The sequence below is a fragment of the uncultured Parabacteroides sp. genome (genome assembly GCF_905196875.1).
Classification (GTDB): domain Bacteria; phylum Bacteroidota; class Bacteroidia; order Bacteroidales; family Tannerellaceae; genus Parabacteroides.
Genome location: NZ_CAJJWO010000041.1, coordinates 1 through 45,943 on the forward strand (window position 1 = coordinate 1; position 45,943 = coordinate 45,943).

Here is a 45,943-nt window from a genome sequence, read left to right on the forward strand (position 1 = left end):
CAAGGACCCTCTGATTAACAGTCAGATGCTCTAACCAACTGAGCTAAGGAAGAATATGTTTTTCAGTCTTTCCCGATGTCTTTAGCTCTTCCTCTTGGACTTGAACCAAGGACCCTCTGATTAACAGTCAGATGCTCTAACCAACTGAGCTAAGGAAGAATATGTTTTTCAGTCTTTCCCGATGTCTTTAGCTCTTCCTCTTGGACTTGAACCAAGGACCCTCTGATTAACAGTCAGATGCTCTAACCAACTGAGCTAAGGAAGAATTTTCAACCATTCAAGGACTTGTTGCATCCCTTTCTGAAATTGCACTGCAAAAGTAGAGGTTCTTTTTGAAATATGCAATATCTTTGCAGAAAAAAATTGAAAAAATGAATACAATAGGCTTAGGAAATGCTTTAGTTGATGTTTTATTGCGGTTGGATAGTGATGATGTACTGACTGAAGTAGGAATAAAGAAGGGAGCAATGGATATGATCAACCAGGAACAGATGGTTGCAATCCGTAAAACACAGGAACGTTTGGAAAGAAGCCAGGCTCCGGGTGGTTCAGTCTGTAACACCATGCGTGCTATGGCATGCCTTGGGGCAAATGCCGGTTTTATAGGTAAGATAGGAACCGATTCGGTTGGTGAATTTTATGAACAAGCGCTTAAAGATGCTAATGTTGCTCCTTACTTTATTAAAACATCCGGTATTTCCGGTAGCTGTACGGTGTTGATCTCGAAAGATGGGGAACGCTCTATGGGTACATTCCTGGGACCGGCTCCTACAATCACACCGGATGAGATAAAAGAAGAGATCTTGAGCAAGTACAATTGCATTTATATAGAAGGTTATCTTTTAGTGAATGAGAAACTGGTTCGTTCAACGATGCAGAAAGCCAAAAAGTTAGGCTTGAAAGTAGCTCTCGATTTATCTAATTTTAATATTGTCAATGCTTTCAAAGGATTATTGGATGATATAATTCCCAACTATGTCGATATTCTTTTCTCAAACGAAAGTGAAGCCGAAGCTTTTACCGGACTGAATGCTCACGAAGCCGTTAAAACACTTTCCGGTATGGTGGAAGTTTCTTTGGTTACATTGGGCAAGGAAGGTGCATTGGTCGGCAGCAACGGCCAGTTTATATCTGTTCCCGCAGAAGGAGGTAAGCCTATCGATACAACCGGTGCAGGCGATCATTTTGCAGCCGGCTTCCTTTATGGTCAATCTGTCGGTGCCACTTTGGAGCAATCGGCCCGTATCGGTTCGCTTCTGGCAGGATATATTATAGACGTGATCGGAGCCCAGATTCCGGATGATAAATGGGAACAAATAAAGTTAAAAGTAGATACGATATTATCCTGAAATGTGTTTTATGCATACATTTACATCGTTAATTAACTAAATATTCTATGTATAAGCAGATACGACGAGAAAGATTGATAGGTTTGTTTTGTTTGTTACTCCTCTTCGGGAGTATTATGCCGGGACAGGCTCAGAAAGATAACCGCTTTGAGGTGAGTAAGAACCTCGATATTTTTAATGCGCTGGTAAAAGAAGTTGAAATGTTCTACGTAGACTCTGTCGATGTGGAAAAGACTGTTCGCCGTGGTATCAACAGTATGCTGGGTAGCCTCGACCCTTATACCGAGTATTATCCGGAACAGGAGATGGATAAGCTGAAAATAATGACTACCGGCGAATATGGCGGTATCGGTTCTTATATTCGAGGACGCGAAGAAGGTGGCGTATATATTATCGAACCGTTTGAAGGAATGCCCGCTGCCTTGGCCGGACTTCAGGCTGGAGATCGCATTCTGGCGATAGATACAGTGGATGTAAGTGAGAAGACATCCGATGAGGTTAGTAATTTGCTGAAAGGTGTTCCTAATACGAAGATGATACTGAAGATACAGCGTCCGAATGAAAAGAAACCGCGTGAAGTGGAACTGATCCGTAAGCAAATTCTTGTAGATCAGGTTACTTACTACGGTGTCCGTGGCGATGGTGTAGGTTATATCTACCTGAAAGGTTTTACTGATAAAAGTGCCCAGGAGGTAAAGAATGCTTTCGAAGACCTGAAGAAAAATCATCAGATCAAATCGCTGATCCTCGATTTGCGCAATAACGGCGGTGGTTTGTTGGAAAGCGCTACACAAATTGTCAGCATGTTCGTCCCGAAAGGAAAAGAAGTCGTTTCAACCAAAGGAAAGATCAGTCAGTGGGATCGTACCTATCGTACGGCCAATGAACCATTGGATACGGTTATGCCGATGGCAGTCCTGATCAATGGTAATTCAGCTTCTGCAGCTGAAATCGTTTCGGGATCGTTGCAGGATATGGATCGTGCCGTATTGGTCGGACAGCGTTCTTTCGGTAAAGGGCTGGTGCAGTCTACCCGTGAATTGCCTTATAACGGGAGCGTGAAGATCACGATGAGTAAATATTATATCCCCAGCGGTCGCTGTATACAGCAAATGGACTACAGCCACCGGAAAGCTGATGGGAGTGTGGATGCTATTCCCGATAGCCTGACATCTGTATTTTATACCTCTAAAGGTCGCCCTGTACGTGATGGCGGCGGTGTTCGTCCTGAATTTGAAATAGAAGAGGAAGAAGTGCCGACGATGATGTATTATCTGGCGACTGATTTTGTGCTGGTTGACTTTGTCACCAACTGGGCGCAAAAGCATAAGACAATTCCTCCGGTAGAAGAATTTACCGTCTCGGATGAAGATTTCGAAGCCTTCAAGAACTATGCTAAAGAGAAGAACTTTACTTACGACCGTCAGAGCGAAAAGGTGCTGAAGAATCTGAAAGAAATAGCCAAGTTTGAAGGTTATATGAAGAGTGACTCGACGATCTTTAACGAACTGGAAGTCCGTCTGACTCCGAACCTCGACAGAGACTTCGACCTTTATAAAGACCAGATCAAGAAACTGATGGCCTCGGAAATCATTAAGCGTTACTATTTCCAGAAAGGCGAATTGCTGGAAAGCCTGAAGAATGACGAGGTTTTGGAAAAAGCCCTCGAAGTCCTCGGTAATCAGGAATTATATAATAAGACATTGAGTACTCCGGAGAAAAAGGAAGAAGAAAGTCAGCCTACAGCTGATAAAACGAAATCATTATCTGATGGTAATTTGGCTTACCGTTTTGATCAGGCTGTAGTATAAAATCCGATTAATGTAACCGAATATAGAGGGAGTGAACCAATGTTTGCTCCCTTTTTTGTGCGTTTATTTGAACCTGATATGTAAAACAACCAACTCCGATACTGTTCCGACCCGGTAAGGCGGTCCGGCTACTCCAATGCCGGATGATACATAAAACTGGGTCGGACCTTTCTTATGATATCCATAAGGACATTCGTAGATCAGTTTCATCAGCAGCGGATAAGGCCATAGCTGTCCGTTGTGTGTATGTCCGTGGAGTCCGAGATCTACGCCGTTCATTGCCATTTCGGCAAACGACCATGGCTGATGATCCATGACGATAATGGGTTTGGTTGTGTCGATGTCGGTCATCAGCGTGTGTAAGGCATTCCGTTTCTTATTGATATAATCGTCCCTGCCGATCAGATAGAAAGAAGAGTCGGGTTGTACCACGGAGTCAACCAATAATGTCGCTCCGGTCTTTTTCAGCCAGCGGTATTTAGCAAAACGGTTGGCACGGTATTCGTGGTTACCGTTAACCACATAAACACCTAGGGGGGCCTTTAACTGCTGCAGGTCGTCTTCTATGTGTTCGTTTTCCGCGAAACGGGATTCGTAATCCATTATATCGCCGACCATAACCACCATATCCGGATGTTGTGCATTGCTCATTACCACATACCGCTGAACCAGCTTTTTTCCTATTACTTCACCGATATGCAGGTCGCTCATCATTACGATAGTCAGACTGTCCCGCTGGCTTGAACCTTTGGGTAATGTGACATACACCTCTTTGACTATCGGATGGACTACAGTCAGGTAAGCATTTATCATCAATCCGGTGACTCCCGCAATGATGACAAAGAATAATGTCAGCTTCGTTTGCTTCCAATGTGTTGTAAGCCACATGGGAAACCAATGGAAAAAGCGGTTGGATAGCCGGATGATTTCCAGTGTAAGAAGGGACAAGGTGATATAGATAGAGGCAATATACCAGGTATTACAGATATATTGTATGGTTGTCATTATATTGTCCGGTAAATCTTTCCGGAAAATAAAACCGAAGAAGTAGATAGCCAGTTCAAGAACGAAGAACAACGTATACGGAATACGCCAGCTTTTCTTAGCCGGTATTGCCTGGTATCCCCGCCAGAAGATATAGGGATTCAGCAACAATTGTGCTACAATCGATTGAATAAAGACTTTCATACCTTGTTTCTCTTACTTGAACGTGATATTGAATACCACCATTTCACTGTTTGTCCCGATACGGAAAGGAGGACCCCATAAGGATAATCCTGAAGATACATAAACATGGCTGTTACCCCACTGTTTGTATCCGTAGCTTTGTTCGAACAAATGGTCTGTCACCAGACTCATCGGCCAGATCTGTCCGCGGTGTGTATGTCCGCTGAACTGAAGGTCGATATCGGCCTTTTCTGTCTCCTGCAGGTCATACGGTTGGTGATCTAAAAGAATAACAGGTTTGGCCGGATCAATGTTCTGTGCCAGCGCCTGAAGAGACAGCCGGGAAGGATTATGGCGGTCGTCGCGGCCGGCCAGTTGCAGTCCGTTAGGCAGTGTGATAACTGTATCACGCAAAAGCTGTATGGGAGTGGATTGTATGAAATCCACACTTTTCTTTATTCCGCTGATGTATTCGTGATTGCCGGGCACCATATAGATACCCTGCGGCGCTTTCAACTGCGATAACTCTTCCTGCATATTCTCCGCATAAAGAGGTGTTACGCTGTTATCGATCAAATCCCCTCCGATAAGAATCAGATCCGGCTGCTGGGCATTGATCATATTCACATATTTCTTCAACTGTGTCTTGTTTGTACCGTATCCCAGGTGAACATCACTGATAGCGACCACCTTCATCGCCTGTTGATTACTGTTGGCAGACTTGTTGATAACTATGTTGATAACTTCTGTGTTGGGATGTTGATAATGATAATATCCGTAACTTAACAGGCAGAGTGTCAGTAGGAAAGATATATAGAACCCATATTTAAAACTCCCGTTGAAAAGTTTGAATAGATCAAACGCGATCAACGAGAGTACCATATACAATGTGAAGACAAGCCATCCCGTCCCGATCTCATGGATCGTATGAGCCAATACATCCGGATATTTAATATTCCTTGCCAGCATGCTGACGACAAATGAAAGCGCACAGCTCCAGAATAAGACTGTCAGGAGTACCTTTACTCCGAAAGGTTGAGCAACAAGTGCTTGCGCTCCTCTGATAAATATATAGATATTTCCGGCAAAATAAGCGCAGAAGATGGCAATGAAAATTATAGGCATTTTGTCAAATTTTCGGCAAAGATAATGCAAACCGAGAGCAGAATAAAATGAACAAGTTCATTTTTTATGCCAAGGTGCAGCTTATCTTCGCTTTTTCGGCAAAGATAGCGAACGCGCATTGATTCTGCAAATAGTCTTATTTCGGATATCCTACCGGATTATTCATCATTAACACCTGGCTGTCGGAAAGCTTGAGTATCTTCTTCAATGCGTTTTGATCCATAGATGCCCGGGGAACTGTGGAAAGACCTATACCCGCACAGCACAGGTTTATATTCTGTGATACAATGCCTGCGTCCATAGCTGCCATCAGTTTGGTCTGGTCGGAAACGTTTCCGAAGCGAGACAGATCGGAAACCAGAACCAGGCAAACCGGTGCATCCTTCACGAAGTCCTGGCCTCCCCCGACTGCTGCTCGATGATCGCCTTTGGCTATGGGGTTCAAAGCATGCGCTTGGGCATCATACAGATAAGCGCCGTCTTTCATAATGACATACACATCGATGTCCTGTTTGTTCAGAGCAGAGGGAGCCGTGCGTTTGCCGTCTGTACGGTTAATGCCGTTGGCGGCCCATAATAAGTCCGAAAGATCTTGCATACCGATCTCTTTTGCTGCATATTCCCGATCGGAGTGACGGTCGGAAAATGCTTTCATTACTGCTGTTCCGCGTGCTTTGTCGGGAGCATTGAGCTTGATAACTTTTAGTTCCTGTGCATTCATTACGGTGATAAATAATAAAGCGGTTAAAATCAATGAAATCTGTCTCATATCTATATTTATTAATAGTAAGTCTTACAAATTTAAAAGAAATTCATCTAATCAAACAGCAAAATACATCTTTTACATTTCTTTAATCCTGCTAAATACGAAAGGTTCGTAGATTCTTATACATTTGCAACGGATTTACAATAAATAATAACGATTTGTATAAAATATCAATCGATAACTTCTAAATTCTTTAAATTTGATGAAAGAAAAACTGCTCTACTTATTGTTGGTGTTGATGATGGCTGCGCCTTTGTGTGCGCAGAACCAGAATGCCGCTGATTACACGATCAAGGGACAGGTGGTCGATTCCCTGTCTAATGAAACAGTTCCTTATGCCACATTGAGCATCGCTTTGGCAAGCGCTCCGCAGAATGCGATCAAACTGTTGGCTTGTGATGATGACGGAAAGTTTACTACTACACTGAAGCAGCCAGGCAAATATGTTATGTCTATGCAGTCGTTAGGAAAAGTTCCTGCCGTGAAACGTTTTACTTTGTCCGAAGGCAAGAAGAGCCTGGATTTAGGCAAATTGTTTATGAATGACGATACCCAGCAACTGAATGAAGTGACTGTTGTTGCCCAGAAGCCATTGGTGACTGTGGAGGTCGATAAAATAACCTATAGTCTGGATGACGACCCCGAAGCGAAGACTAATAATGCACTGGAGATGTTCCGCAAGGTTCCAATGATAACGGTCGACGGTGAGGACAAGATACAGCTGAAAGGTTCTTCCAACTATAAAATATATATGAACGGTAAGCCCTCCAACCTGTTGAGTGGCGAGAATGCTTCCGATGTACTGAAAAGTATGCCGGCCAGTTCGATCAAGAATATCGAGGTGATTACAGACCCGGGTTCGAAGTATGACGCAGAGGGCGTGGGCGGTATCATCAATATTATCACAAGCAAAAATGCGATGCAGGGATATACCGGTACGGTTCGTGCCAATGCCAGTACTTTAGGTAGCTTCGGCGGTGGCGGATATGTTTCGCTGAAGGTCGGAAACCTGGGACTTACTGCCAACTATGGTTATAACAACCGTAACTCTCCCTGGAATGACTCGCACAGTGAACGTTTCACCGATAAAGACCGGTTGGCAGGAGATAGACCGACCAGGCTGACGGAAGATGGTCGCGCCAAGAATAAAGGCCCGTTCCAATACGGTTATCTGGAAGCCAGTTATGAAATAGATACATTGAATCTGATCAGTGTAGGTGCCAACCTGTTCCGTGGTAAAAACAAAAGCTTATCAGAGCTGGACGCTGTGCTCGATCCGAATGGCTGGTCTTTGGAACCAAAGAACACACCGATCTATCGTTTCCACCGTAACAGTGTGTCAGAAGGAACATTCGGTTCGACCGATCTCAATGTCGATTATCAGCACTCCACCAGTAAGAAAGACGAATTGCTGACCGTCTCTTATCGTTTCAGTCAGTCGCCGAATGACAATGAAAGCCGTACGGAACTATCCGATGTTGTCACCTATTATCTGGCAGATGATTATCCGAAGTGGAACATCAACGATGCCTCTACCATAGAACATACCGGACAGGTAGACTATACGACTCCTCTTTTCGAGAAGCAAACCCTTGAAGCCGGTGTGAAATATATCAACCGTCAGAATAAGAGTAACACGTTGGAACAGGTCTATAACGACTCGACGGGTGTTTGGGTAGACCAGAGGAGAGACAACAGCCAGTTCCGTCATACGCAACATATTTATTCCGCTTATCTGGGCTATCTGATCCGTTTGGACAAGTTCGGCATTAAAGCCGGTGTGCGTGGTGAAGGTACAAGCCTGGATGCCAGGTATACCCTGAATCCGGATCTGAATTTCAATTCAAACTATTTCGATGTAGTTCCTAACGCTACATTGACTTATCAATTAGATATGTCTACCCAGATCCGTTTAGGATATAATATGCGTATCCAGCGACCGGGTATCTGGTATCTGAACCCGTATATCAATGATGCTAATCCTCAGAATATATCTCAGGGTAATCCTAAGCTGGATTCGGAAAAGAGTAATAATGTGAACCTGAACTTCAGTAAGTTCACCCAGAAGTTCAGTATCAATGCCAGCTTAAGCTATACTTTCGTTAATAATCCGATCGAAAGGCATTCATTCGTGGCAGACTTTAAGCCCGATGATCCCCGTTCGCAGTACAATGGTGCAATGTGGAATACCTATAATAATATCGGAAAAAAGCAACAGGTAGGTATGTTCCTGTATGGCAACTGGTCGCCGAATACCTGGTTCCGTATCTATATGAACGGAGGTGTCGATTATACGGATCTGAAAGCTCCTACTTTGGATCTGAAAAAAGACGGTGTCAGCGGACGTATCTTTGCCGGAACACAGTTCACCTTGCCGAAAGATTTCCGCATCAACCTGCATGGCGGTTACTTCAGTCCGTGGATCCAGTTACAAAGTGAAATGTCTCCGTTCTATTTTGCCGGTCTGAATGTCAGCAAAGACTTCCTGAAAAAGAAACTGTCTGTCTCTGTAGGGGCAAACAACCCGTTCTGGAAGACTATGAAGATGGAAACGACAACTACAGGTGCCGACTTCCGCGATGTTTCGACCAACTGGCGCAGTGCCCGTGAATTCCGTTTCAGCATCTCTTACCGCTTCGGTACGATGAAAGGACAGATCAAGAAAGTTCGTCGCGGTATCAGCAATGATGACTCGAAAGGCGGTGGCGAAAACAATCAGGGCGGCGCTGGAGAACAAGCCATGTAATCCCCTCCGAAGATATAAACTCAAAGGTCCGACAGGTTTTCCTGCCGGACCTTTTTTGCTTTCCCCAGCAGTTAATTTCTACTATAGCTGTTCCCTTTTCGACCGTATGCCTGTAATGAGTGGTAAAAGTATGCACCCTGAAAGTGTTTCATAGTAGTGAAACAACTGTTTCACCTAGGAGAAACAAGTGTTTCTTCATAGTGAAACAAACTGCCGATACGTGTATAGGAGGTGCAGTCCCTTAGTGAAAAAAACGAAATCAGCGGGGATGGACAATAATATACGTCATCTTAGACTATTTGTGTCAATGTAATTCTAGTTTTGAACTTATCTTTGTGATACGAATTAGAAATAAAAAATATGAGAAACACTGTCTTTTGTCTGGTACTATTGCTATTTAGTACATCAGTCTTTGCTTCGCGTAAAGAAATATTGTTGAATAACGACTGGAATTTCCGCTTCTCGCATCAGGTGCAGCGTGGCAGTGGCCAGCGGGTCGACCTGCCCCATACGTGGAATAGCGGTGACGCCCTGATCGGTACACAGGATTATTACCGCGGAATGGGTAATTACGATAAAAAGCTTTTTATTAAGCCGGAGTGGGAGGGCAAACGTCTCTTTCTGCGTTTTGAAGGGGTGAACACTATCGCTACAGTTTTCGTTAATTCGGTTTGCTTGGGGGAACATCGCGGAGGTTACGGAGCGTTTGTGTTCGAGATCACCGACCATGTGAAATATGGTGCCGACAATGAGATCCTGGTCAAAGTAAATAACGCCTTGCAACTGGATATTATGCCGCTGGTAGGCGATTTCAACTTCTATGGAGGTATCTATCGTGATGTTAACCTGATTATCACTGATCCCGTAAATATCTCGCTGACCGATTATGCTTCTCCCGGTGTCTATCTTATACAAAATAATGTAACGAAAGAACAGGCAGAAGTGCGGGCTAAAGTCCTGCTGTCGAACAGTTCGTCGGTCGACACTCCGGTAAAAGTAAATGTAAAGATACTGGATGGCGATAAAATAGTGCAGCAACAGGATATGAATGTAACAGTAGGAGCCAACCAGATACATACGACAGGTTTCGACTTTACCATAAAGAATCCCCATCTGTGGAACGGTCGGAAAGATCCGTTTATGTATCGTACGGAAGTAACTTTGATGGCTGGCGGAAAGCAGATCGACAAGGTGGTACAGCCGCTTGGTCTGCGTTTCTATCATGTAGATGCGGAAAAAGGTTTCTTCCTGAATGGAGAACACTTGAAACTACATGGCGTATGTCGTCATCAGGATCGTGCCGAAAGAGGAAATGCTTTGTATAAGGAACATCATGAAGAGGATGCTGCAATCATTGCAGAAATGGGGACCAACGCTATCCGGTTGGCACATTATCCGCAGGCTACTTATTTCTATAATCTGATGGATAAATATGGTATCGTAACCTGGGCGGAAATACCTTTTATCGGTCCGGGCGGTTATCTCGACAGAGGTTATAACGACCTGCCTGCTTTTCGCGCAAACGGTAAAGAACAGTTGAAGGAGCTGATCCGTCAGCATTATAACCATCCCTCCATCTGTTTCTGGGGATTATTCAACGAACTGAAGACTATCGGTGACAACCCGATCGAATATATTAAGGAACTGAACGACTTGGCTCACCAGGAAGATCCGACACGTCCGACTACGGCTGCCAGCTTCCTGTCTTACGATAGTGACATCAGTAAGATTACCGATGTGATTGCCTGGAACCAGTATTTCGGTTGGTATGGTGGCTCTCCTTCCGATATGGGAAAATGGTTGGATGCCAATCATAAAGCACATCCGGAATATAAGATCGGTATCAGTGAATACGGGGCAGGGGCCAGCATCTATCATCAGCAGGACTCTGTGAAGCCGGGCGTTGCTTCAGGCTGGTGGCATCCGGAGAACTTCCAGACGTTCTATCACATGGGAAACTGGGAAGCTATTGCCGAACGTCCGTTCGTATGGGGCTCCTTTATCTGGAACCTGTTCGACTTCGGTGCCGCTCACCGTACGGAAGGCGATCGTCCGGGTATCAACGACAAAGGTCTGGTAACTTTCGACCGTAAAGTGAAAAAGGATGCTTTCTATTATTATAAAGCGAACTGGAACAAAGACGATAAATTCGTTTATATCGCTAATCGCCGCCATCGTGATCGGACAACCAAGGTAACTGATATTATGGTATTCTCCAATCTTCCGGAAGTGGAATTGTTTGTGAACGGAAAAAGCGTAGGTAAGCAAACACCGGATAATTATGCCACTTTTGTGTGGAAAGGTGTAAGTCTGGCAGACGGTGAAAACACGGTCGAGGCACGTGCCGTACAGAAGAAAAACAGTACATCCGACCGGGTGGTCTGGACTTGTAAATAGGAGTTTGTTTTCTACTTATATGATATCCGGATCACAAAAATGGATGGATTGATAGATTTGTAGAGAACACATTAATGATTGTAAATGCTTGAGGAGTAAGGTGTCGGTAGATTGATGCCTTACTCTTTTTTTATTGAGTGTATATAGTTCTGAGTGAACTATGTTCTTTCGGCAGAGTCGAACATAACAGACGCAAAAATAAGCTCTTATTGGGTTTGCGGACACACAAATTAGTCTGATTGATGTGCACCAATTGTCCACAAATAGAGTTTTAACATAACAAAGAATCGTATCTTTCTTCTTAGTAATCTGTTGTATAAGCTTTTTTAAGGTTAATAATTCGCTGCTAATGCTTCTTTGTTGTTTTTTCTACCGGCATTTGGATACAGGGTAGAAAATATTACCTGTTTTTACTTGCAAATCACCTTTCCGACCTTTTGCTTTCAACCCCTTAAGATATAAGAACCGATTGAATTTTCTAAGAAAAACTTTCTTTTCTTCTCTTTTTTTTGAGTTGTATTATCCTGAACTTTCAACGGTTAAAACAATGCGGACATTATGAATATTTAGAGATAAGGCTGTCTTTGGGAATTAGAGAGCCTTTCGATCGATATACAGAAACAAACCGGATTAAGTTCACTCAGAACTATTTCTCTTTTTGCATGTGGCGAATCAAACAAAGAGTATGTACTCCAATATTTGACCGGTATTGGTGTGCGCAAACACAATTTATTCATTAACTAAATCTGGTGTTATTATGACAAAGGATTTTAATCGTTTTTATTTATCAAAGATGTTTATGGGAGCCACTATGCTCCTAACATCGGTAGGAGTGGCCTCGGCCGATCCTGCAAATCCGGGGATAGAAGTTCCGGTAACCGATGTCCTGATCGCTTCGCCACAACAAGCGAGAAAGACAGTAACCGGAACAGTTGAAGACGCCATGGGCCCGATTGCCGGTGCCAACATTGTAGAAAAGGGAACAACGAACGGGACTATTACCGACATGGACGGTAAGTTTACCTTAGATGTCTCTCCGAATGCTATTTTGGTAGTATCTTTTATCGGCTACATTGAGCAGCAGATCCCGGTGGGAAACCAAACCTCTTTTACTATTCAGATTAAAGAAGACTCACAAGCTTTGGATGAAGTAGTTGTCGTTGGTTACGGTACACAAAAGAAAGTGAACCTGACCGGTTCCGTGTCTTCTGTCGATTTTGCCGATCAGGCTTTATCGCGTCCTATTACAAATGTGTCGAATGCTTTGGCCGGTTTGAGTGCTGGCGTGCAGGTGATGCAAAGCTCCGGACAGCTGGGTAGCGACGGTTCAAAGATCCGTATCCGTGGTGTCGGAACACTTAACAATCAGGATCCATTAGTGTTGATCGATGGTGTGGAAGGTGCTATGGACCTTGTTAATCCGCAAGATATCGAGTCGATCTCTGTGTTGAAGGATGCTGCTTCTTCTTCTATTTATGGATCACGTGCTGCGAACGGAGTTGTTTTGATCACAACTAAAAAAGGAAAAGCAGGAAAGCTATCTGTATCCTATTCTGGGCGTATTTCTTATGCGCAGCCAACCAACCTGATCGATCAGGTAACCAATTATGCCGACTATATGGAATGGCTGAATGAGTCGTTCGAGAATATCGGACAGCCGAATCATTTTGCTCAGAGCACGATCGATCTGTGGCGTGAAAAATCAAAAGATCCGAACGGACTGAATGAACATGGGGTTCCTAATTATATCGCTTATCCGAATACCGACTGGCAGGAGGCCTTGTTCGGACACGGTTTGATTAATGATCATAATGTATCTGTGAACGGAGGAACCGAGAAATTGCGTATCTTGATGTCTGCCGGTTATCTGGATAATCCGGGGCTGGTCGACCAGACCGGTATCAGGAAATATTCCTTGCGTGCCAATATAGAAGCGGATGTTACTAAATGGCTGACTGTGGGAACCCGTACATTTGCGTCTCAGGAGGATAAGGATGCGGGAAACTTCGATAATGCCAATAATTTCCTACGCCAGACAACTCCCGGACTCTATCCGGAGTGGAACGGGCAGTATGGTTATCCGGAAGCATCGGAAGAAAGTGCAACTGCCAACAGTATCCTGGCCTTCCTTAATGCACAGGATGGTAAAAAGCAGAAAACAAACTTCAATACAACTTTGTACTCGCGTATTTCTCCGATAAAAGGATTGTCATGGGATTTTAACCTGAACTACAAACGGTATTGGGAAGATAATCAAACCTGGACGAATCCGTATGAAAAGGTGAAGTTTAGTGATGGAACGATCATGTCACCGGCTACGGAACCCTCTGAAATGACTACTTATTTCTATAACCGTGCGGATTATAGTTATACCCTGCAGAATATTTTGCGCTATAATATAACGCTTAACAAGGATCATGACCTGGGTGCATTGGTGGGTTACGAAGAGTATTATTACAAACGTGATACCCGTAGTGCGAACAAGAAAGGGCTGATCGACTCAAGCATTCATACACCCGGATCGGCGACAGAAATGGTAAGTGTGGGTGGTGGAGCATTCGATCGTGCCAGCCGTTCATTCTTCGGCCGTATTAATTATGCATATAAATCCAGATATCTGTTCGAAGCAAACCTGCGTCACGATGGGAATGCCCGTTATCACCGCGACTACCGTTGGGGTACTTTCCCCTCTTTCTCTGCCGCTTGGCGTATTTCGGAAGAAAGCTTTATGCTGAATACCAAAAACTGGTTGGATAACCTGAAGCTCCGTGTATCTTACGGATCCGTAGGTAACAACGGTGGTGACGATGTGGGAGAATATGAATATCAGTCTACTTATGGCGGAAGTAAATATCCGTTCGGGGGAAAACTGATATCCGGTCTGGCTTCTACTTCCATTGCAAACTCAATGTTGTCGTGGGAAACGTCTAAAATGACCAATGTCGGTATCGATCTGAATGCGTTGAATAACCGTCTGTCTTTTACGATGGATGCGTTTGTTAAGAATACGACAGGTATCTTGTTTACACCTTCTATCTATCTGACAGCAGGTAATAAGGGAGCTCCCCGTAAGAACATTGCGGAAATGAGTACCAAAGGTGTCGAACTGTCGCTGGGATGGAAAGACCAGATCGAAGAAGTCAGCTATTCTATTAGTGGAAACTTTTCTTACACGCCTAATAAGATAAAGAAATATAAAGGAGAACTTGTGGCCGGCTATGATGAAAACGGTGAATGGAAGAGTAATATCGGGGATGTGGCTTCCAGTACTTCCGCTGTAAATCCGGTTATTGAAGATCGCATCATGAAGGAATACTATGTTCGTAATCCTTATAAAGGTTCCGGAAAAGGATATGCAGCCGACGGAGTGAATGGTGGCCCGACAGATGGTATGATCCGTACGGAAAGCGATATGGAGTGGATGAAAGCCATGATCGATGCCGGTCATACTTTCATGCCGAATAAAACGATTTCCAAAGATAAGATCTGGTATGGTGACTATATTTATGCCGATGCCAACGGCGACGGTATCTACGGCGGTTCGGACGATAAAGAGTTTCAGGGTGTATCCTCCGACCCGAAATACAACTTCGGTTTGCAGATGTCGGCAGCCTGGAGAGGATTCGATATTTCGATGAACTGGGCAGGTGCTGCCGGCTTTAAGTTATATTGGGGGGCTTCAACCGGTTATAATTCGCCGACAACCCGTGTAGGTGTGGCTCTGGGGACTGATATTGCCAACGACCACTATTTCTATAACCCGGAAAACCCGTCTGATCCCCGTACAAACCAGTATGCTCAATATGGTCGTCTGGTGAACGGTGAGAGTGGTTATCAGAATGTTGAAACATCTTCTTTGTATCTGTTCAACGGTAATTACCTAAAATTAAAAAACCTTACTTTCGGTTATACCTTGCCGGCTCATATCTCCAAGAAGATTTTTACGGATAACCTTCGTGTATATGTTTCTATTGAAAACGTATTCAATATAACGAAGTATCCGGGTCAGGATCCTGAACTGGGAGCATATCCGGAATATACTTCATTGAGACAATTTGCATTTGGTGCTAACATTTCATTTTAAAGCGTAGAGAGTTATGAAATTAATAAAGAATATTTGTTTATTAGGCGCTTCTATCGCTCTGCTGACAGGGTGTAACAGCGACTTGATGGATCTGACCCCGTATGACTCGATTGCGTCCGGAAACATGTGGACGACAGAGAACCTGGCCGATATGGGAGTTACAGGCATTTATAATGTGCTCCGTTCCGAGAACGTAGCGGGCGACCTGCATAAATTCGACAGTTATGGCGTTTCGGCCGATTATCGTGATGGAAATTACTCCTTATTAAGAGGTAATGCGACAACCGGCGACGGACAGTTCTCCGGTTACTGGAAAATCAATTATGAAGGGATCAGTCGCTGTAATGATGCGATAACCAATTTACCGAAGGCTCCATTGTCGGAGTCGAAGCTTGCTCGTTTGACAGCAGAGTCCAAGTTCATGCGTGCCTTCTTCTATTACCGGTTGAACATGATGTATAAAGGTGTTCCTTTGTATCTGGAGCCGGCCGAACTGGATGAGCTGGTGAAAGGACGTAATACGGAAGCCGAAGTATGGGCTCAGGTCATTACCGATTTGACGGATGCGATCAATTCGGCAGATCTGCCGGATAAGTATGCTACCGGTGATGCTGCTTATGGCCGTGTAACTAAAGGTGCCGCTTATGCTCTTCGTGGCAAGGTATATATGTGGATGAACGAATGGGCGAAAGCGGAAGCCGACCTGCGTAAAGTGGGTGATCTGGGATACGGATTATTCCAAGGTGAATATAAGCAGCTGTTCAAAGAAGCCAATGAACAATGTGAGGAGATGATATTCTCCCTGCAATGTATCGGTGAAAGCGGATACGGTAACAACTTTACTTTCCGTTATGGTACGCGTAGTTCTTTCGGCTCCTGCTGGAATACCTATCTGGTAAGCACAGACTTTGTTGAGACATACGAATGTGCAGATGGAAAGCCGTTCGACTGGGATGATTTTATACCGGGGTATAATGCGATGGATCTGGCAAAAAGATCTGTTTATTTCCTGCGTGATGAGATGACGGATGCCGAAAAGACAAAGATGACTGAAGACGGTGCCGATCTGTCTAAATATCTGCCAACAGGAAACGAAGCCCGTATTAAGGCCGCTTATGAAAACCGTGACCCTCGTCTGATGGCAACTGTCATTACTCCGTATGCACAGTATTTTGGAGCTAATGGTGCGACATCCTACACATATACGCTTCGTTGGCCGTACAGAGGTTTCGATACTGCCGATCCGTTCGACTTGAAAACAGATACCAACAACCGTTATTACTATCTGTTCCGTAAATTTGTGGCTGAAGGTGCCTCGGAAATTCCAAACCGCGAGTATTCTCCGATCGATATTCCTTTTATCCGTTATGCCGATGTCGTATTATCGTTGGCTGAATGTCTGAATGAACAGGGTAAAACGAGTGAAGCGATCGAGTGGGTGAATAAAGTTCGTGCCCGTGCCGGTGTCGCCCTGCTAAACAGTAATCAGTATACGCAGGTTTCCGGTCAGGATAATATGCGCGACCGCATCCGTAACGAACGTCGTTGGGAATTTGCCGGCGAAGGTGTTAACTTCTTTGACGAAATGCGCTGGAAGACCTGGCACGAAACCAAGTTTAAGAGTGGAGCAGGCTTGAAGCAGATCTGGGGTTCTATGCAGGCATCCTATTCATGGGGTGGTGATTACCTGTACAACTGGGCTATTCCTAGATCAGAAATTCAGATGAACAATAATCTGACTCAGAATAGTGGTTGGATAGATTAGTTCGTGTATTTGTCTAACCAAAAGAGGGTATGCTTCCAAAAGCATACCCTCTGCTAAAACCTAACCTAGGTGATCAAAATAATTCAGAAAATAGATAATTACCAGTTAGGATTCTGTTCAAGCTGATCATTCATTTCTATTTCTTCTGCCGGGATAGGCCACAGGTAATCGCGGTTTTCACGGAATACACGTGTCAACAGGCGCTTGCCGGTGATACCGTATTCTTCGCGATTCAGTAATGTGTGTGACAATTTCCAACGGCGCAGGTCACTGTCGCGAACACCTTCACCAGCCAGTTCATAGGCTCTTTCACGGAAGATACGTTGGAAGACTTCGTCTTTCGAGTTTGCCGCAAGGTAAGAAGGACCACTGTTCAATAATGCGATACCCGCACGGGCACGTACTTTGTTGATGTATTCTACTGCTTTCGTCTGGTTGCCGGTTTCATTGTAACATTCTGCCAGCATCAGGTAAACATCAGCCAGACGGATGATCGGGAAGTTTACAGGTGTATGTTCGCGGTTCGTGATAGCACCGTTCCAGTCTCCTTCCGGTACGAATTTTCTCCAGAAATAGGTTTCCCAACCTCCCTTATTATTACGCATGAAACCATTGTTCTCGTTCACTGCTACCACATCTCCTTTGGTATTTTTTGCAAAGATGAATGTCATCAGGCGCTCTTCGTTGCGGTTCCATCCCAGATAAGTACTGTAAGGAGCGATCACTGTAGCCGACATACGCGGGTCACGTTGTTCGTACATTTCCAGGATCTTTGCGGATTCTGCCGGTTGGTCGAGGATTTCGTCGCCGGCATCGTTCACTGTACATCTGAATACACGTTCACGTACCTGATTGTCGGTTGTATATCCCGGGAACAATTCATCCCAGTTGAAAGGGCGTCCGTCTTTGTATTCATACATGTCGACCAGGTCGACAGAAGGAAGGGTGTTATTCCAGCAACTGCCGAATGAGTTACGTGTGCCGGCGTAGAAGCACAGCGGCATACCGTAATCATTACCTGTACCACCCAGATTGATGATCGAGAAGATCATTTCCGAACTAGTGTGTCCTGTCAGGTTGAACAAGTCGGCGAAGTTTTCGTACAGTTCATGACCGCTGGTCGATTTTTCCAGATGTTCGATCGCTTTGTCGTAATTTTTACTGTACAGATATACCTTACCCAACAACCCTTCTACGGCAGAAGTCGTTACACGACCATAATTGGCTGCATCCCATGTATCCGGAAGTCCTGAGTTCTGCGCTTTTTCCAGGTCTGCAATGATGAACGCACGTGTGTCTTCGGCAGAACTTCTCGGATTCATCAGGTCGTTGAAATCCTGTTCCAGATTGGTCGTTTCGTCATAGAGAGGAAGACCTCCGAAGTAATCCATCAGATGAAAGTATATCAGGGCACGGAGGAAATGGGCTTCTCCGAGCATCTGGTTCTTTGCCGTTTCGTCGATAGGTGCTTCACCGATACAGCGGATGGCAAGGTTGGCACGCTGGATACCGTTGTATCCGTTCTGCCATTTCCCGTTGAGGAAACTGGTTCGTGGGGTACAGGTTCCCAGCTGGAGGGCTTCGTACTGGTCGTAACCTACGGCTACGTCAGAGTTTACGTCGATCATAAACATTTTGCCGTAGAGGTCGGTATTTTTCAGGGATGCATATACTCCCATCAGACCAGACTTACATTGGGCTTCTGTCTGCCAGAAGGTAGAAGAGCTTAATTGGTCGTAAGGTGCCCTGTCCAGGTCGTAGCAGCTTGTTAATGCCAGAAGTGCTGCTAAAAAAGGCATAATATATTTTTTCATTTTGTAATTCCGTTTATAAGTTCAACAATCATGATTAGAATGTAACATTGACTCCAACGACTACCTGGCGCATGGTAGGATATTTGATACCATTTACTTCCGGGTCGTATCCTTTCCATTTCGTGAATGTAAAGAAGTTTTCCAAACTGCCGTAGAACCGGACTCTATCCATATAAGCTACTTTCGACCAGGCTGTCGGCAACGTATATCCCAATGTGATGTTACGTATCTTCAGATAAGACTTGTCGGTTACCCAGAAGTCGGAGTATTGCTCGTTTCTTGCATCGCTGTAATCCAGTAAACGGGGATAACTGGCGTCTGTGCGACCTTCATACCAACGCCCGTCGATAACATCTGCATTCAACTGATATCCTTGACGGACGGTCGTTTTATACAAGGCACTCAGATATACGTCTTTGATACCTGCTTGTCCTTGTATTAATGTGGAGAAGTCGATGCCTTTCCAGTTGAAGCCCAGATTCACACCATAGGTGAATGTCGGGTTTTGTCCGTTACCGATAACGGTACGGTCGTCGTCATTTACCAGTCCGTCGCCGTTGAGGTCTTTGTAGAGGATATCACCTTTCTGGGGAGTTCCGTAGGGGAATACCACTTTACCTTTTACAGCCGGGTTATCCAACATGGCTTGTACGATTGCCAGATCTTCGTCTGTCTGGATGATACGGTCGACTTCGCGTACATATAATGACCAGATAGGAAGACCTTCCTGCAGGATTCTTGCATCTTTGATCGTATAATCTTTACCTTTGAATTTATCTACATTGTTCTTGATGTAAGTGAAGTTGAAACCTACGTTGTAAGAGAAATCTTTTCCGATCTTATCGCTCCAGTTGGTGGAGAACTCAAGCCCCCTGTTGGTGATCTGTGCGGAATTCTGCTTGGGGATAGTGGCATTACCGTGCACTTTCGGTGCCGGAAGATCGATCAGGATACCTTCTGTTCTTTTGTTAAAGAATTCGACAGATCCTGACAGACGGTTACCTAATACATTATAATCAAGACCGACATTGGTAATATAAGTCGTTTCCCATGTCAGTGCGGCATTTGCGATCGCTGTCTGTGAAAGTCCCATGGCAACGGCGCGTCCCAATACATAGTTTGTTTGCGCGTACAGGGATTGTGAAGTATAATTACCGTCATTATCGCGATTGTCTCCTAATGTATTATTACCCAATGAACCGTAAGATGCACGTATCTTCAGGTTGTCCAGCCAGTTCTTGGTATTCTCCATGAAACCTTCTTCCGAAATACGCCATGCAGCAGAGAAAGAGGGGAAGTAACCCCAGCGATTGTCTGCCAGGAAGCGTGAAGAACCGTCTGCACGCAGGTTGACTTCCAATAGATATTTGTCATCCCAACCCAGGTTGAGGCGGCCGAAGAATGAACGCATGGCCCACTCGGTGACATTACCAGTCGTGGATGATTCACCGATAGCTCCTTCGATTACATTCAATGACGGGTCGATCAGGTCTTTACGGGTGCCGCTGAAGAACTGCCGTTTGTACTGTTCCTGGCTACCGCCGACCATCAGGTTTGTGCTCAGGCGGTCGTCGAAGAAGTTACGTTCGTAACGAACTGTCGCGTCCATAAAATTCCTGAATGTCTTTTCGTTATAATTTGAGATACTGGTCTGGCCTACACCGTCGGTATACAGGGTGTTGGTTTGGAAGTTGTACATCGGAACGAAATTCGGTTTGCTCTCTTTGAACTTATCATAGTAGTCATACGTGTATGATCCTTGTATAGTCAATCCTTTTAGAGGAGTCAGGACAGCATACAGACGGGTCTTTAACGTGTTGACCTGGATATTACCGGAAACATTTCTCAGACGGTTATACGGGTTGTTCGTTGCATTCTGAGGATCATCTTCCGCATTGGCATTGATACCCAGTCGGTTCTGATCGTCCAGATAGGCGATACCCGGGTTACCGCCTGTTAAGCCATAGGTATAAATATCGTCGATATTGTCGCTGACCGGCGTTGTGTTAGAGGTGTATCCGCTCAGGTTTACCCCGATCTTCAACCAGTCTTTTACCTGTGAGTCGACATTGGCACGCAGGCTGAAACGCTCGAAACCGCAGTTTTCCAGGATGCCCGGGTTGTTCAGATAGTTGAAAGATGTGTAATAGGTGATCTTTTCCGAACCTCCGGATGCGGAGATATTGTGCTGGTGGGAAACACCGGTTTCATACACATCGAAAATGCTGTTGTTCGGATATGCCAGATAATTCGGCATGCCATATTCGTTCAGCCCGTTCGGGTCTTTGGACTTTTCACGCCAGAGATTGATCACGTTCTCGGAGAATGGTTTGGGCTTGTTGCTGTTTGCCATTCCTTCATTCAGGTATTCCATGTAATTGGCGTAATCGGAAACGACTTCATATGGCTGGTCCAGTGTCTGGAATGATACGTAACCGGTATAATCCAGTTTCATTTTGCCGGATTTACCTTGTTTAGTCGTGATCAGAATGACACCGTTGGCTGCACGTGAACCGTAGATGGCCGAAGATGCGGCATCTTTCAATACGCTGACTGTTTCCACATCCTGCGGACTTACGCTGTTCAGTGTTCCTTCCACCCCGTCGATGATAACCAGTGGCGAAGAGTTGTTCAATGTACCCTGACCGCGTACCTTAATATCCGCATCGCCGTTATTGGACGGAAGGTTGTTGCTGGATGTGATCTGTACACCGGGGGCAGTACCGGCTAATGCAGTAGAAATGTTGGTCAACGGACGACTCTCGGCCATTTCACTCACATTTACCGAGGTCACCGAACCGGACATGTTCACTTTCTTCTGCGTACCGTAACCAACCACAACCACTTCATCCAATGCCTGTGAGTCTTCGGTGAGTTTAATGTTAAAGGTTTTCTGGTTATTTACCGGAACCTGTTGTTCTTTATATCCGATAAATGTAATAACCAAAATAGAGTTGGGTGCTACATCTAGAGTGAAATTACCATCCATGTCGGTAATTGTACCATTGGTAGTTCCCTTTTCGATAACATTTGCTCCGGCAATCGGGCCGAATGCATCCTGTACCACTCCCTTGATGGTTTGCTTCGCCTGTTGTGGCGATGTTACTGCTGCACTAGGTCCTGTGGGCCTCAATAATTCAACAGAAGGATTCGCCGACATCTCGCTTATGGATGTAAGGAACATGGTTGTTCCCAAAAACAGCGCCTTCGATACGTGAAAGTGAGTAAAATCTTTAGTCATAATAACACCAGATTTAGTTAATAATTAGATAATAGTTTTCTCATTTGTAATTGTCATTTTGTGTTTTCCATATTCCGTATGTCTACATAAATACTTAGTAGAAGCATAGTTCGTATAGAACTATGGTGTTTATGATTTGCCGACAGGGAAAGCTTGAATTTTAAATAGTCTTTGATGATTCTCTGTTGTGGAGGGATTATATTATCTAAATGAGTAACTTAACGGCAAGACAAACGAAAGAATAACATGAAGAAAAGTCCGTTTTTAGGGATAAAGAAGCTGATTTAAGTAACAAAGATGGCTGATTAATATTTCTTCCAGAACGGGATTCTGAATGAATAATATGTTTAAAGTCTTTAAATCTATGATTTACGACATAAACAGAATTGACTAATAACCAGTTTGATATGATTTTTAACGTATGAATACTGGACAATTAGTGCATAATTAATGGATAAAATTATACATCCATTAATATAATTAACGTTTATATTTGCACTGTTTTGACATTAGTTCTATACGAACTACGCCTATGGGAAAAACCCGTTAAAACTTCATTTCTGGACAATAGGGGCACATGAATTGGATAAATAATCCTGTCATTTATAGACTTTCTTTCTACTTTTGTGTATCACCATGAAAACAAATGTGACTTATGAATGTATACAAGAATGTGACCTTATTATGCCTGCTGCTTATGCTGGCTGCTCCTGTTTACGCGTACGTCGAACGAGACTTGTTGCAACAGGCTGCTAATGTGGAAAAATTGAAATCAGTATTGATACCCGATCAAAAGTGGGTACCATATCCATTTTATACCGACCGCGCCGGTTGGGACAAATTTCTGGGTGACTACAAAGATGCTTATATCAAACGGGGAGAGAAGCAGCTTGATTACGAATGGAAAGTCGTAAAGGCAACCGATTATATAGAATATGAACGTAGCGGCAACCGTCGGATCATGGAAGATCCTTTCGGTAGTAATAATACTGCCCTGGCCGATTTGTTGATGGCAGAACTGGCTGAAGGTAAAGGTCGTTTTATCGACCAGCTTATCAATGGCGTCTACCAATCCTGTGAAATGACTTCCTGGGTATTGTCCGCTCATCTGAGTGCCCAACGTTCTACCCGTTCCTTACCGGATTATAAAGAACACGTGATCGATCTCACTGCTGGCGACATGGGGTCGTTGCTTTCATGGACTTACTACTTCTTCCATTCCGAATTCGACAAGGTAAACCCGGTTATCTCCGAACGCTTGCGCCATGAGTTGCAGGAACGTATTCTCGATACTTATATGAAAGAAGATCGCTTCTGGTGGATGGCTTTCGACTATAAACCGGGAACTTTGGTAAACAACTGGAATCCGTGGTGTAACTCGAATGCCCTGCAATGTTTCCTGTTATTGGAAAATGATAAAGAAACGCTGGCAAAAGCCGTTTACCGTACGATGGTTTCTGTCGATAAATTCATCAACTATACCCATTCCGACGGGGCTTGCGAAGAAGGTCCTTCCTATTGGGGACATGCTGCCGGAAAGATGTATGACTATCTACAATTATTATATGACGGAACTGGCGGTAAGATCAGTCTGTTCGACCAACCGATGATCAGGAACATGGGTGAATACATTGCCCGTTCATACGTTGGGAACGGCTGGGTGGTGAACTTTGCCGATGCTTCCGCCAAAGGGGGAGGAGATGCACCGATCATCTTCCGCTATGGAAAAGCAGTGGGCAGCGATGTGATGATGCAGTATGCCGCTTATCTCAGCAGCCTGTCGAAGCAGAAAGCCCCTTCTTCCGGGCGAGACATATTCCGCACATTGCAAAGCATTCTTTATGCCAAAGACATGGAGCAGGTAAAACCTGTCTACGAATCGCCCGCTTATACCTGGTACCCGGAAACAGAGTTCTGCTATATGACAAACAAATCCGGTTTTTTCTTCGCTGCTAAGGGGGGCTATAATAATGAAAGTCATAACCATAACGATGCCGGAACTTTCTCGCTCTACCTGCATACGACGCCGGTCTTTATCGATGCCGGTGTAGGAACTTATACCCGCCAGACGTTCAGTAGCGAGCGATATACGATCTGGACCATGCAAAGCAACTATCATAACTTACCGATGATAAACGGTGTTCCCCAATCATTCGGAGCAAAATATAAAGCAACGGATGTTTCTTTCAGTCCGAAGAGCAGTACGTTCTCAGCGAACATTGCTACAGCTTATCCCGAAGAAGCCGGAGTTAATAAGTGGCTTCGTTCCTATACGCTGGGCAAAGGAGAATTGAAGATCAAAGATACATTCACTTTGAATGAGTTGAAAGACTTCAACTGCGTCAACTTCCTGACCTGGGGTAAAGTGGATATTGCCACTCCCGGTGTAGTCGCTATCGAAGTAAATGGCGAAAAGGTAAACCTGCAATACGACAAAAACAGTTTTACTCCTTCGCTTGAGACTATTACGCTGGATGATCCGCGTTTATCCAATGTGTGGGGAAAAGAGATATATCGCCTTTCTCTGACGGCAAAGAAGAAAGCCCTCTCCGGAACATATGTGTATACAATAAAACAAAACAATAAATAAAGAAAGAATGAAAAATTGGATCGCCCTGGCCTTCTCCGCATTTCTGATCTCTTGTGGGGGAGCTCCTAAAACAGTAGAAAAAAGCTTTGTCGACGAGAATGTCGATTTTGCCCGTGCCCAGATCGGTAATGAAATAGCAGTAATCGAAGCAAGTGGTGAATGCCTTAATCCGGTGACACTGAAAGCCGACAGTTCTGTCTATTATTGTGGTTATGGTGACTGGCGTAGCGGCTTTTTCCCCGGTTCCGTCTGGTATCTGTATGAACTGAGCGGAGATACGGCTCTGCTTCCGCTAGCCCGGAAATATACATTAGCCATTGAAGAAGCTAAGAACCTGACCTGGCATCATGATATCGGCTTTATTATCAATTGTAGTTTCGGTAACGGCCTGCGCCTGACAGCCGATCCGTCTTATAAAGACGTGATGGTACAGGCTGCCAAATCGTTGTCCACCCGTTTTCGTGAAGCTCCCCAGGTGATCCAGTCGTGGAATGTGGATCGCGGATGGCAGTCGGAACGAGGTTGGGAATGTCCGGTGATTATCGACAATATGATGAATCTGGAACTGATGTTCGAAGCGACCCGTTTATCCGGCGACTCTTCTTTCTATAAAATAGCTGTTGCACATGCCGACCGTACTTTGCAGGAGCATTTCCGTCCGGATGGCAGTTGCTATCATGTAATCGATTACAGTCTCAAAGACGGTTCCGTACGTCACCGCCATACCGCACAGGGATATGCGCACGAATCAGCGTGGAGCCGCGGACAGGCCTGGGCTATCTATGGGTACGTTGTTTGCTACCGGGAGACAGGCGATCGCAAATATCTGGATCAGGCATTGAAGACATTCAACTTCATGAAGAACCATAAAGCCATGCCGGCCGACCTTATTCCTTACTGGGATATGGACGCCCCGAATATACCGAACGAACCCCGCGATGTATCTTCCGCTTCCTGTATCGCCTCTGCATTATACGAGATCAGCACGCTGGATGTGGAAAACGCAGCAGATTATAAAGCCTACGCCGACGGTATAATGACTTCGCTGGCCTCTCCGGCTTATCGTGCGGCCTTAGGCACAAATGGTAATTTCCTATTGATGCACTCGGTAGGCAGTATACCACACAACTCAGAAATAGACGTCCCGCTGAATTATGCCGACTATTATTTCATGGAAGCATTAAAACGTAAACAAGATATAGAAGCTAAATAAACAGATTATTATTTAATATGGATTGGACAGGCATTCGTCGTTAAAGCGATGCCTGTCCATTTTTTTTCGATGCCTGTTCGTTGTCGGATGCTTGCCGCTTCTTGTATTCCGCCGGTGTCGTATCGAACTGAGCTTTGAAGCAACGGGTGAAATAACGGGGAGAGCCGAAGCCTAACAGGTCGGAGATCTCTGCGATTTGCAGGTCCTGCCGGGTGATCAGTAAGGTGGCCGCCCGTTTCAGTTTGCAATTCAGAACGAAGTCATTTGGAGTCATACCGGTGAGGGCCTTGAACTTAGCATATAGCGAGCTGCGACTCAGTCCTAGTTCTTTAGCTAGCGTATTCATATCGAACTCCATATTATCCATGTTTTCTTCAATGATCTTATTGACTGCATCCATAAACTTCTGGTCGATCGGGTTGCTAGCTAGCGACTGTGTGTCGAAGTCTCTTTGTTCGTTGAATTTCTTTTGCAGGATAATGCGGTTGCGTACCAGGTTGTTGCAACGGGCAAGCAGTACACGGGCATTGAACGGTTTACTGATATAATCGTCCGCACCACGTTGCAGACCTTCGATACTTTGTTCCGCAGAACCGAGAGCCGTAAGCAGGATCACCGGTATATGGCAGATATCGAAATCGTTTTTGATCTTCAGGCACATCTCCGTTCCCGACATTTCCGGCATCATGATATCGCTCACGATAATATCCGGCCTTTCGCTCCGGGCCTTCTCCAACCCCTCTTTGCCGTTGCGGGCCAATAGGACGTTGTAGACCGGAGAGAAAAGGGAGTTCAGTATCTGGAGCAATTCTTCATTATCGTCCACCAATAAAACGGTATAGGTTGTACCTGTTTCTACAATTGATAATTCGGATGTTTCTTCGGGAAGTTCCTTAATGATGGTCTCCGGAAGTATTTCGTTCCGCATCCCTTCATTTTCGGGTTCGACAAATTTACATTCATCTTCTTTGAAATGAGCCTGTCCTTTGGGTAAATGAACGATGAATATACTTCCGTAGCCCGGCGTGCTTTCCACCTGTATCTTACCATGATGTAGTTCCACGATACTTTTGGTCAGCGATAAGCCGATCCCCGTACTGGGCTGTGTCAGACCGGATGTGTTGCTGCCGGCCTGATAAAAGCGGTCGAATATCTTGTCGATATCCTCTTTGCCGATACCGATTCCGTTGTCGATAATTTTGATGATGATGGCCTGTTCGTTTTCCTCCACCACCATTTCGATCGCAGCCCCCGGCTTGGAATATTTGAACGCATTCGACAGCAAGTTGTAAAAGACCTTTTGCATTTGCTTCGGATCGAACCAGCACAGGATACTTTCCTCCTGGGTGGTGAAGTTATATGTCACTGAACGGCCGGAGGCATATTCGTAAAAAGAGAGATAGATCTCTTTCAGGAACGGGATGATGTTCTGTTCGTATACTTTCAGCTTCACATGCCCCTGTTCCAGTTTGCGGAAGTCAAGCAGTTCGCTGATCAATGTCCGCATGTTATGCGTATTTCTGTATATTTTCAACAGCTTGTTATAAGTGGAAGGCGCTAGTGAACTACTTTGCAACAATAGTTCGATCTGGGATATGATCAGTGTGAGCGGCGTCCGGAACTCGTGCGAGATGTTGGAGAAGAATTGCAGTTTCGCTTGGTTCAATTCTTCGATCCTGTCTTTCTCCTTCCGTTCGAACTCGAGCGATGTCCGGAGTAGCAACTGCGACTGTTTGAAGCGGAAAAAACCGTAGATTAGCCCGCCACCTACCAATATATACAAGAGGTAGAAGAGTGGAGTCGCGTAGAACGGCGAATGGATAACGATTCCCATGCGGATCGTTTGCGGTTCAACCTTGGGATCGTATTGCTTCTCGCGTACGATCAATGTATATTTTCCCGGGCTGAGGTTGGTGTATTGGATGCTGTTGTCGTTGTTGTTGTTGCTGATCCATTTATCGTCGAAACCTTCCAGCATATATTCGTAGGCTGTTTCTTTCAGTGTATTGATGTAGTTGTTTGAATTGAAGGTGACGATCAGGTTATTCTGGTTGTGTCTCAGATCTATTTCATGGATATAAGGCAGCGCGTCCGATAATATATGCGTCCGGTCGTTGGGCTGCACTGCTTCGTTGTTGATATATAAATCGGAGAAGTACAATCGGTAGTCTTTGGCCGGACGAAACAGATCCTGTTCGAAGAACGTTGTCACCCCGTCTATGCCCCCGACAAATATCTCACCGTTTTGGCAGACCAACAGTCCGCAACCTTTATTGATGCCTGATACCGGAAGGGCAGTCCCTTGTTCCACGACCTTGAATTGTTCCTGCACGGGATCGAAGAAAGAGAGCCCTTTGTCGCCGGATACGATCAGATAACCTTGTGTCGACTCTTTGATATTATAGCAATAGTCGCTTAAGATCAGACTGTTGTCTGTTGTATAACCTTTGAAGGCCTTGTTCTTCTCATCGTATTTGTATAAACCGGCTCCCTGTGTGCCGAAGAAAATAGCCCCTTCCTTATCTTCATAAATAACAGAGATAGGCTGATTGCCGAGTCCGTTCTCACCACAATAGAAAACAGTCCGGTCTTGTTCGTCATTCAGGTTGATCCTGTTGAGCACCCGTCCGGTCGTGATCCATATATAGTCGTGCGAATCGATCAGGAAACAATGGTTACCATATTGCTTTCCGCTACTGAACACCGGGCTGATGTGTTCCGTGTCGAGATCCATCTTGGCGCTACCCCATTGGGTGAGGAAGACCAGGTATTTGTCTTTCCAGATACACATCTGATTGATCCTGTCGCCGGCCAATACGGCATAGGCCGGAACTTCAAAGTAAGGATTGCTGAATCGTTTCCGGGAGAGATCGAAGATGGACAGACCGCCAGTATGCGTACCGATATAGAGTTTGTTGCGCTGTGCACTGTAAGCAATATCTTTCAGGTTATTATGGGCTATGGAGTTTTTTCCCGGATCGGCCATGAAGTAGGTGAAGGTCTTTTTTTTCCTGTCGAACAGGTTGAGGCCACCGCCTTCGGTACATATCCAGACATTCCCGTCTTTGTCTTCCGTCATGTGTCCGACAAAAGGGAAGCTGAGGCAATCGCCCCTCGAGCTGTCGGCTGTATAGACGGTAAACAGATCCATTTCCGGGTTGAAATAATGCGCTCCTCCATAGTATGTCCCCAGCCATATACTGCCCTGGTGATCTTTATAAACCGGGAATACGGACGAATGAGCCAGGCTGCCCGGAAGAAGGTCGCGAGTATAGACCTGAAAGGTGTCGTCATACGGATTGTATTTGTTCAGTCCCGTGAATGTCCCGATCCACAGGTTCCCGAAGTTATCTTCAACAATACCTCTGACCTGGTTGCTCGACAGGTTGTTCTGTTTCTGTGGATCGTAGCGGTATCGTTTGAAGTTACCCGACGGCTCTCTTTTGTAAAGCCCGTTCATGCGTGCCGATATCCACAGGTTGGCGTGGGAATCCTCAAACAAGGCGTAGATATCCTCATTCGGAATGATGCAGGCGGGAGACGCATCGCCCTCCTGCATATATAAGCCGGCATTTGTCCCGACCCAGCACCGCCTCCGTGAATCGACCATGATATAAGTGGCATGTTGGTAGGAATACTCGAGCTTGAAACGGAACTGAAGTGCTTCGGCCTCCTTATCCCAGGTGAAGATAGAGTCGGCAACACCCACCCAAAGTTGCCCGTCTCCGAAACCGATGGCGTTGACTCTCGATTTCTTCAGACAGGAGAATTGTTGGAAGTGTAGGTTGTATCGTACCAGTGAGTTATCGGAATTAAAGTAGATATTTCCCTGGTTATCTCCGGTTATACAATCGATGCTGTTTCCTACCGGGAATTCATGTTCGTCCGCATTGGCAAGCGTCGGTTTGTATGCGGTCACATGAACGCCGTCAAAGACATTCAGTCCTTCCTCAGTCCCGAACCACATACGTCCCAGTTCATCCTGGTAAATAGACATGACCGATAGTTGAGAAAGCCCTTCCTTCGTCCCGATATGTTTGAAGTAGATAGGGAAAGCATAAGAAAGAGTATTCAGGAAGATGAAAAGGATAATCAGTTTTCTCATGGTTTTTGCGCTATTTGAAGGCGAAGATACTGATAAATTCCGGAATTATTTAGCACAATAGCTCATATAAATAGGTATCTTTGTTGTACAAGCAACCAATAAACTTATACGCATTATGAAATCAGATTTCAACTATAATGATTTTCCTGCCACTTTTGCCCATTGCTTCAGGGAACAATGTTTGCGGAATATATGCCATTGCAGTTACATAATATATGCTATTGCAATAGCACAATATATGCCAAAAAAATAATGTGGAAGATGAAGTAGAAGCGCCTTCAGGAAGTCCTTAACAAGGGCAAATATAGCCCATTTTAGCTCCATTAACAATTGTTTCTGTGAAAACCTTGCTTTTTTTCGTCCAGGCAACTAATAATACTAATGTACGCGTGTGTACATTATATATAAGAAGCTATATTCTAGCTCTTTCCGGTAGATTGCTGTAATATCTATGTATATGTTGATATATAATGCCTAGAGTGGTTAAAATGACTGACTAATTTTAACGTTCCTTTTTTCTAGTCACAAAATTACGACAATCTTTTTAACCACCAATCTTTTCTCTTATTTTTTTTCTTCATATATATCCTTTCTTATCAACACAATAGCGAAACAAGTACAAAAAGCCCCGTTTCGGGTATCAATGAGAATAGTCATAAAAAGATGACTAGAAAAAAGGAACGTTTTGGCTAGTCATTATTGCTAGCTAGCCTATCAGGAATAGGCTTTGAACAGGTTATTTATAACACTATTATTAATATTAAATTTATTGATTATGAACAAAAAGTTTTCTACACTTGTAGCTAGCTTGTTATTTGCATCGGCTTTTTCAGCATTCGCAGGTACAGCGGCTCCAATGGTTACAGCTCCTACAGCTGTAGTTTCTACTCGTGCTACTGTGGCAGCTGTAGAAACAGACCTTGACGCTCAGGATGGTTGGGATGCAACTGCCGGTGTTGAAGGACAGTTGTTATCTACATTTGCAAACGATTCTCGTTTGTATCTTATTCAGAATGCAACAACGGCAGCTGTTGCCAACAAGTTTCTAACTTATGATACTGGATTTAAGGGTGATACTTATACCAATGCTACATCTTTTTATTGGTCTGTAGCCGTGGATGGTCAGATTAAAAACCAGGATGGTAATGTGCTTAGCGTAGGTGGTTTCTCTAACTTCGAAGTTGTTCCAGTAAAGAACAATGGTTCGGTTGCTGTGAACGGAACTTTCTTTGCACTGGCTGTAAAAGCTACTGATGGAAAAGTTGCTTATGTAGAGTATGACGGTACAGATATCACTCTTTCTGCAAATTCTGATGCCGATTACAGTACTAACATTGCTACTGCAGCATTGTTCTCTCCGGTAGAAACAGCATTTACTACTGCTGCTCAGGGTCAAGATTTGAATAAAGAGTTGAAAGATGGCTTTAGTGTAGCTGTTACTTATGGTGATAAAACAGTTGTTGGTGCAGAGTTGTTTGCCAGCAAGTTGACTGCCATGAACTTCAATTCTCCTGATTTTGAAGTTGCATTAGCACAGACTTCTGTTTACCTGAAAAATAAGGATAATAAATATCTTGTTTTCGATGCATCTTTGAATGGAACAAATGCAGTTAAGGGTGGTTTTAAAATGGTTAGCGAGGCTGATGCAAAACTATTGGCTGCAGGTGCTAACGCTGCCACTGCTCAATTCATTATTAACAAAGCTGACAACGGAACAAATGCTGTTCAGGTATTGGTGAATACTAACAAACGTTTGTATGTTAACGTATCAAACGGAACTAATGTATTAACTGCTCTTAATCCGGCAGATTTAGGTGCTAACGCTGCAAACTGGGCTGGAACAGCTTTAGGAGCTTCAAACACTCTTGACTTCAAGACATTATTGACAGGTCAGTTCGTTAAGGTTAACTATGTGAAGACTGGCGAAGAAACTGCTGCTAACACATATAAAATCAACGGCGTGTTAGGTTTGAGATATGATGTTGCTGGTGCTGCAGTTGAAGATGATTTCGTGAAAGCTGTAGACTTTGTAGCTGAAGATCCTTCTACAATGTGGGCTCCGAGCATCGTTGGCGGTAACTTGGTTTTGACAAACCGTGAAAATACAGCTATTGCAGTTAGTCTTTCTTCTTTGCGTATTGTTGAAGGTGGTTATGAAGCTACTATCGTTGGTGGTTCAAGTAATGGTATCGAAGATGGTGACCTGATCACGATCACTCCTGTTGCTTCTGTTACTAACACTGATGGTTACGCTGTATATGCAGATCAGGTATTGAAAAACTCAACTTTCTATCTGGGTCAGTCTCGTCGTAATGCAGACGGTGACGTTCCTGCTTATTGGGCTGAAAATCACGGTACTCACCAGATCGGTGCAACTGTAAATCAGGAAGAAGCTACTCAGTGGAATGTAGAATTGATCAAGAAAGTTGCTGCAGATTACAATACACAGATCGACTCTGTATTGGTAAACAGCAAATTATATACTTATAATGCAACAACAGGTCTTACTACTGAATCAAAGAGTACGTTGGCTGTTCTTCCGTATGTATTCCAGAACAGAGGTAATCGTGAATATGTAAAGATGAACGGTGAAATTAATCTTGAATATTACATTTGCGATAAGGATAATAAGGTTACTCCTCGTGGAGCTCAGTTCTTTGCATTGAAGAAGAAACCGGGTAATACATATAATTATGTAACTTTGGATCTTAATAATACTTACGATAAAGGTAATGTTGTTCCTGTAGCTGCTATTGACGGTGCTAACAAAGTATACCTGAAGAACAGTGCAAACAAAGGTACATGGGAAAATGTTGCAACTTATTCAGACGACGCAAACTCTCTGATGGTTGTTGATCCGATTGATGCTCCGGAATACCGCAAGGTTGTTGCTGCATGGGGTGACACAGTAAGAATTTACCGTGAAGAATATCCTACAGAAGTATTGTTCGAAAAAGCAGATGCTAAATCTGTTGTAGACGGAAAAACTTTGAGCTTCCTGAATGTAAACAACAGTGTAACTGGTGCAAACCCTGCATTGTTCGTTGATACAGCTTATGTAAACCGCACTGTAAACGGTGTTGACAACACTTGCTACCAGTATCTATTGGCTGTAAATGTAGACAAAGAAAACTCTGTTTACTGTCCTTACAATCCTGAACACAACACAGATGCTTGGAGAGAAGAACATGGTGGTCCTTGCGCTGACGCAAAAGAAAATCCGGCTGTAGTAAAAGGCCGCTTCCTGATCAACCTGATCGACACTGCTTATGCTTACAAACAGGATCACCTGCACAACAATCCGTATATCAACATGGTTGAAGCAGACGAAAACCTGGCTAAGTTGTCATTCGTAGAAGGTATTCATACAAACGATACACTGTATATTACTCGTAAGGGTGGTGAAGTAGTAAAATTAGGTATGACTGATCCTGCTTTCAATGTAGCTAAGTTTGCATTCCGTTATGTAGATAACAACGCTGGTTCATTCAAGATCCAGACTCAGTCTAAGAATTACAATGCTGCAGACTTGGATGCATTCAACAAATCTGCTCATAACGAAGGTTACCTGCGTTGGGTAAACGGTACAGTTGTTGTAACAAACAGCTATACTAACGGTGAAGTATTCAACATGGAAGAAAACTTCAAGGGTAATCCAGTAGCTAACGAAGATATCACAACATCTACTGTAAAAGTAACAACAGTTGAAGGTAAAGTGATCATCGCTGGTGCTCAGGGCAAGAAAGTTACTATCAGTAACGTACTTGGCCAGACTGTAGCTAACGCAGTCATCTCTTCTGATAAAGCTGAAATCTCTGTTCCTGCAGGTGTAGTGATCGTAGCTGTAGAAGGCGAAGCTGCTGTTAAAGCAATCGTAAAATAATAAGCAATTATTTATAATCAAATAATTCTAAATTGACTGTGCGGTTTTCTCTACAAATGAATATCCAAGTATCCCGAGAGGGTGAATAAGCAGTCGATATTAATACTAAAGTAATGAAATAAAGTTCTTCTGTTCGATCTCTGTGAAGAGCAACAACAGACAAAACAAGGCCTCGACAGGATTTCCTGCCGGGGCTTTCGTTTTAGAAAAGTAATTTTATTATCTTTACGACACTTATATTCTGAAAAACAATTACTATGGGTGTCTTTACTAACTTTCCACGCACATTCTGGGTGGCTAATCTGATCGAATTATTTGAACGCTGGGCGTGGTACGGTTTCTTTATGCTGTTTGCCAACTATTTAACCGGGTCGTCGGATGCCGGGGGACTGGAATTCTCACAAAGCCAGAAGGGGCTTCTGATGGGAGTAGGAACCGGTATCTTATATTTCCTGCCTGTATTGACGGGAGCTATTGCCGACCGCTACGGATATAAGAAAGTACTCTATCTGGCATTCCTGATCTATACATCGGCATTTATCCTCCTTCCGATGTTCACGACCTTTACCGGAGTATTTATCATGTATCTTTACCTTGCCGTAGGAGCGGCCCTTTTCAAACCGGTTATTTCGGCTACGATATCGAAGACAACGACGAATGAGACAGCCTCGATCGGCTTCGGGATCTTTTATATGATGGTGAATATCGGAGCCTTTTTCGGACCGATGGTCACCCTATTGTTCAAAGGCTCTTCACATCTGATCTTTTATGTGTCCGCCGGAGTCATTGCCTTGAATTTCATCCTGTTGTTTTTTTATAAGGAGCCGGGGCGTGAAGACGGGAAAAGAAGTACCGACTCTTTATTGAAGACGTTCGAAGTTATTTTCCGAAATATGGGAAGTATACTTAAGGATGTTAAATTCATCCTCTTTCTGTTGATCGTCGCCGGTTTCTGGACGATGTATAATCAGCTTTTCTTCACCCTTCCGGTATTTATTTCTCAATGGGTGGATACCAGTGTATTGTATAACTTCTTTCATGCCTATATCCCGTTTATCAGTAAACATTACAGTGCAGGGGTGGGTGTGATGGATGCTGAGTTTGTGACGAATATAGATGCACTTTATATCATCACCTTCCAGGTGCTTGTGTCGAGTATCGTGATGAAGATGCAACCGCTGCGCTCCATGATGTCGGGGTTTCTGGTCTGTTCGATCGGTATGTCGTTGACTATCGCATCGCAGAATGTATTGTTTACGATGGTGGCTATCCTTATCTTCTCGATGGGAGAGATGGCCGGTTCACCGAAGATCACGGAATATATCGGGCGTATCGCTCCCGCGGATAAGAAAGCACTTTATATGGGATACTCTTTCATCCCCGTTTTTCTGGGGAACGTACTGGCCGGTTTTATCTCCGGTGTCGTCTATCAGCAGATGTCGGATAAGGTGATGCTTGTTCAGAAATTTGCCGAGGAAAAAGGACTGCAAATACCCGACGGACTTTCCAACAATGCCTACTTCGAAGAAGTTGCCCGGCAGGTGGATCTGACGCCCCAGGCATTGACTAACCTTCTTTGGGATGTTTATGATCCGTCCCGTCTGGGAATGGTCATACTGGCTATCGGGGTGGGAACTGCGTTCCTGTTGTTCGTATATGATCGGGTGACCTCCCGTAAATAATACTTTTGAGAAGGATTGTCTCCCTGTATTTGCTTATATTTGCACGGAAAAAGACAGTATACATTTTATGACGAAAGATATAACACCCGAATATGTGTTTGGTGACCTGCGCTATCTGCAATTGCTGGCACGTAGTTTCCCGACTATCGCTGATGCGAGTACCGAAATCATCAATCTGGAGGCTATCCTGAATCTCCCGAAGGGAACGGAGCATTTCCTGTCCGATATCCACGGAGAATACCAGGCCTTTAACCATGTCCTGAAGAATGCTTCCGGAGCGATCAAGCGTAAAGTGAATGAAATATTCAGCAACACCCTGCGTGACTTTGAAAAGAAGGAGTTATGCACGTTGATCTACTATCCCGAACAGAAACTGGAGCTGGTCAGGACCAAAGAACCGGATCTGGACGACTGGTATCTGATTACACTCAACCAGCTGGTGCGCGTCTGCCGGAATGTATCGTCGAAATATACGCGTTCGAAAGTCCGTAAGGCCTTGCCGAAAGAATTCTCCTATATTATCCAGGAGTTGTTGCACGAATCGTCGGTCGAACCGAATAAGTCGGCTTATGTCGACCAGATCATCCGGACGATCATTTCCACCGGGCGTGCCAACGATTTCATTATCGCCATGTGTAACCTGATACAGCGGCTGACGATCGATATATTACACGTGATCGGTGATATCTACGACCGTGGCCCGGGCGCTCATATCATCATGGATACGCTTTGCGACTATCACCATTTCGATATACAGTGGGGTAATCACGATGTTTTGTGGATGGGAGCGGCCTCCGGTAACCTGGGAAGTATTGCCAATGTGATCCGTATGTGCCTGCGTTTCGGTAACCTGGCGACACTCGAGGATGGCTATGGCATCAATCTGCTTCCTTTGGCCACCTTCGCGATGGATGTGTATGGCGATGATCCCTGCGATCTGTTTATGCCGAAGACTAACGCGTCCGACTCTGCGTTCGATGAAAAGACGATCCGCCTGATCTCGCAGATGCACAAGGCGATAACGATTATCCAGTTCAAGCTGGAAGGGGAGATCATCCGCCGCCGTCCCGAGTTCGAGATGGACGACCGCTTGCTGCTTCACCACATCGACTTGAAGCGCGGAACCATCACTGTAGACGGGAAAGAGTTCGAACTGAAAGACAAGAACTGGCCTACCATTAATCCGAAAGATCCCTATGCCTTGTCTATCGAGGAGGAAGATTTGATTCGTCGTATCCAGCATTCGTTTGAATGTAGCGAGAAATTGAAGAAACATATGCGTTGCCTGTTCAGGCACGGCAGCATGTACCAGGTGTGCAATTCCAACCTGCTGTTTCATGCGTCTGTTCCGATGAATGCGGACGGGACATTGAAAAGTATATGTATCGAAGGACAGGAATATAAAGGGAAGAGCTTGCTCGATAAAGTAGATCAGTTGATCCGTACGGCCTATTTCGACTCGGAAGACTCGCCTGAAAAGGACTTCGCTCTGGATTACATCTGGTATCTCTGGGGAGGAAAAGACTCTCCCTTGTTCGACAAAAGTAAGATGGCGACTTTCGAACGTTGTTTTATCGACGATAAGAGTGTGCAGAAGGAGGAGAAAGGAGCTTATTATACCCTTCGTGAAGAAGAAAAGATATGTGATATGCTGTTGGATGAATTCGGTGTGACAGGCGTACACCGCCATATCATCAATGGGCATGTGCCTGTCCGTTCCATTCAGGGGGAGAATCCGATCAAAGCCAACGGTAAATTGTTGGTGATCGATGGCGGGTTCTCGAAAGCCTATCATCCTGAGACTGGGATTGCCGGCTATACGCTGGTCTATCACTCCCGCGGTTTCCAGCTGGTACAGCACGAACCGTTCCTGTCGACCGACCAGGCGATCAAAGAGGGCCGTGACATCCGTTCCACCACGATTGTAGTAGAACTGAGTTCCCACCGCCAAATGGTAAAAGATACGGATAAAGGCGCTGACCTGCAACGGCAGATACATGATCTGGAGAAGCTGTTGTATGCTTATCGCAATGGCTTTATCAAGGAGAAGGAGCGTAATGAATATTAGAATATATGCAAAAACGAATAACCTGGTCTCCCTTACTGTTAACCGCCCTGATGGTTCTATTATTCCTGGGCGGCCTGGTGTACGGTGCCGTGTCCATTCCGTTGGAGAGCGTGATCGATATCCTTTTGGGAAAAGACGTCGGTCGTCTGGCCTGGCAGAATATCATACTGCAAAGCCGTTTTCCGCAGGCTGTAACGGCGTTGTTGGCCGGAGCCTCGCTCGCAACCAGCGGACTGTTGTTGCAGACACTGTTCCGTAACCCGTTGGCCGGCCCCTCTATCCTCGGGATCAGCGACGGAGCTAACCTGGGTGTGGCTGCCATCATGCTCTATTTTGGCGGAACATTAAGCATGGTCACCGAACTCCCCATCAGCGGGTACCTGGCCGTTATCCTGGCCGCTTTCGCCGGAGCTGCTTGCATATTAGGACTCATTATCTGGTTTTCGGCCAAGGTGAAAAGCAACGTTATGCTGCTTATCATCGGAATCATGATCGGTTACCTGGCATCCTCCCTGATATCGGTACTCAACTATTACGCATCCACCGACAAGGTACATGCCTTCGTGATGTGGGGATTAGGTAACTTCTCAGGCGTTTCCCTGATGCAGCTGCCTTACTTCCTCCTTTTCACCTTTGCCGGTCTGCTTCTGGCTATCCTATTGATAAAGCCGCTGAATGCCCTGTTGCTGGGAGAAATGTATGCTGCTAACCTGGGAATCAAGATCAAGCGGACCCGCATAGGGATCCTCTTCTGTACCGGTCTGCTGACCGCTACGACGACTGCTTTCTGCGGCCCGATCTCTTTTATCGGACTGGCTGTGCCGCATATTGCCCGCCTGATGCTCGGATCATCCAACCATAAGATGCTGGTGCCCGTCACGATGCTTGCCGGCTCCTGCATCGCCCTGCTTTGTAATATATTGATGGTGATGCCCGGAACCAACAACATCCTCCCTCTGAATGCTGTGACCCCGATGCTCGGAGCCCCGGTTATCATCTATGTGATCGTGAACCGTAAGAATATCCAATATTTCGACTGATGAGCAGACAGACACCTGTAATAGAAACCAACCGCCTGAGCATCGGTTACCGGCTGAAAGGAGGCAAACACAAGGTCATCCACGACGATCTTAACCTACGTCTTTTTCCCGGAGAAGTAACCTGTCTGTTAGGCCTGAACGGAGCCGGCAAGTCTACCTTGTTGCGTACCCTCTGCGGTTTCCAGCCCCCGTTGGGCGGCGATATCTCCCTGATGGGAAAGCCCCTGGCGTCTTATTCCCAAAGCAACTTTTCCCTCACCGTAGGTGTTGTACTGACGGAAAAAACGAACGCGGGCGGCATCACCGTCTACGAACTTGTTTCGCTGGGACGCCACCCTTACACCGGCTTTTTCGGACAACTGAAGGCCACCGATAAGGAAATCATCGAGCAATCCCTTGCGGCAGCCGGCATTGCCCACAAAGCACACAACTACGTATCTGAACTGAGCGACGGCGAACGGCAGAAAGCCATGATCGCCAAAGCCCTTGCGCAGCAATGCCCCATCATCCTGTTGGACGAACCGACGGCCTTCCTCGACGTAACCAGCCGTATCGAAACGATGGTCCTGCTGCATCGCCTGGCAATGGAACAAAATAAAGCGATCCTGCTCTCTACCCACGACCTCGACCTGGCCATCCAGATGGGCGACTGTCTCTGGCTCCAGGAAAAAGGCCGCCCGATGGCTTGCGGTACGCCCGAAGACCTGATCCTGAGCGGCGCCTTCGAATCTTTCTTCGGAAAGGAAGGTATCGTTTTCGATCCCTCTACCGGGAAATTGAACACCAAAGCGCCGGTCAGCCCTGTTGGAGTGGAAGGAGACTTCCTGGTCTCTTACTGGGTGGGGAATGCGCTTATAAGGAACGGTTATCGACCTGCCCCGATAAAGGAAGGACTGATGAATGTGAACTGTCTCTCTTCCAATGAACTTTTGCTTACTTTACCAAATGGGGAAGTGAGAAAACTGTTTGGAGTGGCAGCCTTGGTTGAAGCGGTAAGAGAGGAGGGAATAGCACTATAATGCCGCCTGTATTAATACAGTAGTGTTACTGGGGTTAGCATAGTAGTGCTACTGATACTGACACTATTGTGCTATTAAAGCGTCTTGGTTGTGCTACGAAGAATAAAAGAATAATGGGAGAATAACAACATTAAGTATAGATGAAATATGGCAAATGAAATAACCTGGCGATTAGAGCATGAGAAAGTGAGCCGCCTATTATTGCAGTATGCTATCCCGGCGGTAGTCGGAACGATGGTGAATGCGTTGTATAATATTGTCGACCGTGTGTTTATCGGTCAGGGAGTCGGTGCGCTGGCAATGGCCGGGTTGACGCTGACATTTCCCATCTTGCTGTTTCTGCAAGCTTTCGGTATGCTGATAGGAGCAGGTTCCGCTACCCGTGTCTCCATCCACCTGGGAAGAAGGGCGAACGAGATGGCGGAAAAGGTGTTGGGGAATGCTTTTACGCTGACATTCATTATCACCCTCGTGACAGTTATCCCCTGTATGATCTGGATGGACGATCTGCTGGTGGCCTTCGGGGGAAGCGAACAGACCATTCCTTATGCCCGCGACTACCTGAATATAGTTGTACCCGGTACCATCCTGACCTCACTAAGTTTCGGTTTCAATGCGATCATGCGTGCCTCCGGTTATCCGAAGAAAGCCATGTTCACCATGTTGATCGGGGCGGTGGTGAATGTCATTCTCGACCCTATCTTCATCTTCTGGCTGGATATGGGGATACAAGGAGCTGCTATTGCAACGATTATCTCCATGCTGTTGAGTGCAATGTTCGTTATGAACCATTTCATTCAGAAAGACAGCATCGTGCGCTTTCATAAAGGAACTTTCCGGCTGGAAAGGCATGTGGTATGGAACATCGTCACCATCGGGATCTCGCCCTTTGCGATGCAGCTGGCAGGTAGCCTGGTGGTCGTTATCCAGAACTATGCCTTGAAAACGCACGGGGGCGACCTGGCTTTGGGTGCCAACGGTATTATCACCAGTGTCGGTATGTTGCTGGTTATGCTCATTATCGGTATCGCGCAGGGTATGCAGCCTATTGTCGGTTTTAATTACGGGGCCGGACAACATAAGCGTGTGCAGGAGGTTTTGCGCCTGGTCATCATCACCGCAACGATCATCATGGGATTGGGCTGTCTGGGAAGCGTCTTGTTTCCCCGGTTGATAGCCCGGGCGTTTACCAGCGATCCTGAGTTGATAGAAGTTACGGCCAACGGTCTGCGGATCAGTTTGCTGGTCTTTGTCGTTGTCGGCTCGCAGATATCCATCAGCCAGTTCTTTCAGAGTATCGGCATAGCCTGGAAAGCGATGTTCCTGAGCCTGAGCCGGCAGTGCCTGTTCCTCATTCCTGCGCTTCTCGTCTTCCCGGAGTTCTGGGGATTGGACGGCGTGTGGTATGCTTCTCCTTTTTCAGACTTCATTGCAGCCGTAACTGCCTGGGGTTTCTTATGGTACCATGTTAAAAACATAAAAAGTGAAACGTTAAATTGAACTTCCTGGCGATTTATTTGTCTATTATATGAAAAGTGGTTCGCTACGTATTAATTATAAAGAATAGAAGTATGAAAAGAGTATTATTATTGCTAGCTGTCCTGCTGTTTGGCCTCGGTACAGGAACTATGATGGCACAACAGGATAAAGCAGCTGAAAAGGCTGCGAAGAAGGCCGAGAAAGAAGCTAAGAAAGCAGCGGAAGAAGCCGAGAACATGGCTATGTTCGAACAAGCTGTACAGGCGCTTAATGCAAAAGACTTCGTGCTCGAAGCCGATCGTGTAGAGTTTAAACGCGGACGTTTTGTCTATGTAACTCCCAGCACTAACTTTGTATCGATGGATGGAAACCGGGCAACAATCCAGTTGGCATTCAACGGAGCTTATGCAGGCCCTAATGGTATAGGTGGTATCACTGTCGAAGGTAATGCCTCCAATGTCGAAATGAAGACCGATAAAAAAGGTAACGTCACCTTTAGTATGATGGTACAGGGTGTAGCCGTATCGGCCAACGTAACTTTCCGCATGGTGAAAGGAAGCAACAAATGTACGGCAACCGTAAGTCCGAACTTCAACAGCAACCGGATCTCATTTACCGGTTCCTTGTATCCGACAGAACAATCCAATGTGTTTAAGGGACGCTCCATTTAAACATAATTGATATACTCTGAACGAAAGGGAGACGTTGCTTTGCGACGTCTCTTTTTTTATATCTTTGCACGACAACTTATAAAACGTACGATTATGCAATTATCGATAGACCAGAAAGACGTAGACAAATTCATCATGATAGGCGACAAGGTGCTTATCAAACCCAAGAACCCGCAGAGCCAGACCAAGTCGGGCCTTTACCTGCCTCCTACGGTGCAGCAGGAAAAGATACAAAGCGGCTATATCATCAAAGTAGGCCCAGGCTTCCCGCTTCCATCCCAGAGTGAAGAGCACGAAGTATGGGAAAAGAAGAAGGAAGGAGAGGTTCATTACCTGCCTTTGCAGGCGCATGAAGGCGATCTGGCTGTGTTCCTGCAAAATGCCGCTTACGAGATCAACTTTAACGATGAGAAGTTCCTGATCGTGCCGCATTCTGCTATCCTGATGTTGCTGCGCGACGAAGGATTGTTCGAATAAGGGCTTTTTCTTTGGCAAAATACTTATCTATTCACATATTTGATGTATTTTTGCAAGCAAATCAACAAGACAAACTATCAACAGTAGCGATTAGAATGAATAAAATTGTAAGTAAAGAACATTTCTCTGCCAACGTAGTGAAGCTGGAAGTCGAGGCTCCTCTGATCGCCCGCTCACGTAAGGCCGGTCACTTTGTGATCGTGAAAGTGGGAGAGAAAGGCGAACGCATCCCTTTAACCATTGCAGGGGCAGACACTCAGAAAGGAACCATCACCCTGGTGATCCAGGCCGTAGGCGGTTCGTCCAAGAAGATCTGCGATTTGAACGCAGGCGATTATATTACCGACCTGGTAGGCCCGCTGGGACAAGCTACCCACATCGAAAAAGTAGGTACGGTTGTTTGTGCCGGGGGAGGCGTAGGTGTAGCACCGCTGTTACCTATCGTTGAAGCATTCCATAAGGCCGGAAACCGTGTGATTGTGGTACTGGCAGCCCGTACCAAAGACCTGGTGATCCTGGAAGACCAGATGAAAGCCAATTCCGACGAAGTGATCGTGATGACCGACGACGGCTCCTACGGTACGAAAGGATTGGTGACGAACGGTGTTGAAAGCGTGATCAACCGTGAGAAGGTAGACCTCTGCGTCACCATCGGCCCGGCTATCATGATGAAATTTGTTTCGGCACTTACAAAGAAATACGAGATACCTACCGTCGCTTCCCTGAACACAATCATGGTAGACGGAACCGGCATGTGCGGCGCTTGCCGTATCACGGTGGGTGGAAAGACCAAGTTCGTCTGTGTGGACGGACCGGAGTTCGATGCTCATCAGGTTGATTTCGACGAGATGCTTATGCGTCTGGGTGCTTATAAAGATATTGAAAAGAAATAACCACTTAAACAAATGACAACAGCAGAACTAATTGCAGCACGCCGTTCCGAACCCTGGAGGGAAGAACTGCGCAAGAGCAAAAAAAATAAAGAACGCACGGATATTCCCCGTGTGGAAATGAATGAACTCGATCCGGAATACCGGAGCCATACCCGCCTGGAAGAGGTGAACCTGGGTCTGACAAAGGAACAGGCGATGCAGGAGGCACAACGTTGCCTCGACTGCCCGAATCCGACCTGTATGGAAGGTTGTCCGGTAAGTATCAATATCCCGACATTTATCAAAAATATCGAACGCGGCGAGTTCCTGGAAGCGGCAAAAGTGCTGAAGGAAACCAGTGCACTGCCTGCCGTTTGTGGTCGTGTTTGTCCGCAGGAGAAACAGTGCGAAAGCAAATGTATTCATCTGAAGATGAAAAAGGCTCCGGTAGCCATCGGTTACCTCGAACGTTTCGCTGCCGACTACGAACGGGAGAGCGGCCAGATATCCGTCCCTGAGATCGCAGAAAAGAACGGTATCAAGATCGCTGTGATCGGTTCCGGTCCTGCCGGCCTTTCTTTTGCCGGAGATATGGCGAAGCGAGGATATGATGTCACCGTGTTCGAAGCATTGCACGAGATTGGCGGAGTATTGAAATACGGTATTCCCGAATTCCGTCTGCCTAATAAGATCGTGGATGTGGAGATCGAAGGCCTTCGTAAGATGGGCGTGAAGTTCATATCCAATTGCATTGTCGGTAAGACGATCAGTTACGAGGATCTGCAAGAAGAAGGCTTCAAAGGTTTCTTTGCCGCTAGTGGTGCCGGTCTTCCCAACTTCATGAACATACCGGGTGAGAACTTGATCGGCGTCATGTCGTCCAACGAATACCTGACACGCGTCAATCTGATGGACGCTGCCAACCCCGAAAGCGATACCCCTGTATTGCAAGGCAAGAAGGTAGCCGTGATTGGTGGAGGTAATACGGCGATGGACTCTGTGCGTACTGCCCGCCGTCTGGGAGCTGAACGTGCCATGATCGTGTATCGTCGTAGCGAAGAAGAAATGCCTGCCCGTATCGAGGAGGTGAAACATGCCAAGGAAGAGGGCGTGGAATTCCTGACTCTGCATAATCCGATCGAATATATCGGTGATGAAAGAGGCCGCGTGAAACAGATGCGCCTGCAGAAGATGGAGCTGGGCGAACCGGATGCTTCCGGCCGCCGCCGTCCCGTAGCCATAGAGGGTGCCATCGATACGATCGATGTAGACGAAGTAATCGTCAGTGTCGGTGTTTCTCCCAACCCGCTTATCCCGCGTGCCTTCAGCGGCCTGGAAGTAAGCAAATGGGGCACGATCGTAGTCGATCAGGATACGATGCGTTCGGCGTTGCCGGATGTATATGCCGGAGGCGACATCGTAAGAGGTGGTGCCACCGTTATTCTGGCGATGGGTGATGGCCGTAAAGCTGCCGCCGCTATGGACGCCAGCCTGCAAGGAAAATGATCTGAAATTAAGATACAGTGGGAAGCCCGGCCGGTGAGGTCGGGCTTTTTTATTCCAGCTAAAGAATGAAACTCTTATAGTTCCCTAATTTTAAGCGCTTCCCTGTAAAAAAAGATTGTAATGATAAATTTATTATTATATTTGCGTTTACCGTATAAAACGGTACCAGACATAAAAGAGAGGTAAAGAAGATATTTATACAATAGTTATAAATATTGGTGTGTCTATGAAGGGGCTGCGACAGGTGTGTTGCAGCCCTATTTCTTTATTTGGGGTAGTTAAGTAGGTCTAAAACATCTTTCTTTAAAGCCGGGATATGTTTTATGATGAGCCCCCAAAGAAATTCGGTAGTGACACTGTCGTAACCGTGTATTACTTTGTTCCTGGTATTTACGATCGCTCTGGCATTAGGTAATATAAAAGTCGGATCTATTTTGAGAATTCGATTGATTGCTTCTCCCATTATTTCAACGTTTCTCTCAACGGCTCTTTGGAGAATGATCTCTTTCCTGAATTCCTCGAATAGTTTAGGCCCTTCAGGAAAATAACTTTCCACTTCATTGATAGAAAGAAGCACATCATACAGATGTTTTTCAATGTATTCATCCATAGATTAATTGCTTTGACGAGTCAATGTTTTTTCGTAAAATAGGGTTTCGTATAGCTTTATCTTCCAATAAGTCTACATCCCTGCGGAATATATTGGATAATGCATCTTTTAAATCAAAGTAATTGTCTGCATAATCTTCCGGTGTGACACCCTCAAAGTCAACTAATAAGTCGATGTCACTCTTCTCTGTAAAGCGATTGGTCAGAACAGAACCAAAAGCAAACATTTTCTTTACTTTATGCTTCTTGCATAAAGCAATAATTCCGGGTAAGTAACTGCTGAAGAAGTTCATATCCTTTGTCTTTAGTTATAACAAAGATATGTATTATTCTTTAAACGGACAATAGAGGAGAATTGTATAAATAAAAAGCCCCGATATTGCAAGCAATACCGAGGCCTTTTGGAAGCGAGCGAAAGACGGGATTCGAACCCGCGACCCTAACCTTGGCAAGGTTATGCTCTA

General features: G+C 45.3%; 26 protein-coding genes and 2 tRNA genes. 18 read left to right on the forward strand and 10 right to left on the reverse strand.

Annotated elements, in window-relative coordinates:
- Positions 1-85 precede the first annotated feature (85 nt).
- Together QZ076_RS14005 and QZ076_RS14010 are read right to left on the reverse strand one after the other, a co-directional pair.
- A tRNA-Asn gene (locus QZ076_RS14005) sits at positions 86-159 on the reverse strand.
- A 32-nt stretch (positions 160-191) separates the two neighbouring features.
- A tRNA-Asn gene (locus QZ076_RS14010) sits at positions 192-265 on the reverse strand.
- 106 nt (positions 266-371) lie between these two features.
- On the opposite strand from QZ076_RS14010, the gene QZ076_RS14015 reads away from it, so the two are divergent.
- Together QZ076_RS14015 and QZ076_RS14020 are read left to right on the forward strand one after the other, a co-directional pair.
- Positions 372-1,349: an adenosine kinase gene (locus QZ076_RS14015; protein ID WP_293713978.1), complete on the forward strand. Its 978-nt coding sequence runs from the start codon at positions 372-374 to the stop codon at positions 1,347-1,349.
- A gap of 47 nt (positions 1,350-1,396) precedes the next feature.
- The gene (locus QZ076_RS14020; protein WP_293713980.1) at positions 1,397-3,160 is read left to right on the forward strand and encodes a S41 family peptidase; all 1,764 of its coding nucleotides are present in this window, start codon (positions 1,397-1,399) and stop codon (positions 3,158-3,160) included.
- 63 nt (positions 3,161-3,223) lie between these two features.
- On the opposite strand, the gene QZ076_RS14025 is transcribed toward QZ076_RS14020, so the two are convergent.
- The 3 genes from QZ076_RS14025 to QZ076_RS14035 all read right to left on the reverse strand — a co-directional run bounded on the left by QZ076_RS14025 (position 3,224) and on the right by QZ076_RS14035 (position 6,221).
- Positions 3,224-4,348 carry a metallophosphoesterase gene (locus tag QZ076_RS14025; protein WP_293713982.1) on the reverse strand — a complete coding sequence of 375 codons (1,125 nt, stop codon included), beginning with the start codon at positions 4,346-4,348 and terminating at the stop codon, positions 3,224-3,226.
- A 12-nt stretch (positions 4,349-4,360) separates the two neighbouring features.
- Positions 4,361-5,452 (reverse strand): metallophosphoesterase, encoded by a 1,092-nt coding sequence (locus QZ076_RS14030; RefSeq protein ID WP_293713984.1) that lies wholly within the window; start codon positions 5,450-5,452, stop codon positions 4,361-4,363.
- Between the two features lie 136 nt (positions 5,453-5,588).
- The gene (locus QZ076_RS14035; protein WP_293713986.1) at positions 5,589-6,221 is read right to left on the reverse strand and encodes a SagB/ThcOx family dehydrogenase; all 633 of its coding nucleotides are present in this window, start codon (positions 6,219-6,221) and stop codon (positions 5,589-5,591) included.
- Positions 6,222-6,420: 199 nt separating this feature from the next.
- On the opposite strand from QZ076_RS14035, the gene QZ076_RS14040 reads away from it, so the two are divergent.
- From QZ076_RS14040 to QZ076_RS14055, 4 genes are all read left to right on the forward strand, one after another.
- Positions 6,421-8,964, forward strand: coding sequence for a TonB-dependent receptor (locus tag QZ076_RS14040; protein ID WP_293713988.1), 2,544 nt, complete (start codon positions 6,421-6,423; stop codon positions 8,962-8,964).
- Between the two features lie 360 nt (positions 8,965-9,324).
- A complete protein-coding gene (locus QZ076_RS14045; RefSeq protein ID WP_293713990.1) occupies positions 9,325-11,361 on the forward strand; it encodes a glycoside hydrolase family 2 TIM barrel-domain containing protein in 2,037 nt (678 codons plus the stop codon).
- 757 nt (positions 11,362-12,118) lie between these two features.
- Entirely contained in the window at positions 12,119-15,445 is a 3,327-nt protein-coding gene (locus tag QZ076_RS14050; RefSeq protein WP_293713992.1) for a TonB-dependent receptor, read from the forward strand.
- 13 nt (positions 15,446-15,458) lie between these two features.
- Positions 15,459-17,210 carry a RagB/SusD family nutrient uptake outer membrane protein gene (locus QZ076_RS14055; RefSeq protein ID WP_293713994.1) on the forward strand — a complete coding sequence of 584 codons (1,752 nt, stop codon included), beginning with the start codon at positions 15,459-15,461 and terminating at the stop codon, positions 17,208-17,210.
- Positions 17,211-17,308: 98 nt separating this feature from the next.
- Here the strand turns inward: QZ076_RS14055 and QZ076_RS14060 are convergent, their stop codons facing one another.
- Positions 17,309-19,024: a RagB/SusD family nutrient uptake outer membrane protein gene (locus QZ076_RS14060; RefSeq protein ID WP_293713997.1), complete on the reverse strand. Its 1,716-nt coding sequence runs from the start codon at positions 19,022-19,024 to the stop codon at positions 17,309-17,311.
- Positions 19,025-19,058: 34 nt separating this feature from the next.
- Positions 19,059-22,265, reverse strand: coding sequence for a TonB-dependent receptor (locus tag QZ076_RS14065; protein WP_293713999.1), 3,207 nt, complete (start codon positions 22,263-22,265; stop codon positions 19,059-19,061).
- A gap of 697 nt (positions 22,266-22,962) precedes the next feature.
- On the opposite strand from QZ076_RS14065, the gene QZ076_RS14070 reads away from it, so the two are divergent.
- Together QZ076_RS14070 and QZ076_RS14075 are read left to right on the forward strand one after the other, a co-directional pair.
- Positions 22,963-24,855, forward strand: a complete 1,893-nt coding sequence (locus QZ076_RS14070) for a heparinase II/III family protein (protein ID WP_293714029.1) — start codon at positions 22,963-22,965, stop codon at positions 24,853-24,855.
- A gap of 7 nt (positions 24,856-24,862) precedes the next feature.
- On the forward strand, positions 24,863-26,068 hold the full coding sequence (locus QZ076_RS14075) for a glycoside hydrolase family 88 protein (protein WP_293714001.1): 1,206 nt from the start codon (positions 24,863-24,865) through the stop codon (positions 26,066-26,068).
- Positions 26,069-26,108: 40 nt separating this feature from the next.
- Here the strand turns inward: QZ076_RS14075 and QZ076_RS14080 are convergent, their stop codons facing one another.
- The gene (locus tag QZ076_RS14080) at positions 26,109-30,173 is read right to left on the reverse strand and encodes a two-component regulator propeller domain-containing protein (protein WP_293714003.1); all 4,065 of its coding nucleotides are present in this window, start codon (positions 30,171-30,173) and stop codon (positions 26,109-26,111) included.
- Between the two features lie 775 nt (positions 30,174-30,948).
- Between QZ076_RS14080 and QZ076_RS14085 the strand changes: the two genes are divergently transcribed.
- The 10 genes from QZ076_RS14085 to gltA all read left to right on the forward strand — a co-directional run bounded on the left by QZ076_RS14085 (position 30,949) and on the right by gltA (position 44,870).
- Positions 30,949-34,056, forward strand: coding sequence for a DUF6383 domain-containing protein (locus QZ076_RS14085; RefSeq protein WP_293714005.1), 3,108 nt, complete (start codon positions 30,949-30,951; stop codon positions 34,054-34,056).
- Between the two features lie 257 nt (positions 34,057-34,313).
- Positions 34,314-35,738, forward strand: coding sequence for an MFS transporter (locus QZ076_RS14090; RefSeq protein ID WP_293714007.1), 1,425 nt, complete (start codon positions 34,314-34,316; stop codon positions 35,736-35,738).
- A gap of 67 nt (positions 35,739-35,805) precedes the next feature.
- Positions 35,806-37,806: a fructose-1,6-bisphosphatase gene (locus tag QZ076_RS14095; RefSeq protein WP_293714009.1), complete on the forward strand. Its 2,001-nt coding sequence runs from the start codon at positions 35,806-35,808 to the stop codon at positions 37,804-37,806.
- Between the two features lie 5 nt (positions 37,807-37,811).
- Complete coding sequence (locus tag QZ076_RS14100) at positions 37,812-38,846, forward strand: iron ABC transporter permease (protein WP_293714011.1); 1,035 nt, start codon at positions 37,812-37,814, stop codon at positions 38,844-38,846.
- On the forward strand, positions 38,846-39,865 hold the full coding sequence (locus tag QZ076_RS14105) for an ABC transporter ATP-binding protein (RefSeq protein WP_293714013.1): 1,020 nt from the start codon (positions 38,846-38,848) through the stop codon (positions 39,863-39,865). Before QZ076_RS14100 ends, QZ076_RS14105 begins: the two co-directional genes overlap by 1 nt.
- Positions 39,866-40,012: 147 nt before the next feature.
- Positions 40,013-41,365 (forward strand): MATE family efflux transporter, encoded by a 1,353-nt coding sequence (locus tag QZ076_RS14110; RefSeq protein WP_293714015.1) that lies wholly within the window; start codon positions 40,013-40,015, stop codon positions 41,363-41,365.
- A 71-nt stretch (positions 41,366-41,436) separates the two neighbouring features.
- The gene (locus QZ076_RS14115; RefSeq protein ID WP_293714017.1) at positions 41,437-42,015 is read left to right on the forward strand and encodes a DUF4251 domain-containing protein; all 579 of its coding nucleotides are present in this window, start codon (positions 41,437-41,439) and stop codon (positions 42,013-42,015) included.
- A 93-nt stretch (positions 42,016-42,108) separates the two neighbouring features.
- Positions 42,109-42,492 (forward strand): co-chaperone GroES family protein, encoded by a 384-nt coding sequence (locus tag QZ076_RS14120; protein ID WP_129729601.1) that lies wholly within the window; start codon positions 42,109-42,111, stop codon positions 42,490-42,492.
- Between the two features lie 95 nt (positions 42,493-42,587).
- Complete coding sequence (locus QZ076_RS14125; protein ID WP_293714021.1) at positions 42,588-43,385, forward strand: sulfide/dihydroorotate dehydrogenase-like FAD/NAD-binding protein; 798 nt, start codon at positions 42,588-42,590, stop codon at positions 43,383-43,385.
- Between the two features lie 12 nt (positions 43,386-43,397).
- On the forward strand, positions 43,398-44,870 hold the full coding sequence (gltA, locus tag QZ076_RS14130; RefSeq protein ID WP_293714023.1) for an NADPH-dependent glutamate synthase: 1,473 nt from the start codon (positions 43,398-43,400) through the stop codon (positions 44,868-44,870).
- A 265-nt stretch (positions 44,871-45,135) separates the two neighbouring features.
- On the opposite strand, the gene QZ076_RS14135 is transcribed toward gltA, so the two are convergent.
- Positions 45,136-45,480: a HepT-like ribonuclease domain-containing protein gene (locus QZ076_RS14135; RefSeq protein WP_293714025.1), complete on the reverse strand. Its 345-nt coding sequence runs from the start codon at positions 45,478-45,480 to the stop codon at positions 45,136-45,138.
- Positions 45,473-45,772 (reverse strand): nucleotidyltransferase domain-containing protein, encoded by a 300-nt coding sequence (locus QZ076_RS14140; RefSeq protein ID WP_293714027.1) that lies wholly within the window; start codon positions 45,770-45,772, stop codon positions 45,473-45,475. Before QZ076_RS14140 ends, QZ076_RS14135 begins: the two co-directional genes overlap by 8 nt.
- Positions 45,773-45,943: the final 171 nt, after the last annotated feature.

Coding starts and splice junctions, on each gene's coding strand:
- QZ076_RS14015 (WP_293713978.1), top strand. CDS start 372: ATGAATACAATAGGCTTAGGAAATGCTTTAGTTGATGTTTTATTGCGG.
- QZ076_RS14020 (WP_293713980.1), top strand. CDS start 1,397: ATGTATAAGCAGATACGACGAGAAAGATTGATAGGTTTGTTTTGTTTG.
- QZ076_RS14025 (WP_293713982.1), bottom strand. CDS start 4,348: ATGAAAGTCTTTATTCAATCGATTGTAGCACAATTGTTGCTGAATCCC.
- QZ076_RS14030 (WP_293713984.1), bottom strand. CDS start 5,452: ATGCCTATAATTTTCATTGCCATCTTCTGCGCTTATTTTGCCGGAAAT.
- QZ076_RS14035 (WP_293713986.1), bottom strand. CDS start 6,221: ATGAGACAGATTTCATTGATTTTAACCGCTTTATTATTTATCACCGTA.
- QZ076_RS14040 (WP_293713988.1), top strand. CDS start 6,421: ATGAAAGAAAAACTGCTCTACTTATTGTTGGTGTTGATGATGGCTGCG.
- QZ076_RS14045 (WP_293713990.1), top strand. CDS start 9,325: ATGAGAAACACTGTCTTTTGTCTGGTACTATTGCTATTTAGTACATCA.
- QZ076_RS14050 (WP_293713992.1), top strand. CDS start 12,119: ATGACAAAGGATTTTAATCGTTTTTATTTATCAAAGATGTTTATGGGA.
- QZ076_RS14055 (WP_293713994.1), top strand. CDS start 15,459: ATGAAATTAATAAAGAATATTTGTTTATTAGGCGCTTCTATCGCTCTG.
- QZ076_RS14060 (WP_293713997.1), bottom strand. CDS start 19,024: ATGAAAAAATATATTATGCCTTTTTTAGCAGCACTTCTGGCATTAACA.
- QZ076_RS14065 (WP_293713999.1), bottom strand. CDS start 22,265: ATGACTAAAGATTTTACTCACTTTCACGTATCGAAGGCGCTGTTTTTG.
- QZ076_RS14070 (WP_293714029.1), top strand. CDS start 22,963: ATGCTGGCTGCTCCTGTTTACGCGTACGTCGAACGAGACTTGTTGCAA.
- QZ076_RS14075 (WP_293714001.1), top strand. CDS start 24,863: ATGAAAAATTGGATCGCCCTGGCCTTCTCCGCATTTCTGATCTCTTGT.
- QZ076_RS14080 (WP_293714003.1), bottom strand. CDS start 30,173: ATGAGAAAACTGATTATCCTTTTCATCTTCCTGAATACTCTTTCTTAT.
- QZ076_RS14085 (WP_293714005.1), top strand. CDS start 30,949: ATGAACAAAAAGTTTTCTACACTTGTAGCTAGCTTGTTATTTGCATCG.
- QZ076_RS14090 (WP_293714007.1), top strand. CDS start 34,314: ATGGGTGTCTTTACTAACTTTCCACGCACATTCTGGGTGGCTAATCTG.
- QZ076_RS14095 (WP_293714009.1), top strand. CDS start 35,806: ATGACGAAAGATATAACACCCGAATATGTGTTTGGTGACCTGCGCTAT.
- QZ076_RS14100 (WP_293714011.1), top strand. CDS start 37,812: ATGCAAAAACGAATAACCTGGTCTCCCTTACTGTTAACCGCCCTGATG.
- QZ076_RS14105 (WP_293714013.1), top strand. CDS start 38,846: ATGAGCAGACAGACACCTGTAATAGAAACCAACCGCCTGAGCATCGGT.
- QZ076_RS14110 (WP_293714015.1), top strand. CDS start 40,013: ATGGCAAATGAAATAACCTGGCGATTAGAGCATGAGAAAGTGAGCCGC.
- QZ076_RS14115 (WP_293714017.1), top strand. CDS start 41,437: ATGAAAAGAGTATTATTATTGCTAGCTGTCCTGCTGTTTGGCCTCGGT.
- QZ076_RS14120 (WP_129729601.1), top strand. CDS start 42,109: ATGCAATTATCGATAGACCAGAAAGACGTAGACAAATTCATCATGATA.
- QZ076_RS14125 (WP_293714021.1), top strand. CDS start 42,588: ATGAATAAAATTGTAAGTAAAGAACATTTCTCTGCCAACGTAGTGAAG.
- gltA (WP_293714023.1), top strand. CDS start 43,398: ATGACAACAGCAGAACTAATTGCAGCACGCCGTTCCGAACCCTGGAGG.
- QZ076_RS14135 (WP_293714025.1), bottom strand. CDS start 45,480: ATGGATGAATACATTGAAAAACATCTGTATGATGTGCTTCTTTCTATC.
- QZ076_RS14140 (WP_293714027.1), bottom strand. CDS start 45,772: ATGAACTTCTTCAGCAGTTACTTACCCGGAATTATTGCTTTATGCAAG.